This is a genomic window from Flavobacterium pectinovorum, from assembly GCF_006438875.1.
Taxonomy (GTDB): domain Bacteria; phylum Bacteroidota; class Bacteroidia; order Flavobacteriales; family Flavobacteriaceae; genus Flavobacterium; species Flavobacterium pectinovorum_A.
This window is the reverse complement of sequence record NZ_RCZH01000016.1, coordinates 57,672-115,342: the sequence shown is the minus strand read 5'-3', so window position 1 is coordinate 115,342 and position 57,671 is coordinate 57,672. Positions and strand designations below refer to the sequence as shown.

The window sequence follows — 57,671 nt, the reverse complement described above, 5'->3', positions numbered from 1 at the left end:
TGAAAACAACGAAGCCGACGGAATTTATGTAAACAAGGCCGAAAACGGTAAAATTTATCCAAACGTTTTAAAAGAAGTAAAAGAAGGAACTTTTATCTACCGTAACAATGATGCTGCATTCATCAAAATTGTAGAAAAAGAACATAGTGCTGTTCGAAAAATCAGCACAACTTTATTACTTACAGAAAACGAAAATGGTTTCGAATTAATTGCAACCGACGAAGACGGAAATGTAAGCATCGTTACTTTAGAACATTCAAAAGAAACAACCAAGAATAACGAATCGATCGAAGAAAACATCAAAACACAATTGGCTAAAACGGGTTTCACCCCTTATAATGCCGATGAAATTAGCGTGATGTTCACTCAAAACTGGTTCCTTCCTATTTCAAAAATAAACGAAATGAGGAGAAACGTTTTCGAACAATTATCTGAAATTCGTTTGGCAAATTACGTACGTGAAGAACACCAATTGGTAAAAACTTCGCATCCATATCCTGAAACCAAACTGGATTTCATGTATAATGTTTCGAACAAAACGGCCCGTAAATTCTACGAACGTCATGGTGTTACCGAAATTGAAAAAGCATTCGAATTGCAATGGGATCCAGGAAAATCTCGCGTGATGACTACGAAATATTGCATCAAATACGAATTAAAAAAATGCCCAATACACCAAAAAGATATAATGGGTGTTAAAGTAAAAGAACCATTGGTTTTAAAACAAGGCGAACTTGAATACAAACTAAAATTCAATTGCAAACCTTGTGAAATGGAAATTTGGGAAAAAGATGCCGAATTTGAAATTGAAGAAGATCATTTTCATTAAAAACACAAAACCGATACTTTATGAGTGTCGGTTTTTTTTATTTTGGGCGTGTCCCTCCGGGTCGGGCTATTCGTTACAAGTCCTCGCACTTCCTTCGTCAGGCTGTGGGCTTTTCTCTTCTATCCCTCACGCAAACCGTAAAACAAGAACATTTGTTTACTAAGTGCAATTACCTCACAATCTTGTCATTTCGACCGAAGGGAGAAATCACACTCGTAAATCGACAAAGAAAATCGCTAATCTTTGTCGAGCTTCTTGCGAAGATTTCTCCTGCGTCGAAATGACAAACTATATGATTACTTTGCGTAAAAATTAAATTTTCATTTAAATTAAATCTGCCGAATCTGCAAAATCTGCGTGAGAATAAATTTCATTTTATTTATCTTTACTCTCAAAACTAAATTTAAATGGAAACCAAAAATAGCATCCAAAAGCATTCAATTATAGCTGGATTTTTTGTGTGTCTTTTTTTTCCCTTATTAATATTTTCAAACAGCTATTTTATTTTTCAATGCATACAAATTTGCAATTTCGGTATGTTTTGGAATCCAATTTTCTGGGGGATTTTATTTCCATTATTTATAGTTTTTCTATTTTGGAATACCTCTAAAAAAATAAGCACATCATTAAATCAAGTTCATTATTTCAAAGCTTGTTCCCAATTTTCTTTCGGAGTAAGTTCAAAAATTATAACCGCTCTTTTTACAATATATCTTATTGGATTATTCGGAAACGGAATTTCATCAGTATTTAATGTGCAAATTCCGTATCAAATTTTATTTTCACTATTAACGATTTTATTTCTATCATTTATATTAATGTTTTTAACTTTTATAAGCAGTTTGATAATTGTAAAAGCAAGCCAAAATACCCAACCTCTAAATTAAACAAAATGAAAATACTACTCCTAGGTTCAGGCGAATTAGGCAAAGAATTTGTCATTGCCGCACAACGAATCGGACAAACCATAATTGCAGTTGACAGTTACGAAAATGCCCCTGCGATGCAAGTTGCACATGGTTTTGAAGTCATCAATATGCTCGACGGCGAAGCTCTTGACCGAATCGTAGCCAAACACAAACCCGATTTTATAGTTCCCGAAATAGAAGCCATTCGTACCGAACGTTTTTACGATTACGAAAAACAAGGTATTACTGTAGTTCCTTCTGCGAAAGCAGCAAACTTTACTATGAATCGCAAAGCCATTCGTGATTTAGCTTCAAAAGAACTTGGACTAAAAACAGCCAAATATCAATACGCAACTTCGGCAGAAGAACTTCAAAAAGCCGTTCAGGAAGTTGGAATTCCGTGTGTTGTAAAACCTTTAATGTCTTCTTCCGGAAAAGGACAATCGACCATAAAAACCGAAAATGATATCGAGAAAGCATGGCAATATGCTGTTGCAGGTTCGCGTGGCGATGTTATCGAAGTTATTGTAGAAGCATTTGTAGATTTCAATTCGGAAATTACGCTTTTAACGATTACTCAAAATAACAATCCAACGCTTTTTTGTGCACCAATTGGCCACCGACAAGAGCGTGGCGATTATCAGGAAAGCTGGCAACCCGCAAAAGTTTCTGAAGCTGATTTGTACGAAGCGCAGGATATGGCCGAAAAAATTACCGAAGCATTGGGTGGAGCAGGTCTTTTTGGAGTTGAATTTTTCCTGACAAATGATGGTGTTTATTTCTCTGAACTTTCTCCTCGCCCACACGATACCGGAATGGTAACCTTAGCAGGAACACAAAACTTCAACGAATTCGAATTGCATTTACGTGCCATTTTAAGCTTGCCTATTTTCGAAATTACATTGGAAAAAGCCGGAGCAAGCGCCGTAATTTTAGCATCTGAAGATTCCAGCAATCCAACTTTTGCCGGAATTAAAAAAGTAGCTGCTTTACCAAAAACTGATTTCAGAATCTTCGGAAAACCAACTTCAAGACCTTATCGCCGAATGGGTGTTGTCTTAAGTTACGATTCACTGGCAACTCCAATCGAAGAAATTGTAGAACGCGCCAAAACGACTTCAAAATTAATCACTGTAAATTCTTAAAAATGAAAAAAGTACTATTTATACTATTCCTATTTATGGGAATTTCAACACAGGCACAAAAAACAATAATTATTGACGAGCCTCTAATCGTTGAAGTATCTTGTGGCGAATGCCAATTTGGAATGAAAGGCAAAAGCTGTGATTTAGCCGTTCGCATTGACGGAAAAGCTTATTTCGTTGATGGAACAACAATTGACAAACATGGTGATGCACATGCCAAAGATGGTTTTTGCAACGCAATCCGTAAAGCTTCGGTTACCGGAAAAGTAGAAAACGGCCGTTTTAAAGCCACATCATTCACTTTACTTAAAGAAAAATAATGGAGTTAATTCTTGAAAACATTGCCAAACACGTTTCTCTAACTCCTGAAGAGCAAGCTCATTTTTTATCTAAATTAGAAACAAAGACTTACAAAGCCAAAACGATTTTATTAAATGCCGGCGAAGTTTGTAAACATTCTTATTTTGTCAATTCGGGAATTTTAAGAAGCTTCAATATCAACGATAATATTGTCGAACATGTTCTGTCATTTGCCTGTGCAGGTTGGTGGATGAGTGATATGTACAGCTTTTTTTCGCAAAAACCGGGACAGCTTTTTATAGAAGTTTTAGAAGATGCAGAAGTAGTTTCATTATCCAAAGAAAACCAAGAACAATTGTATCTTGAGATTCCAAAATTAGAACGTTTTTTCAGAATTCTAATTGAAAATTCATTGGTTGCCAATCAACAGCGATTGATGGACAATCTCAGTTTGCCTGCAGAAGAAAGATTTGAGAAATTTTGCAATAAATATGGAACTCTGGTTTATAAAGTGCCTCAAAAACAAATCGCGTCTTTCATTGGCGTAACACCGGAATTTTTCAGTAAAATGAAAGCCAGGCTTTTGAAGAAATAAAAATAATTTCACCATTAAGAGATTAAGAAAAATTAAGCTTAAAAAATTAAATATAATTCATAGAAGTATTATTTAACACATAGAAAATAGATCTAAAAATTAAAAAAAGATTCTTTTAAAAAATCTAGATTTTCACACATAGCTATGTGTATTTAGACCAGTGAAGCGCCTTTTTAAAAAAAGAAAAGCTATGTCACTATGTGTTAAAATCAATGCATCCAGCTAAGTATTTCTTTATGAAACTTAATATCTTAATGGTAAAAAAGAAAAACCAGTTCAATGTTGAACTGGTTTTTTATTGAATTAAAATTGCTCAACCTCAGTAGAATGTTTCATTGCTGTAGTTGTTGATTTTCCTATTGTTACCGTATTTTGAACGGCATCAAAATAAGAAGTTCCCACAAAAGCCTGATGTTTTACCGCTCTGAATCCGCTTTGCTGTAAAGCGAATTCTCTTTCCTGCAATTCAGAATATCCAGCCATTCCGCGTTCTTTGTATGCTTTAGACAATTCAAACATACTGGTATTTAAAGCATGGAATCCTGCCAAAGTAATAAATTGGAATTTATAACCCATTGCTGCCAAATCTTCTCTGAATGTCTCCATTTCTGCAACAGATAATTTTGCAGCCCAGTTAAAAGAAGGCGAACAATTGTACGCTAACATCTTATCCGGAAATTCTTTTTTCATAGCGTCAGCAAACTTTTTAGCATAAACCAAATCCGGATTACTAGTTTCCATCCAAATTAAATCGGCATAAGGAGCGTAGCTCAAACCTCTCGCAATTCCCTGATCGATTCCGCTGTTTACATAGAAGAAACCTTCATTCGTTTTTTCGCCTGTAATAAATTTAGCATCTCTTGGGTCAGCATCACTGGTTAATAAATTTGCTGCATCAGCATCTGTTCTCGCAACGATAAGCGTTGAAACTCCCATAACATCTGCCGCCAAACGAGCTGCAATCAGTTTATTTATCGCTTCCTGCGTTGGCACCAAAACTTTCCCTCCTAAATGCCCGCATTTTTTTGCTGAACTTAACTGATCTTCAAAATGAACGCCTGAAGCTCCCGCTTCGATCATTGATTTCATCAATTCAAATGCATTTAGATTTCCGCCAAAACCTGCTTCGGCATCAGCCACAATCGGAACCAAATAATCTTTTTTATCTTCAACCTCATTTACAACCTGAATCTGATCAGCTCTCAATAAAGCATTATTAATTTTTTTTACTACAATTGGTACACTATTTACAGGATAAAGCGATTGATCAGGATACATTTCTCCTGCCAAATTTGCATCAGCCGCAACTTGCCAGCCACTTAAATAAATCGCTTCAAGACCAGCATCGACTTCCTGAATCGCCTGATTTCCCGTTAATGCGCCCAAACCAGCAACATAATCCTGACTTTTTAACTTTCTCCATAATTTTTGCGCTCCCATTTTGGCAATAGAGTGCTCAATTTGATACGAACCTTGAAGAGTAACCACTTCTGTAGCAGTATAAGGGCGTTCAACACCTTTCCATCTTGGGTTCGTGATCCAATCGTTAATCAATTCCTGAATTCTGTCTTCTGTTGTTTTCATAAATAATATAGTTTAAGTTGGTTAGTGAGTAATATAGTTTTTCAGTTTTCAGTCGCAGTTTTCAGTTTTTACTGAGACTTAAAAAAGCATTTTCTAATTGTTGAGTTTTATTTTTTTAAACACATAGAAGTATAGATTTTCTTTGTGGTTAAAGGCGTTTCACTTGCATTCATACACATAGCTATGTGTGAAAACTAGTTTTTTCTTTTACCTTTTTTATTATAAACTAAAATCTATGTTTCTATGTGTTTAAAAAAAATATTCTCATTTCATCTGCTAAATCTGCGTGAAAAATTATTCGCCCGCAGATTTAGCAAATCAGGCAGATTTTTAATTTTTAATTCCAAATTTTTAATTCTTTATAAATATTTGTAACACGGAATGGTTAAAAAATCAACGAAATCGGGATTTACAACCAATCTGTCCAAGACTTTTTCGGCTAGAGGAAATTGGCGTTTTTCGTGATTTTCTTCGCCCAATTCATCTTTGATTTTTTTAAATTCATCTAAAGCCAATTCGTGATAATAGGTCAAATCCAGATTGCGACCATTATCCAAAACCACTTTATTCTGAAGCCATTGCCACAATTGCGATCTTGAAATTTCGGCCGTTGCCGCATCTTCCATTAAATTATGTAAGGCTGCTGCACCTTGTCCGTTTAACCACGAAGCCAAATACAAAACTCCAACATTGATATTTTTGCGAACACCATTTTCCGTAATGATTCCAATTGGTGGTTCAATTAAATCTTCTTCCGTTATTTTGCGATATTCTCTTTTAATGTGAATTTGATTTGGAGTTGGCATTCCTTTATCAAAAATTTCTTTTGCTATTGCAACCAAATCCGGATGCGCTACCCAGGTTCCGTCGTGACCGTTTCGAACTTCACGTTCTTTATCTGTTTTTACTTTTGCAAAAGCAGCAGCATTTGCTTCTTCATTATTCTTAATCGGAATTTGAGCCGCCATTCCGCCAATTGCGTGAATTCCTCTTTTATGACATCTTTGGATCACCAAATTCGAGTATGCATTCATAAAAGGCGAAGTCATATTTACCTGATCACGATCCGGAACAATGAATTTTGGATTTTTTCTAAACTTTTTGATATAAGAAAAAATGTAATCCCAACGGCCACAATTCAGCCCAACAATATGTTCTTTCAACTCATAAATGATTTCATCCAATTGAAAACTTGCTGTTATGGTTTCAATCAAAACCGTCACTTTAATGGTGCCACGTTCTAATTTTAAATAATCCTCAGTAAAATCAATTACAGTAGTCCACCAGCGCGCTTCCAGATAATGTTCTAATTTTGGAATATAGAAATATGGTCCCGAATTATTTTCCAGTAATCTTTTATGATTATGAAAAACATACAATCCAAAATCTACCAAAGAACCAGAAACTTCATTTCCATCAATCAGAAGATGTTTTTCCGGCAGATGCAATCCTCTTGGACGAACAATTAGCGTGGCAATCTTTTCATTTAGTTGATACGATTTATGTTTAGCCAAATCTGTATATGAAATTGTTTTATTCACAGCATCAATCAAATTCAGTTGACCATCCATTAAATTTTGCCAGGTTGGAGAAGTACTATCTTCAAAATCAGCCATAAAAGTTTTTGCTCCTGAATTCAATGCGTTGATTATCATTTTGCGATCAACCGGTCCCGTAATTTCAACTCTTCTGTCCAATAAATCTTTCGGAATTTCTCCTGCTACCCAATTGCTTTCTCTGACGGCTTTAGTTTCTGCTTGAAAAGTTGGCATTATTCCCTGATCAAAAGTGACTTGTTTTTGATCGCGTTGCAACATCAGTATTTTTCGTTGCGATTCGAATTTTCGATGCAAATCGGTTATAAAAACAATCGCTTCTTCGGTCCAGATCTTTGGATAAGAAAGGTTCTTTTCGGCTAAAAATTCCATTGCCGTCTCGGTAATCTCTAATTGGTTTTTCATAGCTGCTAATTTTAATTAGTCATCAATTGTTTTCTCGTTTCTGCCTTTTTAGGACAATTATTATTATAACAATCTGACGGTTAATATTTTCTACACCACAATATTAGAAAAAAGTTTTTTACAAAACAAGCGAACGTTCGCTAAATATTAAAAATAATTTTTTGGCGATTATTTTTTAATTGGTTATATTTGATTTATGGATATTGAAAAAGACTATATAAAGCTGATATTTGGGCTAAAACTGAAACAGGTTCGAACTCAAAAAAATCTTTCCCTTTTTGGCTTAGCCAAATTGACAAATCTTTCAAAATCGTACTTAAACGAAATTGAAAAGGGAAAAAAATATCCAAAAACGGACAAAATTTTACTCTTATGTGAACATCTGGACGTTCCTTACGACCAAATGGTGTCTTTAAAACTGGATAATAACCTCGCTCCGATTGGTGAAATCTTAAAATCAGGAATTTTAAAAGAGATTCCACTAGAGCTTTTTGGAATTCAGGAAGCCGATTTAATTGATATTATCGCCAATGCTCCTGCAAAAGTCAATGCCTTTATTAGTACGATTATCGAAATCGCTCAACATTATAATTTAAGCAGAGAAAGTTTCTTTCTTGCGGCTTTAAGATCTTATCAGGAAGCGCACAGTAATTATTTTGAAGATCTTGAAGAAAAAGTAATTGCTTTTTCAAAATCTTTTCAAATCAATTTAGATTCTAAAATCACGATTGAAGAATTGGAAGCTATTCTTAAAGAAGAATTCGATTATAAGATAAAAGAAATTGCTTTTACAGATCAGGAAGCTTTAGAAGATTTACGTTCGATTTATGTTCCAAAAAGCAAAACTTTATTATTGTCGACAGAAATTGATGATCCGCAAAAGGCTTTTATTTTAGCCAAAGAAATTGCCTATAATTATCTAAATATATCAGATCGTTTACTAACTTTCAGTTGGATCAAGTTCGAAAACTTCGATCAGGTTTTACATAATTTTTATGCTTCTTATTTTGCCGGAGCGCTATTATTACCCAGACAATTGGTCGTTGACAAAATCAATGATTTTCTGACTAACGAAAAACCAAATCCGGAAGAATTTGTCGCTTTAATAGAAAGTTTCGAGGTTTCTCCGGAATCATTTTACCAGAGATTAACCAATTTATTACCGAAAGATTTTCATCTGAAGAATTTATTTTTTTTAAGAATGTCCCATAAAATTGGTTCTGATTTTTATCAGATTAAGAAAGAATTACATATTACAAACCAGCAAGAACCACACGCCAACGAAACAAATGAGCATTATTGCAGAAGATGGGTTTCGGTAAAAACCATTGACGAAGCGATCAGACAAAACAAACCTCACTTTTTTGATGCACAAATATCCAGTTATGTTCATAGCGGAAATGAATATTTGGTTTTTTCATCGGCAACAAAAGATCCATTTATAAAAGACAATATTCGCAGTATTTCTGTTGGAATTTTAATTAATCCAACAATGAAAAAGAAATTCAAATTTATTGAAGGAAAACCTTTAGTTAAAAGAATTGTTGGGGTTACCTGTGAAACCTGCGATGTAAAAGATTGCTTAGAAAGGGCGGCACCACCAATTGCTTTGGAGAAGAAAAAACGTCATGAGAATACTGATGCGGTTGTGCAGCAGTTTATTAGTCAATTTAGCTAAAATACTATGAAATATTTCACTTTAATAATAACGCTGCTTTTTATTAATCTAAACCAGAAAACAGACAAACTTACCGGTCGTTATAATTATTTAATAGAAGACAGCAATTTCTACATCCAAAAAGATAAAATTACTTTTAATGACAGTGTTTTTAAGTTTGATAACAAATATATGCCAAAAGGAAAAATATCATATGGCAATATAATACTATTAGATAATTTCATAAATACTGATTTAATTATAAGTATTTCAAAAGATCAAATCAAAAAAGACACTATTCTATTTTACATGCATGATAAGCAAAGTTCGGCTGCGAATTACCTTGACGAAGTAGTTGGAAAAGGGAAATTAATCAAAATCAAATAGTAAGAGTTTTTTAAAATCTCGCAAAGACGCGAAGTCGCAAAGTTTTATTTCACTTTGAATATAATTATCTAAACATATCTTCTCGCAATCTTGTCATCTCGACGAAGGAGATCACACTAGAAACTCCGATCCAATAATCTTCAATCTTTGTCGAGCCACTTGTGTGATCTCTCCTTCGTCGAGATGACAAACTGTGTGTTAGACGCACTGCTGTGCGCCTCTACGTTAAAACCTTTGTCCCTTTGAACCTCTGCAACTTTGAACCTAAAAAGAACTTAATCTACATTAAGTGCTTTTCATTGATGTTGATCGTAAATTTGTACTATCAAAATAACAAAACACATATCATCATGGAAAATATAGTATTACACAAAGCAGAAACAAGAGGAAACGCAAATCACGGATGGCTTAATGCTTATCATAGTTTTAGTTTTGCAAGCTGGTATAATCCTGAAAGAATTCAGTTTGGCGCACTTCGCGTTTTGAACGATGACACGATTGCAGGCGGAATGGGTTTCGGAACGCATCCTCACGATAATATGGAAATCATTACGATTCCGTTAGAAGGAGATTTGGCGCACAAAGACAGTATGGGAAATACTGAAATCATAAAAAATGGCGATATTCAGGTAATGAGTGCCGGAACCGGAGTGCAGCATAGTGAGTTTAATCCAAATGCAGATGATCAGACTAAATTGTTACAAATCTGGTTGTTTCCAAACAAAAGAAATGTAACACCACGCTACCAACAAATTACGCTGGATGTTGCGGACAGACATAATAAATTGTCACAGATTTTATCTCCAAATGCAGATGACGAAGGGGTATGGATTCATCAGGATGCCTGGTTTCATATGGGAAATTTTGATGCCGGAATCGCCACAACATACAAACTAAAAAAAGAAGGAAACGGAGTTTATGCTTTCATTTTAAAAGGAAACGTAACTATTAATGGTCAGGAATTGAATACTCGTGACGCAATGGGAATCTCTGATTTTGAAACTTTAAACATCAAAGCAAATACTGATGCTGAGTTTCTTTTAATGGAAATTCCGATGAACTATTAATTCGTAAAACACAACTAATACTTTTCTCGATAAACGATAATTAATCTGAATTTCAGATTAATTATCGTTTATTTTTTTGTTCCAATTTTAAAAAATCAAAAAAGAAAGATTAATTTTATAAAAGGAAATTGGTCTGACTTTAAAATAAAAACTAACCGTAAAATTTTTCAACCATGAATCCAGACAACCTAACTAAAGAATACACAAACGGAGAAGTCACAATTGTATGGCAATCCGGAAAATGCATTCATTCTGCCAATTGCGTAAAAAACAATCCTGATGTTTTTCATCCAAAAGAAAAACCCTGGATTTTACCCGAGGAATCGACTTCTGAAAAAATAATAGAACAATTCATAAATGTCCTTCCGGTGCATTGTCATTTTATATGAATAAAATTAAATAGTTTTTTTTGCCACAGATTAAAAGGATTAAAATAATTTTCCAATCTGTGTCGAGTTGCCACGAATTTTCACGAATTAATTTTTATAGATTGTGCTGAGAAAAAATTCGCGCACATTCGTGGAATTCGTGGCAACAAAATTTAATACTTCAAAATAATCCCAAAATTATTGTTTTTCATTTCTTAATCTAGGTTAAGTGCCTTATGATTACTCTCAACGTAACTTTGTCCTATCAAAATGAAATTAATATTTAATATTTAAAAATAAAAATTATGGCAACTACAAAATGGTCAATTGACCCAACTCACTCAGAAATTGGTTTTAAAGTTAAACACATGATGTTTACAAATGTTTCAGGTAAATTTGGAACATACGATGCAACAATTACTACAGAAGGAAATGATTTTGAAAATGCAGCAATCGAATTTTCTGGCGATATTGCTTCTATCGATACTGCAAATGCAGACAGAGACGGTCACTTAAGAAGTGCTGATTTTTTTGATGCTGAAAACAATCCAAAATTAACTTTCAAAGGTTCATCTTTCAAAAAAATTGATGATGGAGATTATGAATTAACTGGAGATTTAAGTATTAAAGGGGTTTCAAAATCAGTAAAATTTCCAGTAGAATTTAGCGGAATCATGACTGATCCTTGGGGAAATACAAAAGTAGGTTTAAGCATAGAAGGAAAAATTAATCGTAAAGATTGGGGTTTAAACTGGAACTCTGCTCTTGAAACTGGTGGTGTTTTAGTTGGAGAAGAAGTTCGTTTGAACATTGAATTGCAATTTGCAAAACAAGCTTAATCATAGCATTTTCAATTTAATTTGGTTGGTTGAGAACCCTGTACTTTTCTTAAAAGTGCAGGGTTTTCTTTTAAAAATAGTTTGCCACGAATTTCACGAATGTGCGCGAATTTTTTCTCAGCTTAATATAAAAAGTAATTCGTGAAAATTCGTGAAATTCGTGGCAAAAAAAACTATCTGAAAGTATTTCGAAATTCGGTTGGTGATATTCCGGTTTGTTTTTTGAAGAGCCGGGAGAAATAAGAATAATCTTCGTAACCAACTGCGTATGCAACTTCGTTTATAGACAATTGTTTATCGATTAACATTCGTTTAATTTCAAGAATTACGCGATCCATAATAACTTCTGTTGCAGTCTTTTGTAAAATTTCATTACAAATCCGGTTTAAGTGTTTTAATGTAATATTCAATTTCTCCGCATAAAAAGACGGCAGTTTTTGAGTTTTAAAATACTCTTCTAAAAGTACTTCAAAAGCACTTATTTTAATATTGTATGAATGTGTTTGATGCGAATAGGTTTCACTATATTTTCTGGAAATTTCTATATGAATGCAATCCAACAAATTCAACATTTTGTCTAATTGCAACTTATTATTTTGATTATTTTCCTGAATTAATAAATCAAAATAAGGTACTATTTTTGGCATTTCATTCTCTTCAAAAACCATTTCCGGTCGATTGTAAATGGAATGATAAAAATTGTAATCATTGATTTTTTTCTGGCCGAAGTATAAATTATACAATTCCTGCGAAAAAATAATAACAAACCCTTCAATATCTTCCGACAAACTCCAATGATGCATTTGCCCGGGTTGGAGAACGAATAAACTTCCTCTTTTTATTTCGAATTGATCAAAATCAACCTCATGTTGTCCTGAACCATTCGTAAAAAAGACCATTAAATAAGAATCATGTCGATGCGGTTCTTCGACAAAACTGTGACTTTTTAAATGTTCTGTAAAAGTATTGACGTAAAAATCACGATGGATATCGTTACAGCTAAAATTCTGAACACTATAAACTGGATACTTTTTCATACGCGATTAAATTTTAGATTGTAGATTATAGATTCTTGGAATTTTGGAATTTGGAATTTGGAATTTCTTCATTGGAATTTCATCCAAAATGTCTTTATTATGCTATAAGTAGCGAAGATATAAAAAAGACTTTTATAACTCCCTGAATTACCTTTGTATAAATAAAAAAGAACAAGATCATGTCAAATGCATTAACTCATATTTTAAGCAACGAATGTCCTATTTGTCATGAAGGAAAAGTTTTTAAAGACAAAAATATTTTTCTGAATTTTAGTTTACCAAAAATGAATGAATATTGCAGTCATTGTAATTACAAATTCCAAAAAGAACCTGGATATTTCTTTGGTGCAATGTATGTAAACTACGGACTAACAGTAGCTCAGGGAATCGCTACGTATTGTATTGCACAGTTTTTCTTTGAAACAAATTTCGATTTAAGGATTATTCCAATTATTGCTGTTGTCATTACCTTACTCACTTCTTTCAATCTCCGATTTTCAAGATTAGCATGGATTTATATGTTTAAGGATTATACGAGCTAAAAAAGTACTATTTTTGCCTTTCAATTGAAACTAATTTTCAATTTAAAAAAATTCAACTTTAAATTAGAGAAATGAAAGCATACGTATTTCCGGGTCAGGGCGCACAGTTTACAGGAATGGGCAAAGACTTATATGAATCATCGGCTTTAGCCAAAGAATTATTTGAAAAAGCTAACGAAATCTTAGGTTTTAGAATTACTGATATTATGTTTGAAGGCACTGCCGAAGAACTAAAAGAAACTAAAGTTACACAACCCGCTGTATTTTTACACTCGGTTATTTTAGCCAAAACTTTAGGTGAAGATTTTAAGCCAGAAATGGTTGCAGGACATTCTTTAGGTGAATTCTCTGCTTTGGTTGCAAACGGAACTTTATCTTTTGAAGATGGTCTTAAATTAGTTTCTCAACGTGCTCTTGCAATGCAAAAAGCATGCGAAATCACTCCGTCTACAATGGCTGCTGTTTTAGGTTTAGCTGATAATATTGTTGAAGACGTTTGCGCTTCTATCGACGGAATTGTTGTTGCTGCAAACTACAACTGCCCAGGACAATTGGTAATCTCCGGAGAAACTACAGCTGTTGAAAAAGCTTGTGAGGCAATGAAAGCTGCCGGAGCAAAACGTGCTTTAATTTTACCTGTTGGAGGAGCATTTCACTCCCCAATGATGGAACCTGCAAGAGAAGAATTAGCTGCTGCAATTGAAGCAACTACTTTCTCTGCTCCTATTTGCCCAGTGTATCAAAACGTTACGGCAAGCGCTGTTTCTGATGCAAACGAAATTAAAAAGAACTTAATTATTCAATTAACTGCTCCAGTAAAATGGACACAATCTGTACAACAAATGATCGCTGACGGCGCTACTTTGTTTACTGAAGTTGGTCCTGGAAAAGTTTTAGCGGGTTTGATTAATAAAATTGACAAAGAAGCAGTTACTGCTAATGCATAATTTTTAGTCGCAGTCTCAGTTTTTAGTTTTCAGCTTAAAAACTATATCTATAAAAAATCCTCATAACGAAATATTTATGAGGATTTTGTTTTTTCATCTATTCAAGAAAATTATTGTTTCCAAGGATAAGCTTTTATTCTTTTAGCCATTTCAGCTTTAAATTCTTCTGGCGTTAATCCTCTTTCAAACTCAGTATCAAAATCAAAAGTTTCTAAATCAGTTTTTTGTTTCTGAATTTTAGACTTGTCATGTCCCCACCATTCCCTAATTCTTCTAATCGATTCTGCTTTTGCTTCTTCCAATGTTAATCCTTTTGCAAATTCAGCATCAAAATCAAACGCACTTTGTTTATTTTCTTTTCCCAAATCCATAATTCCTACATTTTAATCTTACAAAAATACAATATAATTTAAAAAAAATCCCAAATAATATAAAATTATTTGGGATTTTTAATGTTGCAATGTTAGACGCACTGCTGTGCGTCTCTACCTGAAAACTGCGACTGAAAACTTATTTAAGAGCGAACTTTCTGCTCCCATTTCCAGGCACTTGCCATTGCTTCGTCTAAGCTTAATTGCGCTTTCCAGCCTAAAACATTATTTGCTTTATCTGTATTTGCATATGCTTCAGTAATATCACCTTCGCGGCGCGGTTTAATTACATATGGTAATTTTTTATCACTTACTTTTTCGAAACTATTGATTACTTCCAGAACTGAACTTCCTTTTCCTGTTCCTAAATTAAACGTTTCTACTTTTGCTAAATTCTTTTTGTTGAACAAACGCTGTAATGCAATAACGTGCGCTTTTGCCAAATCTACAACATGGATATAATCACGAACTGCAGTTCCGTCAGGAGTTGGATAATCATCTCCAAAAACAGATAATTCCTGACGTAAACCTACTCCGGTTTGTGTAATAAAAGGAACTAAATTCTGAGGAACTCCTAAAGGCAATTCTCCAATTTCAGTGCTTGAATGTGCTCCAACCGGGTTAAAATAACGCAATAAAATCGCACTGATATTGGTAACTTTAGCTGTATCTGTAATAATTTCTTCTCCTATTTGCTTCGTGTTTCCGTAAGGAGACATTGCTGCTTGTACAGGAGCATCTTCTGTGATTGGCATTTTTTCGGCTTGACCGTAAACAGTACAAGAAGAACTGAAAATAAAACTTGCCTCAGGTTTTTGCTGTAATTCCTGCAGCAAATAAACCAGCGAAGCAATATTGTTTTCATAATACAACAAAGGCTGCTCAACACTTTCCCCAACTGCTTTTGAAGCTGCAAAATGAATTACTCCGGTAACATCGTTGTGTTTTTTAAAGAAATCCCGAACTGACGCTTTTTCTCTTAAATCTAACTTTTCGAATAAAGGCGTTTTTCCTGTAATGGCTGTAATTCCTTTTAAAACATCTTCTGTAGAATTCGAAAGATTATCAATTATCACTACTTCAAAGCCTTCATTTTGCAATTCGACTACGGTGTGAGAACCAATAAATCCTAATCCTCCTGTTACTAATACTTTCATTTTGTGGTTGTTTTGTGCTGTTGTTATTTGGTTTAACTTTTATATTATTTATTTAAAAATTCTAAAACAGAATCCGTAATAAATTTGATTTGTTCGTCATCCAATTCGGTATGCATTGGTAAAGCAATTACTTCTTTCACTAACTGATTTGTTACCGGAAATTGCTCTTCTTTATAACGGGTATCAACATACGCTTTTTGCGAGTGCAACGGAATTGGATAATAAATTGCACATGGAATTTGTTTATCCTGCAAATGCTGCAATAATCCATTTCTATCCGCATCAACAATTCTCAATACATATTGATGAAAAACGTGATCATTTTCGTTTGCATCAAATTCTGGCGTAATAATGTGTGCATTTCCTGCAAAAGCTGCATTATATTTTGAAGCTGCACGACGGCGCGCTTTATTATATTCGTCTAACAAAGGTAATTTTGCATTCAAAACTCCTGCCTGAATACTATCTAAACGTGAATTAACTCCCACAACATCATGGTGATAACGCTCATACATTCCGTGATTTACAATTCCGCGGATAATGTGCGCCAATTTATCATCATTTGTAAAAATTGCTCCACCATCTCCATAACAGCCTAAGTTTTTAGACGGGAAAAACGAAGTTGCAGCGACATGACCAATTACTCCTACTTTGCTTTTTGTACCTGATTTAGAAATATAATCAGCTCCAATTGCTTGTGCATTATCTTCGATTACATACAAATTATGTTCAGCAGCAATTTCCATAATCGCGTCCATATTAGCCGCGCGTCCAAATAAATGTACCGGAACAATTGCTTTAGTTTTTGGCGTAATTGCTTTTTTAATTGCATCAATATCGATGTTCATATTTGTCATATCAACATCTACCAAAACCGGTGTTAATTGCAATAAAGCAATTACCTCAACAGTTGCTGCAAAAGTAAAATCGGCAGTAATTACCTCATCGCCCGGTTTTAAATCTAATCCCATCATGGCAATCTGCAAAGCATCTGTACCATTAGCACACGGAATCACGTGTTTTGCTCCCAAATAATCTTCAAGATTTTTTTGAAATTGATGTACCAAAGGTCCGTTTATATAAGTATTTGTGTCTAAAACTTCTTGAATTGAAGCATCAACAATCGTTTTTATTTTTTCGTATTGACTCTTTAAGTCAACCATTTGAATTTTTTTCATTTTCAATATATTTTTAAAATTAAAGACCTGTATTTATAGCAGATTCTCTAAAAGGAGGAACAAAAATAGTTATTTAATACCTTCAAACCAATGAAAATAATGGAAAGAAATGTAATTTAGCCACAAAAATAAACAGATGCTTTTTCTATACAATTTAGTTGTTTCTATTGCGGGGTTTTTTCTGAAAATTGTAGCACTTTTTAGTCCGAAAATTAAGCTTTTTGTAAATGGTCGGAAAAATGTTTTCAGTACTCTGGAAGATAAAATAAAACCTACAGATAAGACAATTTGGTTTCATTCTGCTTCTCTTGGCGAGTATGAACAAGGTTTGCCGGTAATCGAAAAAATTAAAGAAAAACATTCCAACCATAAAATTATTGTCACTTTTTTTTCCCCTTCAGGTTACGAAGTGCGTAAAAATAACACAGTTGCCGATGTGACAATTTACCTGCCTTTAGACACTAAAAGCAACGCAAAAAAGTTCTTGAAATTAGCACATCCCGAATTGGCCTTTTTTATCAAATATGAATTTTGGCTGAATTACCTAAAAGAATTAGAAAACAGCAAAACTCCAACTTATTTAATTTCGGGGATTTTTAGAGACAGCCAAATGTTTTTTAAATGGTACGGCGGTTTTTATAGAAATGCATTAAAAGCGTTTACTTACTTTTTTGTTCAAAACGAAGATTCTAAAGAAAAAATTGAAGCCATTGGATTTCACAATGTGATTGTTTCCGGCGATACTCGTTTTGATCGCGTAAATGCCATTTTAGAAAGAGATAATACACTTGATTTTATTAAAAACTTCAAAAACAACACTTCTACAATAGTAATTGGAAGCTCCTGGCCAAAAGATGAAGCTTTATTAGCCGAATATATTAATGAAGCTCCTCCGACTGTAAAATTTATTATTGCGCCTCATAACATTAAAGCCGATCAGATATTGAATCTTAAATTGCAAATCAAAAAACCGACTGTATTATTTTCAGAGAAAGAAGGTCTTGATCTTTCAAATTACCAAGTATTTATTATTGATACTGTAGGTTTATTGACAAAAATTTATAGCTACGGAACCCTTGCATATGTAGGCGGCGGTTTTGGAAATCCCGGAATTCACAACATCCTTGAGCCGGCAACCTTTGGGATTCCGATTGTAATTGGCCCAAATTTCTCCAATTTTGCCGAAGCTGTTCAACTGGTTAATCTTGGAGGCTGCATTGTTATTTCTAATACAAATGAATTAAAACAAAACCTGGATCGCTTACTTCAGGATGAAAGCTTTTTTAAAGAAAAAAGTCAAATTTGCAAGTCGTATATTCAAGACTATAAAGGAGCCACAAATAGCATCATGGAAATCGTTTCATAGCCGAATCAAAAACCTAAATCCGGATTTCCATACCATAATCAAAACAAAAAGCCTTTAAAACATCTTATTTTAACATTTAGCGTTTGCGTAATTATTATTAAAAAACAAAACAAACTGCAAACAAGAGAATAAAAAAAGCCAATTCTCTTATAGAATATTCAATGAAAAATAATTTACACAAAAAATACAATAATACCAAACATTTTTGTAGTTTTGGCATATTATTTGATAAATAAGATAATCGTGAGCAATGAAAATATTTTAAAAAAAAAATAAAAAAATATTTTACATATTAAAAAATTTATATCTTTGCCACGAATTAATAATTAACCTTTTATAATAAAGTAAGATGAAAAAAGTATTTTTAAGTTTAGCTGTTGTTGCTGTTTTAACTGTTGTTTCTTGTAAAAAAGCTGATGCTGCTGCTGAGCCAGCTGTAGATTCTACTGCTGTTGCTGTTGATTCTGCTGCTACTGTAGTTGATTCTGCTGCTGCAACTGTTGACTCTGCTGCAACTAAAGTTGATTCTGCTGCTGCTAAAGTAGAAGAAGCTGCTAAAGAAGTAAAAAAATAATTAGAACTTAAATTCTAAAGATTTTAAAACCATCCATCGTGATGGTTTTTTTTATGCTCAAAAATTAATTTGAAATTCCAAATATTTGAAATTCCAAATTCCAAGCAGGCAAAAAAAATCCCAAACCCCAAAAGACACTAAGCCTTTTTGGAATTTGGGATTTTTTCTTCTATTTAAACCTATTTACTACAAAACCAAACAAACAGCCAAGCTAATGGAATTTGGTCCCGATAGCTATCGGGATTAAAACACTGGCATTTCACTTCTTTAATCTTCTACTTCTTCCTCCTCAACCAATTCATCTTCAAAAATAGATTCACTTGACGAGAAGTCTAAAATTTCTGCTTTCGAAGCATAATTAACTATTTCCTTAATTCCTTTCTGCAAAAGCAATTCCGTTGTGTATTTTCGACTTGTTGCGAAATGAACCTCCCCCAACATCAATTTAAAGAAATACTTCCCTCCAGAGCCTTTAAATTTCAAAAACTTAGCCTGATCCACATTTGCTTTAAATTTTTCAATATCTTCTTCACCTTCAAACTTCAATTCATAACTTAAACTAGTAAATATTACTTTGCCTTTTCTAGAAGTAAACACGAATTTATATTCATCATTAAACCTTTTACTAATTACAAAAGCACCCATTTAAATTTTAGATTTTAGATTGTTGATTTTAGATTCTTAACCCCGATAACTATTAGAATAAATTCTTTCTTTAAACAAATTCAGGATCAACACAAAAATCTGCGAGGAAACACAAAATATTTTGTATTGTAAATAATTTTACCGCAAAGCACGCTAAGATTTCATCTAATAGCTTGTTTAAAAAGTATAAAGCCCGCAAAGCTTTGTATCGATCCAGCTTTGCGAACTTTGTGTTTTCTATGCGTAAAATAAAATTAACCTTAGCGTGCTTTGCGGTAAAATTCACTCCTAATTTATAACCCCACAGGTTTCTTGCATAAATTCTAAATTTATTTAAAACTACATGCACGAGTTTACACAATAAAAAAAGCCTCTTCAAAAGAAGAGGCTTTAGTACTCAGAGCGGGACTTGAACCCGCACGAACATTGCTGTTCACTGGATTTTAAGTCCAGCGTGTCTACCAATTTCACCATCCGAGCATTATATGATGTTGAGCGAAAAACGGGGCTCGAACCCGCGACCTCGACCTTGGCAAGGTCGCGCTCTACCAACTGAGCTATTTTCGCGTTTCAAATTCTAAAAGAACTACAACACATCACTTGTTCTGTATTGCGAGTGCAAATTTAGGACATTTATTCAATTACACAAGCGTTTTTCGAAAAAAAAATTCACTTATTTTATAACTTTCTGATAACCTAAACTTTAAATCTGAAATTATTTTTTAACCAACATTCTTTTAATCTCATTAAGTTTCATCAATGCTTCAACCGGAGTTATCGCATTTATATCAAGACTCAGGATTTCTTCTTTTATTTCTTCTAATAAAGGATCATCCAAATTAAAGAAACTCATCTGCATTTCGTCAGCTGCAGATTTTACTCCGTTTAAGGCATCGCTGGAATGGTTCTTCTCTAATTTCTTTAATAGTTTCTGTGCTTTCAAAATTACAATTTGAGGCATTCCCGCCATTTTTGCAACATGAATTCCAAAACTATGTGCACTTCCTCCTTTTATCAGCTTACGAACAAAAAGAACGGTGTCTTTTAATTCTTTTACTGCTACATTATAATTCTGGATTCTTGGCAACGATTCGGTCATTTCATTCAATTCATGATAATGCGTTGCAAATAACGTTTTAGGCCTTCCGGGATGTTCGTGCAAAAACTCGGCAATAGCCCAGGCAATCGAAATTCCATCATAGGTACTCGTTCCTCTTCCAATTTCATCCAGCAAAACTAAACTTCGATCAGAAATATTATTCAAAATAGAAGCTGTCTCATTCATTTCGACCATAAATGTTGATTCTCCCATCGAAATATTATCTGATGCTCCTACTCTGGTAAAGATTTTATCGACAATTCCCATTCTTACACTATCAGCAGGAACAAAACTTCCCATTTGAGCCAATAATACTATTAACGCTGTTTGTCTTAAAATAGCTGATTTACCGGACATATTCGGTCCCGTAATCATTATAAGCTGCTGCGTTTCTCTATCCAGAAAAACATCATTAGCAATATAAGGTGTTCCAACCGGTAATTGTTTTTCGATTACAGGGTGACGTCCGTTTTTGATTTCAAGTTCAAAAGTTTCATCAATTTCAGGGCATACATATTGATTTTCGATAGCCAATTGCGTAAACGAGCATAAACAATCTAGCTGCGCCACCAAATTAGCATTCATCTGAACCGGCTTAATATAAGTAGCAATCCAGGCAATTAATTGTTCGAAAAGTTCACTTTCGATTTTATGAATTTTTTCTTCAGCTCCAAGGATTTTGGTTTCGTATTCTTTTAATTCTTCGGTAATATAACGTTCCGCATTTACTAAGGTTTGTTTACGAATCCATTCTGCCGGAACTTTATCTTTGTGCGTATTTCTAACTTCTATATAGTAACCAAATACATTGTTGAAAGAGATTTTCAGAGAAGAAATTCCCGTTATCTCAGACTCTCTTTTTTCGATTCCTTCCAGATATTCTTTTCCTGAGGTAGAAATCGCGCGTAAATCGTCTAATTCTTCACTAATTCCTTTTGCAATTGCATTTCCTTTTGCAATCGCAACTGGCGCATCCTGATTTAAAGTTGTTTTTATTTTCTCTCTTAAAAGATCACAAGCATGTAAACTATCTCCAATAATTTTTACTGCTTCCTGCTTACTTGCCAAAGCCAAAGTTTTTATTGGAATAATAGCGTCCAGAGATTCTTTTAAATAAACAATTTCACGAGGCGAAACTTTTCCTGCTGCAATTTTAGAAATTAAACGCTCTAAATCTGAAATTTGCTTAATTTGATATTGGATGTTTTGTAAAACTTCAGGATCTGATTTTAAATACGTAACAACATCGTGACGATTTTTAATCTTAGCACTATCTTTTAAAGGTAAAGCCAGCCAACGTTTCAACAAACGTCCTCCCATTGGCGAAAGCGTTCTGTCGATAACATCTAAAAGTGTTACAGCATTTGGATTATAACTATGATATAATTCTAAGTTTCTAATCGTAAAACGATCCATCCAAACATACGCATCTTCCGCAATACGCTGGATTGCCGTGATATGTTGTACGCGATTATGCTGTGTTTCTGATAAATAATATAAAATTGCTCCTGAGGCAATAATTCCTTCTTTTAACTCTTCAATTCCAAATCCTTTTAAGGAAACGGTCTGAAAATGCTTTGTCAAAGTTTCCAGGGCATAATCTTCTTTATAAATCCAATCTTCCAGATAAAAAGTATGAAAATCATCTCCAAAAGAAGCCTTAAAATCCATTTTATTATTCTTTGGAACAAGAATTTCACTTGGATTAAAATTCTGCAATAGTTTATCTATGTATTCAGCATTTCCCTGCGCGGTTAAAAATTCTCCTGTAGAAACATCGAGAAAAGAAACTCCGATACTTTTACCAGCAAAATAAACGGAGGCTAAAAAGTTGTTTGTTTTTGATTGTAAAACTTCATCATTTAGAGAAACTCCGGGAGTTACCAATTCAGTAACGCCGCGTTTCACAATAGTTTTGGTCATTTTTGGATCTTCAAGCTGATCACAGATCGCTACACGAAGTCCGGCTTTGACCAATTTTGGCAAATACGTATTAATAGAATGATGTGGAAAACCTGCCAACGCTGTTTCAGTTTCAGATCCCGCACCTCTTTTCGTCAAGGTTATTCCGAGGATTTTTGACGCTCTAACAGCATCTTCTCCAAAGGTTTCGTAAAAATCACCCACTCTAAAAAGCAGACATGCATCAGGATATTTTCTCTTGATTTCGTTGTACTGTTTCATTAAGGGTGTTTCTTTCACCACTTTCTCTTTCGCTGCCAAATTATTGTATTTTAAATGAAAAATTAAGACAGCGAATTTATAATATTTTGAAGGAATATCGAAGCTGTTCAAAAATTAAAATATTTTAAGGAATTTTTAAGTTGAGATATAAGAATTTTATATAGATTTGTTCATAATTAAAACAAAGACCCTAAAAAGATGAAAAAAATAATCTTAATCGCTATGTTAGCTGTAGTTGGAATTACAGCTTCTAACGCTCAAAGCACTAAAAAAGCTAAAGTTGCTAAAGTTGAAGGTGCTGGAATGACTTTCGAAACAGAAACTATTGACTACGGAACTATCGCTCACAATGCTGATGGAAAACGTGAATTCGTTTTTGTAAACAACGGAAACAAACCATTAATCATTACAAATACACAAGGATCTTGTGGTTGTACTGTACCAACAACTCCAAAAGAGCCAATCGCTCCGGGTGCTAAAGGTATTATTGGTGTAAAATATGCTACTGACAGAGTTGGTGCATTTACAAAAACAGTTACGGTTACTTCTAACGCTGAAGGACAACCAACAAAAGTACTTACTATTAAAGGTACAGTTTTACCAGATCCAGTAAAAAGCTAATCTGAGAAAAACAAAATAAAATAAATCGAAAAAGCTTCCTTATCTTTGGAAGCTTTTTTTATGACCTGAATACAACAAAATGAGAAAACTGGAAAATAGCGAACTGGACCGAAAATCAATTGAAGATTTTAAAAAGTCTGACAAAACTCCTCTAATATTAGTATTAGATGATATTCGTAGTTTACACAATATTGGTTCTGTGTTTAGAACTGCCGACGCTTTTTTGATTGAGAAAATAATTCTATGCGGTATAACTGCAACACCTCCAAACAAGGAAATTCATAAAACTGCTCTTGGCGCTACCGAAACTGTAGCTTGGGAACATCATGAAAATGTTTTGGAAGTTATTGAAAATCTAAAAAAAGACAATGTATTAACACTTGCCATTGAACAAGTTGAAAGTTCTGTTTTTCTTCAGGATTTTAAAGTAGAAAAAGATCAAAAATATGCACTTGTTTTCGGAAATGAAGTTTATGGCGTTGCTCAGGAAGCAGTTGCAATTTGCGATGGTTGTATTGAAATTCCGCAATTAGGAACCAAACATTCCTTGAACATTGCCGTGAGCGCCGGAATTGTTGTTTGGGATTTATTCCAGAAGCTAAACTGGCCAAGTAAAATTTAATACGTAATTTCAATCTCTTAGATTGTTATTTTTCATCAAATTACACATTTAAATGTTAGAAATGTAAATATATTTTTTTATTATTATAAAATTGATACTTTTATAAAATGAAAAATGTTAATTTCTTAAAAATATCTTTATTATTATTTTTATTGCTGTCCGGCTTTTTTGGGCACGCACAATACACTACAATTCCTGATCTTAATTTTGAGAAAGCGCTAATAGATTTAAATATTGATAGCGGTACTATTGATGGTAAAGTTCTGACTTCTAATGTGATTGGATTAACTGAGCTGGATGTCACACGCAAAAACATAAATGATTTAACCGGAATTCAGGATTTCGCAGCATTAACAAAATTAACTTGTTCTTTTAATGCATTAACTAGTTTAGATCTTAGTAAAAATACTGCATTAACTAGTTTAAATTGCGACAACAATCAACTAACAAGTTTAAATGCTACTAAAAATACTGCTTTAAATTTTTTATCCTGTTTTGCTAACAAATTAACTAGTTTGGATTTTACTGAAAATATAGCTTTAAATGGCCTGTATTGCTCAGACAATCTACTAAGCAACTTAAATGTTACTAAAAATGTTGCTTTAATTTATTTATCCTGTTTTAATAATAAACTAACTAGTTTAAATATTACCCAAAATAGCACTTTGGCTTCTTTAGTATGCTCTAACAATCAATTAACCAGCCTAGACGTCATTAAAAATACTGCATTGACTTATTTGGCTTGTTCCTTTAATCAATTGAGTAGCTTGGATGTTTCACAAAATAATGCTTTAACAGAATTATACTGCACTACTAATCAATTAACGAATTTAGACGTTACTAAAAATACACTTTTAAAGGAATTTACGTGTTGGAATAATCAATTAACGAATTTAGACGTTTCCAAAAACACCTCTTTAAATCTTTTCTTTTGCAGCAATAATCAACTAACCAGTCTAGACGTTTCCAAAAACACATCTTTAACTAGTTTTATCTGTTCAAACAATCAACTAACCAATCTTAATCTAAAAAACGGAAAAAACACATCACTTACAGATATAGATTTTAAATCTAATCCCAATCTTACTTGCATTCAGGTAGATAATACCAGTTATTCCAATGCTAATTGGTCTACTTTCAAAGATGCAACAGCTCTTTATTCAAACAATTGCAATGCAACTTCAATTGCACCTCCAGTACTTAAAGCAACAGACGATCAATTATACTGCCCATTAACTTCTATAAAAATTGCGCCTTCTATTACAATTACTCATGATCCTGCAGAACCTGGAACAGAAGCGGCTTATATTCAGATTTCTTCAGGTTATTCTAGTGGTCTGGATAAAATTGAAATTCTTAATCCTGCCGCACATCCATCAATTGTACAAGGTTGGTATCCCAATGAAGGAAAACTAGTGTTATCAAGTCCAACCGGAGGAGACGTTTTATATTCTGATTTAGAAGCCGCCATTAAAGATATTGTATTCTCTAATTCGTCAGCTACAGCTTCAGGTACGAGAACTTTCTCAATAACTATTGGCCAGGCAAATTATTTACCTTCTACAAAGCATTTTTATTTATATGTACCAAGTATTGGTATTAGCTGGACAGCTGCAAAAGCTGCAGCCGAAGCGAGTACTTATTACGGTCTTAAAGGATATCTGGCAACTCTATTATCAGCAGACGAAGCTAAGCTAAGTGGCGAACAAGCATCTGGAACCGGATGGATTGGAGGTAGTGATGCCGAAACAGAAGGCGTTTGGAAATGGGTAACCGGACCCGAAGCAGGAACAGTAATGTCATATACTTTTTGGAATACCGGAGAACCAAACCAGCAAGGAGACGAAGATTATGCCCACATTACACAACCCGGAATTGGAATACGAGGTTCCTGGAATGATCTGTCAAATACCGGAGATTCAAGTGGCGATTATCAACCTAAGGGTTACGTTGTTGAATATGGCGGAATGCCGGGCGAAGCTCCTTTGGAAATAGCTGCCAGTACAAAAATAACGATTCCGACTGTAACTCCTTCTCCAAATCCTGATCCAGCTTGCGATTCAGGAAGTTTTACATTTAATGCTACTGCAACAGCTGGAGCAACCATTAGTTGGTACGCAACTGCGACTGGCGGAACTGCATTAGCAACAGGAAATTCTTTTACAACTCCCGTAATAACTACAACTACAACTTATTATGTTGATGCCAATTGCGCATCAAATAGAAAACCTGTTACTGCAACCGTTAATACAACACCAGACAAACCAATTGTTGCTCAATCAATCTATTATAATTGTGGTCCGGGATCCGTAACAATTACTGCCAGTACAAATATTGGTTTTATAAATTGGTACACAGCATCAACTGGCGGCACAAGCTTATTTACAGGTAATAGTTTTAAAACTCCAACAATCTCAACAAATACAACTTATTATGCCGAAGCATCAAATAATGGCTGCATCAATAATACTCGTATTCCTATAGACATTCAAATCTATACTCCTCCGGTTGTTACCGATCAGGAATTAATACTGTGCCAATCTCAAACTATAACGCTTGACGCAGGAGTGCCCGGAATGACATACAAATGGAATACTGCGAATCACGAAACAACACAAACTATCGATGTTTCAAAAGGCGGAACTTATACCGTTGATGTTACAAGTCCTGCTCCAGAAAGCTGTACCAGTCAAAAAACTATTATTGTTGATGAGCGCGAGGTTCCGGAAATATCCCGCATTGAGGTCGACGGAACAAGAGTTGTAATTTATCTTACCAAAGAACAGGATTACTTTGAATATTCTGTAGACGGATCTTATTTTCAGAATTCAAATGTGTTTTATGATGTGCCCGGCGGATTGCAAACTGCTTACGTTAGGGAGAAAAGCGGTTGTCCGGCAGCAAATCCAAAAACGTTTGTTGTTATTGTTTTCCCAGCCTTTTTTACTCCAAACAATGATACTTTTAATGATGTTTGGGAAGTAACCGGAATGGAATATTATCCGGAAGCACAAGTCACTATTTTTGATCGATATGGAAAGTTAATCGCGCAACTAACGGCTTCTAAAATGACTTGGGATGGAACTTTGGACAAAAATCCTCTCCCCGCTTCTGATTATTGGTATGCCTTAAAAATTGATAATACCAAACCTATTTTGAGAGGTCATTTCTCATTGAAAAGATAATTTTTAATGAGAAAATGTGCCAATTAGAAAATTAGATATTTCCTGAAATGCCGTGAATAATTATCTAATTTTCTAATTGGCACACTGACACATTACAATTTCTTCTTGATCTCCTCTAAAATAAAAAGATAATCTTCGTGTTTTTTTACAAAATCACGTTCAGAAACATCGATAATCAAAACATTCAAATCTGTTTGAGATTTAATATAATCCAGATAACCGTTATTGATTTTATCCAGATATTCAGCCTCAATGTTCTGTTCATAAGCTCTTCCGCGCTTCTTGATGTTTTGAAGCAGGCGGTCTGAATTCTGATACAAATAGACATATAAATCAGGTTTTGGCATTTCTTTATAAATGATATCGAATAAGTTTCGGTACAAACGATATTCATCTTCTGCCAAGGTAATTTTGGCAAAAATCAAAGATTTAAAAATATGATAATCGGCTACGACAAAATCTTTAAACAAATCAAATTGCGCCAAATCATCTGATAATTGCTGATAACGATCTGCCAGAAAAGACATCTCGAGCGGAAAAGCATATCGATTTTGATCTTTATAAAATTTGGGTAAAAACGGATTATCTGCAAAACGTTCTAAAACAGTTTTAGCATTAAAATCTTCTGAAATTTTGTTTGCCAAAGTAGTTTTTCCGGCACCAATATTTCCTTCAAAAGCAATATAATTAAATTTTTCCAGCGGAATTTCCTGCAACGGATTTTTTAAATCCTGAACTATTGTACAAACACTATCGTCCGGCGAAATAGCAATTAATTCTGAAATAGATTTTTGATAAACAGGATGTTTCCAATCAAGTTTTAAATCCTGCATTGGCAATAAAACAAAATTTCTGTTTTGCATTAGCGGATGCGGAATCTGAAGTTTTTCAGACTCAATAATTTCTTCATCATATGCAATCAGATCAATATCGATTAATCGGGATTGATAACCTTCCTGATTTGATCGAATTCTGCCTAAATGTTTTTCGATTTTTAAAACCTGATTCAATATTTTTTGTGCCGATGAAGTGCTGTGCAAAACCAACGCACAATTATAAAAGGCATCACTTTCAAATCCCCAGGCAGGAGTTTCGTATAGTCTTGAAACCCTGATTACAGTGCTCACTTCCTGATGTATTAAAGCAATACAGCTTTGAATGTTTGCTAATCTGTTTCCTTGATTACTGCCTATAGAGAGTGTGATTTGGTGCTGTGATTTCATAATTAATGCAAATTAACTAAAACTATTTCAGAATTAAGTACATTATTTACTTCAAGAATCAGAAGTTTTCAAGATCCGAAAACAGTCTGTTTGTTATTTATTTTCTTTAAAATTATAAAAAAAATCTCCATTATCTTACAAAATAATCTATCTTTATTTGTAGTATTCAAAAATGTAAATTATACAAATATTTGATAATTACCGATAGGAGAATTAAATTCTATTTAGATTATATTTGTAACAAACCAACCTTTTTTGCTACTTATTAAAAAAAACATACTTATGAAGTTTTTAGGAAATGTAATTGCCACAGTTATTGGTATTTTTGTATTTATTATGGTCTTCTTTTTTGGAGTAATTCTAATTGGGACTATTTTTGGAGGAGACGATTCTGTTTCTGTCAAAGGAGATTCTGTTATAGAATTAAATTTAAAACAGATTCAAAACGATTATGCCGGAAAATATAAAGATCCCTGGGTAACTGTTTTTTCAGATAAAAAAGGAATCGGTTTAACCGATGTTATCAATGCTATAGAAGCAGCAAAAACAGATGATAATATTAAAGGAATTTCGATCTTAAATGATGAATCTTCTTTAGGATTGGCGCAATATAAAGAGTTGAGAAATGCACTTGAAAGTTTCAAAAAATCCGGCAAATTTGTTTGGGCATATTCCAATACATATTCTCAGAAAGAATATTATTTAAACTCTGTTGCTAACACTATTTATTTGAATCCTGCCGGAGATTTAGATTTTAAAGGACTTTCGTCTGAAGTAATGTTCTTTAAAGATTTTCAGGATAAATCAGGTATCCATATGGAAGTGATTCGTCACGGAAAATACAAAAGTGCGGTTGAACCGTTTTTAGAAAATAAAATGAGCGATGCAAACAGGGAACAAGTTACAGCATTGTTAAATTCAATCTGGACAACTGTTACGAATGATATTTCGGAAAGCAGAAAAATTCCTGTTGCTAAATTAAACGAAATTGCAAATGGTTTGCTTGCCAGAACTCCGGAAATGGCAAAAGCACAACATTTGGTTGATATTGTCGCTTATGAAGATGTATATCACAATGCGATAAAAAAAGCATTGAAAGTAACAGGCGATGATGATTACAACAAAATTTCTATTTCAGATTATACTCAAAACAATATCACTACAGCTTCAGGAAATACGGCAACAGATCAAATTGCGATTATTTACGCTCAAGGCGAAATACAAAGCGGCGAAGGAGATGTTACCGTAATTGGTGAAGGTTCAATGCGTCGTTCGTTGCAAGAAGCCAGAAAAAATGAAGATGTAAAAGCAATCGTTCTTAGAATTGACAGCCCGGGCGGAAGCGCTCTAACTTCTGATTTGATCTGGAGAGAAATTGAAATCACTAAAAAAGTAAAACCGGTTGTAGTTTCAATGGGTAATTATGCTGCGTCAGGAGGTTATTATATTGCTTGTAATGCCAACAAAATTTTCGCAGAAAATAATACGATCACAGGTTCTATTGGAGTTTTTGGTATTTTACCAAACTTTAGCCCTTTGGCAACTAAATTAGGAATCAATACTGAACAGGTAAAAACACACGAAAACTCAGCAAATTATAGTCCTTTTGTGCCAATTGACGAGAAATTTAAAGCGTTTACATTAGAAGGAGTTGAACACATCTATAATACTTTTGTAACGCATGTGGCTCAAGGCCGAAAAATGACTTTTGCACAAGTTGATTCTATTGCACAAGGAAGAGTATGGTCAGGAACTGAAGCTTTGAAAATTGGTTTGGTAGACAAAATTGGAGGTTTGAATGATGCTATTGCCGAAGCTGCTAAAATAGCCAAAGTAAAAACTTACAGCACTCAGAACTATCCTGAATACGAGAAAACATTTAATGATCTTCTTTCTAATCTGCCTTTTGCACAATCTAAGGAAGCTTTTATAAAAGAGGAAATTGGCGAAGAAAACTATCTGCTTATTGAACAGGTAAAAAGGTTTCAAAAACAAAAAGGTGTTCAGGCAATGCTTCCTTTTGGGTTAAATATCAAATAATTCAGATCAATGAAAAATATAGTTCTTCTGCTTACCATTTTCTTTTTGAGTTTTGTGAATGCTCAGGATAAAAAAGAAAACACTTATAAAGAGTCGAATGTAATTTTAAAAATTAATAACGATCAGCTTTTTGGTACTTTGACCGTTCCTGATTTATCCAAGAAATATCCTGTTGCCTTAATAATTGCAGGTTCAGGACCAACGGATAGAAACGGAAATTATCCGATGATGAAAAACAATTCGATAAAAATGCTGGCAGAAGCTTTGGCAAAAAACGGAATTGCATCATTAAGATATGACAAAAGAGGAATTGGCGAAAGCAAAGCTTCTGCTATATCTGAAGCTAGTTTAGTTTTTGAAAATTATACGGAAGATGCCAAAAGCTGGATTAATTTCCTGAAACAAGACAAACGTTTTTCGCAATTAGTGATCATAGGACACAGCGAAGGATCTCTAATAGGAATGATTACGGGAGCAAAAGCAAATAAATTTATTTCGATTGCCGGAGCCGGAGAATCTGCAGATAAAATAATAAAAGCCCAAATTGGCAGTAAGTCAAATAAACAAATTGAAGAAATGACCTTTCCTATTATTGACAGTTTAAAAGCTGGAAATACGGTCAAAAAAGTGGATCCAATGCTTAATGCTCTTTTTAGGCCAAGTATTCAGCCTTATTTGATTTCTTGGTTTAAATACGACCCGCAAGCAGAGATTAAAAAACTAAATATTCCTATTTTAATTCTGCAAGGAAACAACGATTTGCAAGTCACAGTACAAGATGCTGAAGGTTTGTCCAAGTCCAATAAAAATGCCGAATTATTGATCGTCGATAAAATGAATCATATCATGAAAATTATAGATGGCGATAAACAGGCAAATATGGAAAGTTATAACAACGAAAACTTACCTATTTCAGATGTTTTGGTCAATAAAATAGTAGTTTTTATTCATAAATAATTGAAATAATAAAATTTAAAATCCGTTTGAATATAAATCAAACGGATTTTTTTTATTTCATAAAATAAGTATAATTCTTACATTTTAAGAAAACTTTATCTGCAAACTCAGCCAAAAAAAACTATTTTTGCACGAGTCTTTTATCAATTAAACCCAAATCTATTAATATGTTAAAGAAAATTCTAAAAATTACAGCCATAGTTCTTGTGGTCTTTGTCGCGGCGTTATTTGCCATTCCTTATTTTTTTAAAGATCAGATAAAAGCCAAAATTGCTGAAGCTATTAACGAAAGCGTTGATGCAAAAGTAAGTTTTGCTGATGCTGATTTAAGTTTGTTTAAAAACTTCCCGAATGCAACGGTTGGAATCCAAAAATTGGTCATTATCAACAAAGCTCCTTTTGAAGGTGATACTTTGGTTTCGCTAGGTGAATTGAATCTAAAAATGAGTATTAAAGAACTTTTTAAAGGAAAAGAAGAACCTTTAAGCATTCAGGGAATTAGTTCTACAAATGGTTTAATCAATATTATCTTTAATAAAGATGGTGTTGGCAACTTCGATATCGCATTAAAAGATAAAAACGAAACAAAGAAAGATGATGCAAGCAAACCGCTTTCTTTAAAAATTCAAAACTATAAAATCGAAAATTTTACCTTTAGATATATTGATCAGGGTTCAAAAATCAAAATGGTTATTGATAGTTTAAATCATGAAGGAACTGGAGATTTTACGAATTCTAAACTGGATTTGACTACAAAATCTACTGCCAAAGTATCTCTTGATATGGATAAAGTTAATTACATGAAAAATGTAAAACTGACTTTAGACGCCGTTTTAGGAATTGATTTAGAAAAGAGCAAATATACTTTTAAAGAAAACAAAGCCTTAATTAATCAATTGCCATTAGAGTTTGACGGTTTTATTCAGATGGTTGATGCGGGTCAGATTTATGATTTAAAATTTAAGACACCAACTTCTTCCTTTACTAATTTCTTAGGTTTAATTCCTTCGGCATATGCATCTAGTTTAGATGGCGTAAAAACGACCGGAGATTTTACTGTAACTGGTTTTGCAAAAGGACAATTAACAGATACTACTGTTCCTAAATTTAATATTGCAATTGCTTCAAACAATGCCTCATTTCAATATCCTAACTTACCAAAATCAGTTCAGAATATTGTAATTGACACAAAAATCATCAATGAAACGGGAATTCTAAATGACACCTACGTTAATTTAGACAAACTTTCTTTTAGAATAGATCAGGATGTTTTTAGCGCTAAAGCGAATATTAAAAACATAACTGTAAATCCTATTGTAGATGCAGCATTAAAAGGAACAATTAATTTAGCCAACCTTTCAAAAGCATATCCAATCAAAATGGATAAACCATTGGCAGGTATTTTAAAAGCTGATGTTACGACAAATTTTGATATGGCATCTGTAGAAAAAAGCCAATATCAAAACATTAAGAATGCCGGTACAATGAGTTTGTCAGGATTTAAATATACGGATGACAACAACAAGTCTATGAACATTAGTACGGCTTTGGTAGAGTTTAATCCAAGTACTATTAACTTGAAAAAATTTGATGCTACAACCGGAAAAAGTGATTTGAGCATAAATGGTGTTCTGGAAAATTTCTATGGTTTTATGTTTAAAAAACAAGAACTGAAAGGGAATTTCAATATGAGTTCAAACCAATTAGCAGTTGATGATTTTATGACTGCCGGCGAACCTGCAACTGAGAAAAAAGCAGCAAAACCAACAGAAGCGATGAAGATTCCTGCTTTTTTAAATTGTACAATTAATGCAAAAGCAACAACTGTTTTATACGATAATTTAAAACTAAAAGACGTTTCGGGTAAACTAATCGTAAAAGACGAGAAAGCTACTTTAGAAAACTTCAAAACTTCAATTTTTGGAGGAACAATTGGCTTAACAGGAACGGTTTCTACAAAAACTAAAGTACCAACTTTTGACATGAATTTAGGTTTCAATCAAGTTGATATTGCACAGACTTTTACGCAATTGAACATGATGAAAAAAATTGCTCCAATCGCCGGAATTATCAATGGTAAATTAAATTCGACTATTAAATTAAACGGAAATTTAGATGCTAAGGAATTAACACCTGACCTAAATTCAATCTCTGGAGATTTGTTAGGACAATTACTTTCGACTACTATAAACGCTAAAAATTCGACGGTATTAAATAGCTTAACTTCAAACATCAAATTTCTTGATATGAGTAAGGTGAACTTGAATGATATTAAAGCTGCCTTAACTTTTGAAAACGGAAAGGTAAATGTAAAACCATTTGATATTAAATACCAGGATATTAAAATCACTGTTGGCGGAACTCATGGTTTTGATCAAACAATGAATTACAACTTAAAATTAGATGTTCCGGCTAAATATTTAGGAAGTGAAGCAAATGCTTTTATCTCAAAAATGTCTCCTGCAGATGCTGCGAAATTGCAAAACATTCCGATAAACGCGATGATTACAGGTAATTTTTCTAATCCAAAAATATCAACTGATATGAAATCTGCCGTTACTAGTTTAGCGTCGCAAGTTGCAAATCAGCAAAAAGAAAAGTTAACGCAAAAAGGTACTTCTGCACTTAATGATCTGATCAATAAGAACACAAAATCAAAAGATACCACACAAGCTGCAAAAACAGAAAAAGAACAGAAAACACAAGAGGTTACTAAAAAAGCAAGTGACTTAATTAATGGTTTGTTCAAGAAGAAAAACTAAATAACAATACTAATAAAAAAGAGGCATTCACTACGTGTGAATGCCTCTTTTTTTATACTTTAAATTACAATTAAATAGCGTTTGAATACGTATTTAGTTTTCCGTTATTCAAAATTGAGTTTATCGTTTTTATATACTCTTTTTTAGTGTATAAATTGATATCTACTCCTACACTGCAATTATCATAAGGTTGGTATTTTTTCATGTTTGATATAGAAAATAAACCAATTGTTGGCGTCTGAACAGCGCTTGCTAAGTGCATTATACCGCTATCTGCACCAATAAATAAATCGGCATTTGCAATTACAGATCCAATTTCACGAATATCTTTACTATAAAAAGTAGGAGCTTTAAATGCGATTTGCGAAACATTCTCTACAGGCAAAATTTCAATAATATTATACTCTTTATATTGAGTTGTGAGTTGTGAATAAAACTTTTCCCACCACTCTTCTGACAAACATTTTGCACCTGTTGCATAAGTAAATATGCAGATTGTTTTTTTAGAATTATGAACTAAATCATTTATAAGCTTTTTGCCTTGCGCAATTTCCGAAGATGATAATTTAAGATCTATCGGAGCAACTATTTTATTGATTTTTGCAAGTCCAAGTTTGGTTAAATAATATCGAAAGTTATAAACGGGATATTTTGCAATATGGTCGTAATCATTTTTTACAAGTTGAGAGTCTTCATTTAAATCTCCGTAAAATTTATACTTAGCATTAGAAAACTGAACTGCTAAACGTCCTGAAGAAGAGTTTTGATCTACATTGATCGCAACATCATATTTTTGTTTTTTTATTGAAATCCAGACATTCAGGTATTTCAGTAAATTCTTGAAGGGCTTTTTGGGCAAATCGATTACTTTATCAATATTCTCGTAATTCTCAAAAATTATTGGAGCTAAAGTTCCCTTAACAAACAAATCGACTTTACAATTTGGAAATATTTCCGTGACTTCCTGAACCAGAGGTGTAATCAATAAAAGATTTCCTAACCGGGCATTTGGTCTGCAAATTAAAACTCGTTTAATCTCAGATTTATCGACCAAAATAATACCCTGATCACTTTTGGGTTTTCCAATGTTCTTAGTCAGATTGCGCATTACGCCACGCCTGTAATGATTTATTTTGCTTAAGATACTCATCTATAAAATAATTTAAGAATTATAAAATCTTTTTTTAATTTTAGAAAAAACATAGAGTTTGAACTAACTCAAAGCTAGCCTCTTTTTTTTTCTAAAATTAAATTCTTCCAACAAGCAATTATTACAAAATTGTAACCAAATGTATCAATATTTACATTTTTTGCTTCTTGAAAGAGACTTAAAATTACGAAAATTATTTACGTAAACAACAATATAATAGACAGTTATACTGTAACAATAGACGAATACCCGATATATCTAGACGTTTATTTCGACAACATAACCTTCAGAACCACGAACATTAAAAACCGTTCCATTTTCAAAAATTAAGTACTGACCTTTGATTCCTGTTAATTTTCCGTGAAAAGAAGGTGTCTTGTCTAAATTCAGACTGGCTACTTTAGCAGGATAATTTAGAACCGGATAATGCAATTCATACAGATCATTTTTTTGAGTATAGAAGTATTCCTGAACTTCAGATGGAATTAAACTTTCGACTTTTGACTTTTCAAGAATCAAGTCACATCCATCGGCAGTACACTGCAGCATTTTTCTCCAATTGGTTTTATCTGCGTAATGATTTTTCAACGCCACCTCGGTAATTCCGGCTAAATATCGATTTGGAACCTCAACAATTGCAATTGCCTGAGTTGCTCCCTGATCGATCCATCGTGTAGGTACCTGCGTTTTTCTGGTTACCCCAACTTTTACCTCGCTTGACAAAGCCAGATATACAACATGTGGCTGCAATTGTACTTTTTGCTCATAGTCTAAATCACGATCAGCGATTCCTAAATGCGCCGTACTTAATTCCGGTCTCATAATCCAATCTCCAACCGCTGCGCTTGAGTAAAAACAATCGTAACAAAAACCTTGTCTGTATATTTTTTTCTTTTTTTGACAATTCAAACATTGATATCCCACAAAATTAATCTCAATCTCTTTATTCAATAATTGATTCATACTTAGAAAACTATCTTCGAAAACCAAATAATATTGAATTGGATTTCCCATTTCAGTTTGCATTTTTGTAAGTACTCCTTGATATGTCATTATATTTTAGATTGGTGATTTAAGATTTAAGATTGCTTGTCAGAGTTGTGAATTTTAATTTTAAAATTCATCTTTCGTGAAAATAGAATGCTTTTTTTTACAAAAAAACACTATTTTTGATACAACGACAAAGTTAGTATTTGTACGTCGATATTCAAATTTTAAATTTCCGGATTTTATGTTAATCGGAACTTCTGAAGTTTAAAATCTAAAATCAACAATCTAAAATCTAAATTCTCCCCATGCCCTTATCAATAATCAACTCGTTTGCCTCTTGGGTCCTGAAACAAAGGATACATCAAATAGAACTTTTTCTAAAATATCCGAATGAAGTTCAGGAAGAACTGTTGCACAACTTATTGATGTCATCCGAGAATACGATTATTGGAAAAAAATATGACTTTTCGTCTATTAGTTCCTATGCTACTTTTGCTGAAAGAGTTCCAATTGCAACTTATGAAGAATTACAACCTTTGATTGAGCGTACACGCCAAGGAGAGCAAAATGTTTTTTGGGAAACTCCTATAAAATGGTTTGCCAAATCAAGCGGAACTACGAATGCTAAAAGTAAATTTATTCCGGTAAGTAATGAAGCTCTTGAAGATTGTCATTATAAAGGAAGCAAAGATTTACTTTGTTTGTATTTGAACAACAATGAGGATTCGGAATTGTTTCTGGGGAAAAGTCTTCGCTTAGGCGGAAGCTCTCAGATTTATGAAAACAACAATACCTTCTTTGGAGATTTGTCGGCTATTTTGATTGAAAATATGCCTATTTGGGCTGAATTTAGCAGCACACCAAGCAGTAAAACTTCGTTAATGACCGAATGGGAATCTAAAATTGCTGCTATTATCAATGAAACTAAAAATGAAAACGTTACCAGTTTTGCAGGCGTTCCGTCCTGGATGCTGGTTTTGATGAATAAAGTTCTGGAAAACACAGGAAAAGGGAACTTACTCGAACTTTGGCCAAATCTGGAAGTTTACTTTCATGGCGGTGTAAGTTTTTCTCCTTATAGAGAACAATACAAGAAAATTTTACCCAGCAAAGATTTTAAATATTACGAGATATATAATGCTTCTGAAGGCTTTTTTGCGATTCAGGATTTAAATAATTCAAGCGACTTATTGTTGATGTTGGATTATGGAATTTTCTATGAGTTTATCTCAATGGATACTTTTGGAACTCCAAATCAAAAAGTAATTCGTTTGGCAGATGTTGAATTGAATAAAAACTATGCCATTGTTATTACTACCAATTCCGGTTTGTGGCGTTATTTAATTGGCGATACAGTTCGTTTTACATCTTTGAACCCTTATAGAATTCGTGTTACGGGCAGAACCAAACATCATATTAATGTTTTTGGAGAAGAATTAATGGTCGAAAATACCGATCAGGCAATTGCCAAAGCGTGCCAGCTTACTCAAACCGAAGTTATAGACTATACGGTTGCTCCAATTTTTATGCAGGACAAAGAAAAAGGCGCTCACGAATGGATGATTGAGTTCAAGAAAAAACCTGCCGATGTTGGGCTTTTCCAAAAAGTTCTGGATGAAACACTACAAACTTTAAACTCAGATTACGAAGCCAAACGTCAGAACAATATGACTCTGAATCCTTTGGTAATTAATATCGCTCGAGAGAACTTATTTTACGATTGGTTAAAAGAAAGAGATAAATTAGGCGGACAACACAAGATTCCCAGACTTTCTAATCAAAGAGATTATTTGGAGCAATTGAAGGAGATGTGTGCTGTTAAGAGTTAAACACGAATTTTTACGAATTAAATGAAAAGTAAAATCAGAAAAATATTTATTTTACTCTTTGTTACCATAACAACAGCTTCATTTTGTCAAAATAAAACAATCGAAAAAATGGAATGGCTAACAACCCGAACTGAATATGAAGGACTTCCATTATATTTAAGAATTCCAAATTATAAAAATATTTGGGAATATAAATCAAAATATCCTGTATTAATTTCTATAACTCTTGAATTTGAGAGCATTAAAGATAATGGATTACCAACATCTGACTATAATAAATCACTTATGGATTTTGATCTCGAAGTAATTAACATATTTGAAGGTGAAAATTGCGGAATTATTTTTCTAATTGAAACTTATGGAGGAGAAAGAAATTATTGGTTTTATGGGGAAGATTCAAAAACTATTTCTAATCTTTTTAATGAGTTAAAAAGTAAATATTCCGACAAAAAAATAAAACTAGATTATCAAAATAATGCCGATTGGAGTTTTATAAATGATTATCCTGTCCAGTTGTACAAAAACCAATAATAAGGAGATTATAAATAATGAAAAATTACATTCTGATTTTAATTCTTGTTTTAATTTCTTGTACAAATGAGAAGAAAGTTCAGCAAAAAATAATTGTAATTCAGCCTTTAGGAAATTTCAAAATTGAACAGGCAAAAAGTATTTTCAACAAAATAAAAACAATTAACCCAAATGTTGTTTTAAGAGAAAATATTCCCTTTCCGAAAAATTCTTATTATGAATCCCGAAATAGATACCGCGCAGACACCATTATCAAAACTATTAAAAATAATATTGGCAAAGATTCTGTAATTGTTGGATTATCAAATAATGATATTAGCGTAACCAAAGGAAAAGTCAAGGATTGGGGAGTTATGGGATTAGGTTATCATCCCGGAAAAGCATGTGTGGTTTCTGATTTTAGAATGAGTAAACAAAATAAAAGCCAACAATTTTACAAAGTCGTTCTACATGAATTAGGTCATACAGAAGGACTGCCTCATTGTCCTGTAAAATCTTGTTTAATGAGAGATGCCGAAGGGAAAAATCATCTCGATGAAGAAACTGCTTTTTGTATAAAATGCAAGACCTATTTAATTGCAAAAGGATGGAACTTAAAAAATAGTAATTCCGTTTTTTGAATTGCCACTATCTTTAGATAGTGGTTTACAGTAGATTTGTTTTTGGCTTTAGCCAAATTTTACATTACTAATTAATTCGGCTAAAGCCTAAACACAATTCAATCATTCAATCTTTTCAGCTAAAGCCCAATGTCATTAAGTTAAGCTTTTTTAGATAATTAAGACTGAAAAAAAAATCGCGAAAAGTCGCAAAGCCGCCAAGTTTACATACATTTTCTTTGCGACTCTGCGACTTTGCGAGATTTATTCGGCAATATTCCCTTAACTTAATGAAATTGAGCTAAAGCAGGAGGCAATTCACCCGCACCCAAATTATCCTGGATATTGATCTTTTCTGAATTTAAAACGATAATTCCACTAAATCACATGAGGGATAGAAGTGGAAATCCTTTTGTGTCCGCCGGGGCGGACACAAAAGATTGAAACGGATAGCTCGACCCGCTTTTTTCGGCGGACATGCCCAAAAAAAAACCTTAATTCATATTGTGAACTAAGGTTTTCTTGTTATTATTAAGTCGTATTTGTTCATTTCGACCGAAGGGAGAAATCACACTAGTAATGCCGCAAAGAATATCGTCAATCTTTGTCGAATCTCGCGTGTGATTTCTCCCTTCGGTCGAAAATATGAAAACTACATCATATCAATATATCGATCGTGATATCCTAATAAGTATAAAACTCCGTCTAATCCCAGACTTGAGATAGAAGTTGCGGCGTTTTCTTTTACTTTTGGTTTTGCGTGGAAAGCGATTCCAAGACCGGCTAGATTTAGCATTGGTAAATCATTTGCTCCGTCACCTACTGCAATAGTCTGGTTGATGTGAATTCCTTCTTTTTCGGCAATTGCTTTTAGGTATTCGGCTTTCTTTTGACCGTCTACTATTTCGCCTAAATATTTACCGGTTAATTTACCGTCTTTAATCTCTAATTGGTTGGCGTGAACGTAATCTATTCCTAATTCTTTTTGCAGATAATCTCCAAAATAAGTGAATCCTCCTGATAAAATGGCGGTTTTATATCCGTAATATTTCAAAGCTTTCATCAGACGATGTGCTCCTTTTGTAATTGGCAAATTAATAGCTACATTTTGCAAAACATCTTCGCTCAAACCTTCTAACAATGCCATACGTTGCTTGAAGCTTTCGTTGAAATCTATTTCGCCATTCATCGCAGATTCTGTAATTGCTCGTACTTGCTCTCCTACTCCATTTAGCTCTGCCAGTTCATCAATTACCTCGGTTTGAATTAAAGTGGAATCCATATCGAAGCAAACTAAACGTCTGTTTCTTCTGTAAATATTATCTTCCTGAAACGAAATATCGACATTTAAAGTTCTGGAAATTTCCATAAAACTTGCTGTCATGATAATTTTATTTACAATTTCGCCCGTCACTGACAATTGTATGCAAGAACGAGGATATTCTTCTTTCTCGACAATTGAAGTTCTTCCTGTTAATCGTATGATTGAATCAATATTCAGGTTTTGATCTGACATTATTTTTGTAACTGCTGCTAATTGTGACGCTGCCAATTTCTCACCTAAAATATTGATAATATAGCGTTGTTTTGATTGTGATTTTACCCACTTTTCATAATCCTCTATAGAAATCGGAATGAACTTTACTTTGATTTCCAGTTCATAAGCTTTGAACAATAGATCTTTTAAAACGGGTCCTGAACTAGAACCAGCTTCAATTTCGAACAAAATCCCAAGAGAAAGTGTGTCGTGAATATCGGCCTGACCAATATCTAAAATATTAGCATTGTAAGTCGCCAATACAGCCGTTAAACCTGCTGTCACCCCTATTTTATCGTGTCCTGAAACTTTTAATAAAATAATCTCTTTATCTTCTATTGCCATTTTTTCTTTGTTGATTTTAAGAAGCGACAAAAATCGGCAATCTATTGTTTATAAAAAAGGATATTGTTTGTTTTTTTTGTAAAGAAAAAGCACATATCAATGTGCTTTTTCAATTAATTTAACAATTATGTTCTCGTATTAGAATAACCTAACTTTATAAATAATTTTTCGCCACGAATTCACGAATTATAATTGTTTGATTCGTGAATTCATGGCGAAAAAGCAGTCACAAAAAAGATTTTTTAGCCAGGTTGATTCTCGTCAAAGTTTACCATCCAGCTTACGCCGAATTTATCTTTGAACATTCCGAAATAAGCGCCCCAAAAAGTTTTACCCATTGGCATGTAAACAGTTCCTCCGGCCGAAAGTCCGTTAAAAATTCTGTCACCTTCTCCTTCGCTTTCAACATTGATCGATACTGAAAAATTCCCACCAAAAACTACGTCACCGGATTGTTCGTTACTGTCACTTCCCATTAAAATGGTATCGCCAATTGGCAGTGAAACGTGCATTATTCTGTTTGCATCTTTATCTGATACTTCTGCACAACCTCCCGCTTCGTCTGCAGGCATGTCTTTAAATTTTCCGATGTACGGAAATTCTCCTCCAAAAACTGATTTGTAAAACAGAAATGCTTCTTCGCAATTTCCGTTAAAAATTAAATAAGGGTTTACTGATGTTGCCATGATATTTTGTTTTTTTGTTTGTTATAGTCAATCTATTCTCTTTCTTCTATTTTCTTTATTCTATTCCCCTGCCTCTGACAGTTCCTTTACTATTTCTAGTCCTTTTGGAAATACTTCTTTAAAATAATCGATATGTTTTTCGACCGCATCAACCTGAGCGACTAAATCTATAAATTCGTCATCGGGAGTTAATCGATAGGTTTCCATTGCTCCACTCCATTTTTTGGTTTCTTCATCGATGGGTAATTCTTTAAAGTCTTTAATTTCACCTAAATGCTTAAAAGCCATATATTCATTTGGAATTTTAGTTTCGATTATACTATACATTCCTTCTCCGTTAGGTGACATGAAATGTATTTTGTCGCCTTCATTCCAATCACTTATCGTGTGCGAACCTTCGCAAAAAGCGCTTGTCCATTTTTTGTAGGTTTCATCCTCCCACAAAACCGACCAGATTTTTTCAGCCGACGCTTTGATTCTGATTTGAAATTCTAAGGTTTCCATATTACGATAATTTACTAAAATCCATAAAAAGTACATTCCAACGATGACCGTCTAAATCGGCAAAACCGCATCCGTACATCCATCCTTGGCTTTCTGCGGGTGATGCAAAAACATTTCCGCCTGCTTCTGTAACTTTCTTTGCCAGTTCGTCAACTTCTCCAGCACTTTCTGCATCAATTGAAATCAGAACTTCTGAACTTAATTTTGTATCTGTAAGTTCATTTTGAGAAAAACCAGCAAATAGTGATTCTTCAAAAAGCATTACTACAAATTTTCCTTCGCCAACGATCATGCAAGTCGAACTTGGCGTATCGTGTTCTTCATTAAAAGAGAATCCTATTTTCGAAAAAAAAGCTTTTGATTTTGCCACCTCTTTTACAGGCAAATTCAGCCAAATTTGTTTTGTCATCTTTTTACTGTTTTTCGTTAAACATTTTTGCCACGAAGACACAAGGACACAAAGGTATTTTTCAAAACTCTGAACCTCTGTCGCTTTGCAGCTTTGAACCTAAGAATTAATTAATTCTGCTCAACATAATTTTTAAAATTATCTATAATTGCCTGCCAGCCTCCGCGCTGCATTTCTTCCGGATTTTGTGTTTCGGGATCAAAACTTTCGATTACTTCTATTCCGTTTGGGGTTTCATTGAAACTAATCTCAACTTTTCTTCCATCTCCCAAAACATATTCAATTGCTTTGTATTTTTCTACCAATGTATATTCTCCTCCAAAATCAAAACTCATGCTGCCGTCTTTTGCCGCCATTGTCGATTTGAATGTTCCGCCTTCTCTTAAATCATTTTCGGCATAAGGCGTATGCCAATCCGGTGAAGCAAAACTCCATTTTGTAATGTGTTCCGGCAATGTCCAAAATTCCCAAACTTTATCTTTTGATGCGTTAACTGTGGTTTTTACTGTTATCATTATATCTGCTATTTATTATTTACTACTTATTGTTACTTGATTTACTATTTAAAATTTTCAACATATTTTTTAAAGTTCTGAATAACTGCCTGACAAAATTGTTCTTGCATTTCCTCAGAAAGAGTAGCTTCAGGTTCAAATGCTTCGGTAAGTTTTGTTTTAGTATCTAAATTTTCAAAACGAACACTTGCTTTTCTATTGTCTAAAAGCCGATATTCTATCAATGAAAGTTTTTCTATTTTAGTATAAATTCCTTCAAAATCAAAACCTTCGTTTCCGTCTTTTGAAGCCATTGTAAATTTAAATTTACCTCCCACTTTCAAATCATTTTCTGCATATGGAGTATGCCAGTCTGCAAAAGGAATATTCCAATTCATAATATGTTCAGGCAATGTCCATAACTCCCAAATTTTTTCTATTGGTGCTTCGATTGTATTTTGAACCTTTATCATTTTATTTCTTTAAAGAATTACATTTTATCCGGAATTTGATCCTCGTTTATAACCGAGAATTCCCAATGATGTCCATCTAAATCAAAAAAAGAACGATAATACATCCAGCCATAATCTTTGGCTTCCAAATATTCAGCTGCTCCATTTTTTAGCGCATTTTCAATGATTTGATCTACTTTTTCGCGGCTTTCAACTTGTACCGAAAGAATTACTTCATTAGTTGTTTCTGCATTGCAAATTTCTTTATGCGTAAAAGTTTTATAAAACTCTTCAACTAACATCATTACACTAATATTTTTACCAATAATCAAACAAGTTCCTTTGTCATTTGTAAATTTTGGATTGAATGAAAAGCCCAGATTGGTAAAAAATGATATTGATCGATTTAAATCCTTTACAGGAAGATTTAAGAAAATTTTTGTTTCCATTTTTATATAAAATTACAAATTATTAAGACAAAGTTAGATTATTAACATTAAGCTTAAGCTACTTTAAAAGTCATCTTTAGGGTCATTTAAGACAAATTGTTTATTTTTGTAAGTCTGTTAATTTTTCCAAAAAACAAAAACCATGAGTAAGAAAATAGGTTTAATTGTTCCGCATTATTATAAATTACTGAGTATAGCTGCAATCTTAGAAGTCTTTGAAACGGCTAATAAACTGAGTAAAGAAACCGAAAAACCTTTCGATATTATGGTTTTTCAATCCGTCGAACAGATTGATCAGGAGCAAATATTTGGATATGATATAAATTCTATTGAAGATTCAAATGAATTTTTGGACTTGATTTTGATTCCGGCATTTACGACTGACAATATGAGCGAAATGATCGCGAAGAATAAGAATTTTATTCCGTGGTTAAAAAAACAACATAAATCCGGAGCCGAATTAGCCAGTTTTTGCACAGGTGCTTTTTTGTTTGCTGCTTCAGGTTTACTAAACGAAAAACTGGCAACAACTCACGTTGATGCTTGCAGTGCTTTCACAAAAGCTTTTCCCATGGTGAAACTAAAACCCGAAGAAACTTTAACAGCTGATGGAAGTTTATATACGAGTGGCGGTTCTACCTCAACATTTCATTTGCTGATTCTTTTAGTTCAGAAATATTGCGGAAACGAAATTGCGGTTCAAATAGCAAAAATCTTCTCCATTGATTTGAACAGATACAAACAGAGCTATTTCAGCACTTTTAGGCCGAATCATTTACACAATGATACTTTGGTTGCAATGCTGCAGCAAAAAATAGAAAGTCAATATCATAGCATTGAAAAACTGGAAGAAATAACAAAAGATATTCCAACGAGCGCAAGAAATATGACGCGAAGATTCAAGCAAGTTACAGGAATTCCGCCAATTGAATATTTACAAAATATAAGAGTCGAAAGTTCTAAGAAATATCTGGAACAAACACAGCTTTCGATTTCTGAAATTATCGAAAAAACAGGGTATAATGATCCTAAAGCATTTAGAAAGGTATTTTACAAAATGGTTGGAATGAAACCTATTGAATATCGGGAGAAATTTAGAGTGCAATAGAAAAAGTCCCGATTAAATTCCTACCGTCTGGACACAAGTACAAAACAAACACTAATTTCACAAATTAGCACAAATTTTAACTGGTTAATTCAGTTTGTGAAATTAATTTCACAAACTGAATTAGTGATAATTAGTGAAATTCGTGTTCAAAATTCATTTATAATATTTGTGTCTAAATGATAGGATTAAAATCGGGACTTTTTAATTTTATTTTTATCGTTTTTACTTTTTATATTTATTTCTTAAAAACTTAATTAGCAAATACAATACATATATAATGATTATTAAACCAATTATATTTATGATTTGCCAAAGAAGTATATGTCCCTGAGAATCCTCAATAGCTTCATTCATAACGCATAGTTTTAATAGTTATAACATAAAGATACGAAAACTGAATAAAATAAAAATTACAGCTAATTACTATCAGATTTAATAATCCACATCAGGACATTTTTATTTTGTTTTAAAATACCATCTATTTCTTTCATACTTTCATTGGAAACTGCTGGACATCCCCAACCTTCAGGAGTTCCTTCTGGATAAATTTCATTGCTTGAAATTGCTTCCCAGGAATGTAAAACTATGGCGCGATTCTGAGCATTTGAATTTGATTTCTCTTTTCCCTGCAATACATAATTCACTTTAATTCCCCATTGACTTACGCCACGATCTAAAATCACAAATTTACCAATAGAAGAACAATGTGAGTCAAAGTCATTACTTATTGGTGCATTCTCTTTTGACATCGTTGCATTCCATTTATTATCTCCGCAACCATGACTTACCATATATGATTTTAAAACTTTGTCTTTTTTAAGATCATAAACGAAAAACCTTTTCAAACCAGAATGAACGCCTAAATCAATCAGAAAAAACTGATCTTGATTTAGATTATTTTTTTTGCAATATTGTTGTGCTTCTTTGTAATATGTACTGTAATCAATGTCTCTGATTTCGTTGCGAGGTTTTTCTCCAGAAGTAATTTGTTTTGCTTTTTCGGCTTTAGAAACATTTGCTGCTAAAACATCTTTATTCTTATTACAGGATAAAAACAACACAAAACTTAGGGCGAATAACATTCTTTTCATAGTCACAATTTACATAAAATGGAAATAGAAATAATACTAAAAAAAGCATAAAAAAACCTGTTCAACTAAATGAACAGGTTTTAAGTAAACTTTGTCAAAGTTTTGAACTTTGACAAAGTAATATCAAGATTTAAGAAGCAATTTCTAATTTCTTCAATAAATTTTTATTTAAAGTATGTTTTGCGTAATCTTTATCGATTGACAAAACTTTATCGTCTGAACTTGGCAGTTCATACATCGCATCTGTTAAGATGGCTTCGCATAATGAGCGCAATCCACGTGCTCCTAATTTGTATTCTAGTGCTTTGTCAACAATAAAATCCAATGCTTCGTCTGAAATATTAAATTCAACATCATCCATTAAGAATAATTTTTGATATTGTTTGATTAACGCATTTTTAGGCTGTGTCAAAATTGCACGCAATGTTTCTCGGTCTAAAGGATTCATGTGTGTCAAAACCGGCAAACGACCAATTATCTCCGGAATCAAACCAAAATCTTTAATATCTTTTGGAATAATATACTGCAATAAATTGTCTTTGTCAATGTTATCTACATTTTTAGAAGTTGAATATCCAACTGCCTGACGGTTTAAACGTTTCGAAATAATACGTTCAATTCCATCAAAAGCTCCACCTGCAATAAACAGGATGTTTTGAGTATTTACCTCAACAAATTTCTGGTCGGGATGTTTACGTCCTCCTTTTGGCGGCACGTTTACAACTGTTCCTTCTAGTAGTTTCAATAAAGCTTGTTGCACGCCTTCACCAGAAACGTCACGAGTTATTGATGGATTATCGCTCTTACGGGCAATTTTGTCAATTTCATCAATAAAAACGATTCCTCTTTCGGCTTTGGTTACATCATAATCTGCAGCTTGCAGTAAACGTGTCAAAATACTTTCGACATCTTCACCAACATAACCTGCTTCTGTAAGTACGGTAGCATCAACAATTGCCAAAGGAACGTCTAACATTTTTGCAATTGTTTTTGCTACTAATGTTTTTCCGGTTCCGGTTTGACCAACCATAATGATGTTACTTTTTTCAATCTCTACTTCGTCGTCTAATTGCTGTTGCATTAAACGTTTGTAGTGATTGTAAACTGCAACAGACATTACTTTTTTTGTCTGATCCTGACCAATTACGTATTGATCTAAGAAAGCTCTTATCTCTTTTGGTTTCTTTAAAATTAAGTCCCCAACAAGTTTCGCGCTTCCGCTTGATTTTAATTCTTCTAATACAATTCCGTGTGCTTGTTCAATACACTTATCACAGATATGTGCATTAATACCAGCAATTAATAAATTGGTTTCTGGCTTTTTTCTTCCACAAAACGAACATTCTAATACTACTTTAGCCATTCTTCTTTAGTTACTAAGCTGCAAAGTTAGTAAGTTTCTGAGATTTATCACTAAAACCTCAAAAACTTAGCAACCTATTAACTTATATTTTTTTTATCATTTCTTTAAATTTCAAAATCGCAAGTTAAAAAACCTCAGAACCTTAGTCCCTTTGCAACTTTGAACCTTAAAAAAATTAGCTTCTTCTTAATACTTCATCAATCATTCCGTATTCTTTAGCTTCGTCTGCTTTCATCCAGTAATCACGCTCACTGTCTTTGTGCACTTTGTCAAAAGTTTGTCCTGAATGCTGAGAGATGATGTTGTATAATTCATCTTTCAGTTTCAACATTTCGCGTAAGTTGATTTCCATATCTGTTGCAACACCTTGTGCTCCTCCTGATGGCTGGTGAATCATTACTCTTGAATGTGGCAAAGCCGAACGTTTTCCTGCTGCTCCTGCACATAATAAAACTGCTCCCATTGAAGCTGCCATACCGGTACAAATTGTCGCTACGTCTGGTTTGATATATTGCATGGTATCGTAAATTCCTAATCCTGCGTAAACGCTTCCTCCAGGAGAATTTAGATAAATTTGAATATCTTTTGATGCATCAGCACTTTCTAAAAATAATAACTGTGCCTGAACGATATTTGCGATTTGATCGTCGATACCTGTTCCTAAAAAGATAATTCTGTCCATCATTAATCTTGAAAAAACGTCTAATTGAGAAATATTCAACTGACGTTCTTCAATAATGTATGGAGTCATGTTTGTTGGATTCATTGCAGCTACGATTTTGTCGTAGTACATTGCGTTTACTCCTTGGTGCTTTGTAGCAAATTTTTTGAATTCTTTACCGTAGTTCATATTTTTAGTTTAAAAGTTTGAAAATCTAAGTCTGAAAGTGACTTAAACGAATAAAACAAAGTTCATACCTTTTTATAAAGAATGCCAATTTGTCTTATTTCTAGCCCAGATAGCAGTGAAAAGCTTTTTGAATTCCTTTTTTTAGTTTTTTTATTCTTGGAAAGCGACTGGAAGAAGCTCTTGCAAGAATTTAAAAAACTTAAACGGAAGAAAAAACTTGTAACGAATAGCTGGATTAGCTTCTGAAAAGTAATCAAAAATAAATTAAAACAAAAGAGCGTCAGGAAAAAACTTCCTGACGCTCCAATATACTTATTGTTTTAGAAATTATTCTCCGTATGAAGCAGCAATAAATTCTTCGTAAGTTACTTCTTTAGTTGTTGGATTTGCTTTTTCTTTAAACACTTCTAACAATTTCTCAGCAACTACTTGCTCAGAAAGTTTTTTTACTTCGTCCTGGTTAGATAAAACTCTAGCCACAATTCCCTGAACTTCTTCGTCAGTTGGATTTGTTTGACCAAATTGTGCCATTTGTTGTCTGATCGCTTTTGTTGTAAAAGATTTCAAATCTTCAAATGTAATTTGGATATTGCTTTGAGCCATTGCTTTTCCTTCGATTAATTGAAAACGTAATCCTCTTTCAGATCTTGCGTATTCAACTTCAGCTTCTTCTGCAGAAAGTTTTTTCTCTCCAACAGTTTGCAACCATTTTTTAAGGAATTCAGAAGGTAAATCAAATTTTGTGCTTTCGATCAAGAAATCCTGAACGTCTAACAATAATTTTTGATCTGCTTGTTGTGCGAATTGAGCTTCTGCATCTTCTTTAATTTTAGATTTCAAATCTTCTAAAGAAGCTACTTTTCCTTCACCAAAAAGTTTATCAAATAAATCCTGGTTTAATTCTGCCAATTCAGCTCCGTTGATTGCTTCGATAGTAAAGTTTACTTCGACATCTAAACCGTGAACGTCATCATGACCTACTTGAAGGTAATCCATTAATTGGTGATCGTCTTCGAATAAACCTTTTGTGCTTACTGTAACAACATCTCCAACTTTTTTACCGATGAATTTATCACCTGCAGCTTTGTTGAAAGTAGATACAGAAATTGTAGTTGTATTGTTGATCGCTTTTTCTTCGTTTGAGAAAGTTCCTGTCAAATCAGAATCTGCAGACACAACTTCTTGTGGAATTGCTTTTCCAAATTGTTTTTGGATACGTTCTACTTGTCCGTCGATTAATTTATCATCAGCAGTAACGATATATTTTACGATATTATTTTTTGCTTCTAAATCAATTTCGAAGTTTGGAACTAAACCAATTTCGTATTCGAAAGTTAGTTCTTCAGCATCCCAATCAAAATTTTCGTTTTCTTTAGCAAGTGGAGTTCCTAAAAGATTTAATCTTTCAGATTGAACGAAACGCTCTAAAGCCAAATCAACAACTTTTTGAACTTCTTCTTGCTTAATTGATTTTCCGTATTGTTTTTCAACAAGATCTTTTGGTACCTGACCTTTTCTAAAACCTTTAACGGTTGCCAATGGCATTTTTTCGTTTATTCTTTTTGCCACCTGACCTTTATAATCCATGTGAACAACTGTCATTACGATCGTTTCATTCACAGCATCTATTGCTACTCTTTTGATATCCATCTTCTTCTTTAATTTACATAATAAAATTGGGTTGCAAAATTATAAAATTTTTGCAACCCAACCAAGTTTTTAATCTATTGTATTTGAAGACGTTTTAATCCTCCTTTATTTTTTAGATTTATTTATCGTCTCCTAGTATTTTGTATGTAATAGACTGAAGGATAGACAATATGATACTAAAGAACAATGCGGTCCAGAATGTATCTACTGCAAAACCTCTAACTATATTGGTACACAACAAAATTATTATTGCATTAATTACCAATAAAAACAATCCTAATGTAATAACGGTTACCGGTAAAGTCAGGATTACTAATATTGGTTTTATGAAAAGATTTAGTAATCCTAAAACCACTGCAACGATTACGGCTGTAGCAAAACTGGCAACGTGAACACCTGGCAAAAAGTTAGCAATTAACAAAACCAAAGCTGCGGTTACAAGAAGTCTGAGTAAGAAGTTCATATTTTTAATTTAAAGTTTTAATAAAAGTACTAAATTTTATACTGTATTAAAAGTGTTTTTTATTTCACGCAGATATAGCAGATTTATTTTAAAGTTGTAAAAAAGATATGCGAGAATCAGCTTAAATCTTTTTTGATCTGCGTGACATCATTAAAACTACTCTTTTAAAAATTCAGTTGTCAATTCAAAAAACATTTTAGGATTTTCGGCATGAAGCCAATGTCCTGCATTCGGAATGGTTTCGAAACGAACATCTGGAAAATGCTTACGGATGTTGTCAAATTCTGCATCTAATATATATCCTGATTCTCCGCCTCTAATAAATAAAGTTGGCTTATTGAAAACTAAATCATCTGCCAAAGCTTTACCAATAGCATCAAGATTATTATTGAAAACTTCCAGATTAAATCTAAAAGCCAATTGTCCCGGTTCTTTCCAATATAGGTTTTTCAACAAAAACTGGCGTGTTCCAAAATCAGGGACATATTGTGCAACAATTGCTTCGACATCGTTTCGGCTTGGTTTTACGGAGAAATCAACTGCGTTTAAACCTGCCAAAATATCCTGATGATGTTGTTTGTAGGCTTTTGGACCAATATCTGCCACAATCAATTTGTCTACAATTTCAGGATGTGTGGTTGCAAAAAGCATTGCTACTTTTCCGCCCATCGAATGTCCCAGAATATCTATTTTATTTAATTGATTGGCCTGACAATATTCAAACACGTCTTGTACCATGGCTTCATAACTCCATTCGTCTGAATGAAAACTGCGGCCGTGATTGCGTAAATCTAAAATATGTACCTGAAATCCGGCATCAACATATTGTCCGGCAAGTGTTTTCCAGTTATCAGACATACCCAGAAATCCGTGCATGATGATAAATGGTTTTCCTTCGCCTTCTATTTTTGAGTATAACATTTGAGCTTTGATTTTTGAAAATATAATGCAAAGGTAAAAAACAAATCTGTCAATCTATAAAGAACAAACTCTATGGGTTTCTTTTTAATCTTATTTTTTATACAAAAAACTTACTCCTTTACGGTTTCCCGTATGCATATTAAAATTTAGCAAAGTATCTTGCACGCTTAAAAATCAAATCAAAAACTTGATTTAATCCATTAATTAAATACCATACCATGATTAAAAAATTCCTTTTATTATCATTAGTTGTTTCTCAACTGACAATCTCATGTTCTAGTGACGACAGTTCAAAAGACGAACCAACTGCAGAACAAACATTAGCAGAACAAATTGCAAATATTGTTAAGCAGCCTTATTCTAAATTAGCTCCTGCAGATCAAAAAATTAAATTAGAAACTGAAGCTAATGATATCCTGGTTCAATTGGACAAATCAAAAAGTTCTGGTGCTATTGAGGCAATTCAAAACTTAGGACGTTTATTTAGCCTTAAGCACATCGATCTTTTTGATGGAAAAAGTGATAATGGTGTAGAAGAAGTTTTAAACATTTCTGGCGTTTACGGTATATACACTTGGGATAATACTAACAAAACCTGGATAAAAACAGCTTCAACAACTGAATTAAAATTTGTTTTTCCTGCAAAAGCATCTCAAACTGCTAACAACGCCATTTTATCGTCTAAAAGTACTTCTTCTGACATAAAATTCTCTAATATAGATACCTATGGAGATTGGAATTACAATAGCGAAACTCAAAAATGGGAATACGCTCCTTCTGTAATTGATTGGTTTTATTTACCTACTTCTGTAGATGCTGTATTAACAATTGATGGTAACTCATCTGCTACTTTAGCTTCAACTGCAAAATATTCGTCTAAAAACAAATCTCCTGAAGAGTATGCTTATAAAGTAACTTTGAATGATGGTTATACTTGGGAAATGAGTGGTAAAAAAGCGGCTGAATCTACTTCAAAAGCGTCTTTTACTTATAATGGTAAAAATCTAATCGAATTTAATGTAGGAAGTACTGCTGATATTGACAATTTAATTACTACACCAGAACTTAATCAATACAAAGGTAAAGCTAATGGTTTGGTTAAAATCATGGACAACTTTGTTATTGTAAGTGAAGCTGACATGGTTAATTTAGGAATTGACAGTGAAAATGTAGAAAAAAGTTTAGTTGACGTTGATTATAACAACAAAGACTTCTACACTATTGAAAACAGCAATAATTTAAAATATTCTCAAGGTACTGCTGCTAGTTACAATAAAAACATAAAAGCAATTTTAGCGTCTAAAAAAGATGGCACTAAAATAGCTGATGTTGTTGTACACTCAGAAGCAGATGGAAGTTATCCTGCTCTTCAAAAATGGGTTGTTGATGCTACTTACTCTGATGGTGGTTACTGGACTTATGATGAGAATTCAACAATCGAAATGAAATATTACACTGAAGTATATTATTTAAAATTCAATGACAATACGGAAGTTGCAATGAGTGTATATTTTTCAAAAGGTTTTGAAAATCTAAACACAAAATTCAAGGACTTTTATACTTCTTTCAAGAAATAAGAATCTTTTAGAAAACAACTTAAAGCCGATTTGAAATCATTCAAATCGGCTTTATTTTTTTGGAGGTGTTTTTACCACTAAAGTACTTTGTCCATATCCCGCCCAAATACCAATTCCGCCTTTTATATTGGATTTTAAACTTGCATTTGCCGGATATATTGGATTTTTACTGTTTACAATTTCGTTTTGCCAACTGTTCCAGAAATCTAAGGCCTCTTTGTTTTGAGTTCTTAATTTTACATAGATCAAATCTCCATCGGCAAAATAAGGCGTAAACTTTGTTTTAGGAAAAAGCAAAATTCCTCTGGTTACTTGTTGCGAAACTTGAGCTATGCTAAAATTTTTATCATCTAAATTGCCATAAAACGAAGGAACAAAAACAGGCTCTTCACCATCAATTTTCGTCGCAATCTGATAGTAATTTTTTTCGTTTACAGGATCCTCAAATTTTACAAAGACATACCCTGTTGTATCGGTGACATTCTTCTTTATATATTCCGCACTTTTAAGAACTACTGATTTTGGAATTGTTGTTACAGCTTCTATTACCCTATTTAAATATTCAATTTTAAGCGAATATTCTTTCCCTGCTTCTCCTTTTAAGGTTGACCCAAAATAGACAAATGGCGGCACTCTGTTCTTGTCATTTTTAACTCTTAAAACTTCGGAGGTTTGCCCGTCAGAAATCGTGATTTTTGCCGATCTGATGACATGATTCAAAACATTTGTAGAATCAATAACATCTGTAACCGGAATACTGCTCGAAAGCAAAACCTGCGCATAATCACCTTCTTCTATCCAACCTTCAACTACAACTTTAGATTCAATACTTTGCTCGCTAAAGTCCTCTTTTGAACAACTTGTCAAAATTATAGCAAAAAGAAATAGTATATATTTTTTCATCTTTTAAAATTTAAATCTCCAGCTTATCGAAGGCAATATTCGATACAAAACCTTCTCTTCTTGTTTTACAACTACACTGTTTTTGTCTTTGTTTACCTGAACATCCAGCACGACATAAATTGGATTATCAATATTGAATGTATTGTAAATAGAAAAATTCAAAGCGCTTTCTTTTTTATTCGTTTTCACGAAAAAGTAATTTACCGAAAGATCTGTTCTGATATAATTTGGCATCTGCGCATTGTTATATCCTGAATATTCCTTGACTGGATTATTATTAATAAAATACCAGGAAGTTGGCATTGTAAATCGGTTTCCGGAACTGAATATCTGTGTAACGCCAAAATTCCACTTTGAATTTAAATCATACATTCCCACTAACGAAAGGTTATGACGACGATCGTATTTTGCAAAATAAGTATTTCCATTATTCAGTTCATCAAAATTTCTATCAGACCAGCTTAGCGTATAACTCAACCAGCCGGTAAATTTTCCGTTACTTTTTTTCAACATCATTTCAAGTCCGTAAGCTTTTCCTTTTCCAACCAATAAATCATTCTTTAATGTTGTAGTTTCGTTAAACTGCGTAATTCCATACGGATATTCAAGTAAATCTTTCATCGAACGGTAAAATCCTCCTAAAGAAGAACTAAAGTTTCTCGAAATAGTCTGATTTGAACCAACAGAAAACTCATCCGATGATTGTGGTTTTATTCCGTCGGAACTGGCGATCCAAAAATCAGTCGGAATTCCAACGCTCGAAGTCGTTATTAAACTTAAATACTGATATTGTTTATTATAAGAAGCATAAAAAGAATACTTGTCATTTGGATAATAATTCAATATCACACGTGGCTGAAAATGCAAATAAGAATCCTTAGATCCCGAAGTATAATAGTTGATTCGAAGTCCTAATTCAGCCATTAGATTCTCAAATATCTTTGGTTTAGCCGTAGTAAAAACAGCAGCTTCATTGGCATTAATTATACTATTTTGTGATGTATTATTATTAGAAGTCAGATTTTCGACATTGACTTTTTGCGGCTGTAAATCATGATAGACATATTGTAAACCTGATTCAAAAGGAATATTTTTGACGGAATAACGTACCGAATTTGTAAAGCCAAAATCTTTTACATAAGAAGAAACTCCAAACTGAATTGTCGCCTGTTCCATCTCTAAATTATTCGAATATTGCGTAAAATAAACCGAATTTGACATGCTTACTTTAGGCGAAAATGTGGTGATTAAAGTTGGCGAAACTGTAAAATTACTCCATTTTAAATTGGTTCTTAAAGCCAGATTCTCATCTTTAATTTTCAATTCGTCTCCGCTAATAAAAGCATCAATAGAAAAAAGATTATTCTTTGAAATCTGAGACACAAAAGTAATATTTCCATCTGAAAAGCCGTATTTCATATCCTGAACATCATCGTTCTTAGAACCTGAACTCAATAATGGCGAAACAATTTCGTCAATATAAGTTTTTCTGCCTGAGATATAAAAACCGGAATTTTTTGTTACCGGAATCGCCAGACTTAATTGTGAGGCTAAAATTCCAACATTTCCTTGTATTCCAAATTCAGAAGGTATATTTTTATTAGGAAGCAAAAGTGTTGTAGAACTCAAACGTCCGCCATATTTCGCATTAGAACTGGATTTATCAAATTCTACTTCCTTAATATGATCTGTGTTATAAAAAGGAAAAATACCCAATAAATGCGACATTCCATATATAGGTGTTCCGTTGTATAAAATCGCGTTGTGTCCCGGATCTCCACCTCTTACATATAAATATCCGTTTGCATCGCCGGAATTCTGAACTCCGGGCGTTAACTGCAAAAGTTTTATAATATCTGTAGTTCCTAAAACGGTTGGAACACCGGATAACTCTTTTAAATTGAAGGATAATTTACCGCCTGATAAAGTGGTGATTCCACTTTTTTTATCATTTGCTATTATTACTTCTTTCAAAAGCGAAATATCTTTTTCTAATACAATCGAAATTATCGTGTCTTTTGTAAAATTAAAATTGATCGTTTTTTTTAAATAACCCAATTGGTCAACGGCAATTTCGACTTTCCCTAACGGAATATTTTGTAAAAAGTTCCCAATAGAATCCGTAATTGTATAGTAGGGTTGCTTATTTGCATCGAAAGAAATACTTGCGCCAACAAGGTTTTCGTTTTCGGAAGATTTTATGTTTCCTGCAATATTGCCTTTAGATTGCGCAAATACATTGGAGAAACAGAATAAAAAGAAGAGAATTATAGTTTTTGGCACGTGGTTTTAATAAGAAAAGTGCGAAAATAATCAATTATAAATCAATTCTTAGTGTAAGTAAATATTTTATTTTTTCTTTAAAATTCATGTTCCAAAAAAGTTTATTTTTTCATAAATGACACAAAAAAAATTCAATCATTTATTCATTAAGAATTTGAGAATTTGCAGCAAGCATCTGATTAATTTCATCTAGTATCTCCAATTCATCAGTAGGAAACATTTCCAACACCATTTCTAAAACAAGTGCCACATCAATAGGTGAAGTTTTAATAGTATCCGAAGTTTTATGCGCCTCGTGATCCAAAGCAACAATACATAATTTGAGGGTTTCGGTAATAACACAGCCAAGCTCCGAGTAACTTGACATTTTAATTTGAGTCGTATAAGTACCTGTTTTATTCGTAGAAGGTTTTAAGGTGTTGAAATATAACGCAGTTAATTTTCTAAGATTTTCGATTGTTTTGGTTTCATTTATTTCCATTTATAGTATTTTTTTATTTGCATTTTATTACAGATGTACAGTGTTGTCTTAATTCTTAAATCATTATTTCTAATATTTTTTTTTCAGAATTTAGCTACTTATTTTAATTCTAGCAAAGGTGTAATTTTTATTTATTATTTCCGACATACTATAGTATGTTATAACAATAAGAGGAATTTAACTCCCAAATCTTGTCATTTCGACCGGAGGGAGAAATCACACCAGAAACTCCGCATAGAAAGTTCAATCTTTGTCGAATATTAGATGAGATTGCTTCGTTCCTCGCAAGGACAAACAGCACGAAACCCAACAGGTTTTAAAAACCTGTCGGGTTTGCTTCTCGGAATTTTACAAAAATGTTCCGTAGGAACAAAACATATTGTAGGGATGGATTTCAATCCGTCCTTCGCATCATAACCACAATCTTATCATTTCGACCGAAGGGAGAAATCACATAACGGCGGTAACGTCCTGAAAAAAATTAGAATGTGATTAAGATTCGTTGCTCTCTGGATGTGATTTCTCCCTCCGGTCGAAATGACAAATTGTGACAAAAAAGCAATCGTCCCTAGATCTAACAGGTTTTTAAAATCTGTTAGATCTAGGGACGATTGCAACGAATAGCCCGCCCACTTTAATATGGGTCATGCCTTATATATTTTTATTTTATTTCAATTTATTCAAATACATATTCACCACATTATCCAATCCCAGATAAAGCGCTTCTGAAATTAAAGCATGTCCAATAGAAACTTCTAATAAACCCGGTATATTTTGATTGAAAAACTGAACATTATCTAAACTCAAATCGTGTCCGGCATTAATTCCTAAACCTAATTCGTTGGCTAATTTTGCA

52 protein-coding genes, 2 tRNA genes and 1 pseudogene (2 of these 55 cut by a window edge) are annotated in these 57,671 nt (G+C 33.2%); 25 read left to right on the top strand and 30 right to left on the bottom strand.

Features of this window, described 5'->3' with window-relative positions; genetic code table 11:
• The 5 genes from EAH81_RS20865 to EAH81_RS20845 all read left to right on the top strand — a co-directional run.
• Positions 1-829, top strand: partial view of a peptidase U32 family protein gene (locus tag EAH81_RS20865; RefSeq protein ID WP_140510876.1) — the 3' portion only. The gene continues 1,046 nt to the left of window position 1, outside the view; the window shows 829 of its 1,875 coding nt (coding positions 1,047-1,875); its start codon lies off the left edge, out of view; its stop codon occupies positions 827-829.
• Positions 830-1,236: 407 nt separating this feature from the next.
• On the top strand, positions 1,237-1,716 hold the full coding sequence (locus tag EAH81_RS20860; protein WP_140510874.1) for a hypothetical protein: 480 nt from the start codon (positions 1,237-1,239) through the stop codon (positions 1,714-1,716).
• Positions 1,717-1,721: 5 nt separating this feature from the next.
• Positions 1,722-2,882, top strand: a complete 1,161-nt coding sequence (gene purT, locus EAH81_RS20855) for a formate-dependent phosphoribosylglycinamide formyltransferase (protein ID WP_140510872.1) — start codon at positions 1,722-1,724, stop codon at positions 2,880-2,882.
• Between the two features lie 2 nt (positions 2,883-2,884).
• Entirely contained in the window at positions 2,885-3,202 is a 318-nt protein-coding gene (locus EAH81_RS20850; RefSeq protein ID WP_140510870.1) for a DUF6370 family protein, read from the top strand.
• A complete protein-coding gene (locus EAH81_RS20845; protein ID WP_140510868.1) occupies positions 3,202-3,777 on the top strand; it encodes a Crp/Fnr family transcriptional regulator in 576 nt (191 codons plus the stop codon). The genes EAH81_RS20850 and EAH81_RS20845 overlap by 1 nt, the downstream gene beginning before the upstream one ends.
• 303 nt (positions 3,778-4,080) lie before the next feature.
• On the opposite strand, the gene aceA is transcribed toward EAH81_RS20845, so the two are convergent.
• Together aceA and aceB are read right to left on the bottom strand one after the other, a co-directional pair.
• On the bottom strand, positions 4,081-5,361 hold the full coding sequence (gene aceA / locus EAH81_RS20840; protein ID WP_140510866.1) for an isocitrate lyase: 1,281 nt from the start codon (positions 5,359-5,361) through the stop codon (positions 4,081-4,083).
• A gap of 359 nt (positions 5,362-5,720) precedes the next feature.
• A complete protein-coding gene (aceB, locus tag EAH81_RS20835) occupies positions 5,721-7,322 on the bottom strand; it encodes a malate synthase A (RefSeq protein ID WP_140510863.1) in 1,602 nt (533 codons plus the stop codon).
• A 196-nt stretch (positions 7,323-7,518) separates the two neighbouring features.
• Between aceB and EAH81_RS20830 the strand changes: the two genes are divergently transcribed.
• The 5 genes and pseudogenes from EAH81_RS20830 (at position 7,519) to EAH81_RS20810 (ending at position 11,640) form a co-directional block, all read left to right on the top strand.
• Positions 7,519-9,000: a helix-turn-helix domain-containing protein gene (locus EAH81_RS20830; RefSeq protein ID WP_140510861.1), complete on the top strand. Its 1,482-nt coding sequence runs from the start codon at positions 7,519-7,521 to the stop codon at positions 8,998-9,000.
• A gap of 6 nt (positions 9,001-9,006) precedes the next feature.
• Positions 9,007-9,366 carry a hypothetical protein gene (locus EAH81_RS20825; RefSeq protein ID WP_140510859.1) on the top strand — a complete coding sequence of 120 codons (360 nt, stop codon included), beginning with the start codon at positions 9,007-9,009 and terminating at the stop codon, positions 9,364-9,366.
• A gap of 350 nt (positions 9,367-9,716) precedes the next feature.
• Positions 9,717-10,433, top strand: coding sequence for a pirin family protein (locus tag EAH81_RS20820; protein ID WP_140510857.1), 717 nt, complete (start codon positions 9,717-9,719; stop codon positions 10,431-10,433).
• A gap of 173 nt (positions 10,434-10,606) precedes the next feature.
• Positions 10,607-10,836: pseudogene (locus EAH81_RS20815) on the top strand ((4Fe-4S)-binding protein).
• Positions 10,837-11,106: 270 nt separating this feature from the next.
• Complete coding sequence (locus tag EAH81_RS20810) at positions 11,107-11,640, top strand: YceI family protein (RefSeq protein WP_140510855.1); 534 nt, start codon at positions 11,107-11,109, stop codon at positions 11,638-11,640.
• Between the two features lie 173 nt (positions 11,641-11,813).
• Here EAH81_RS20810 and EAH81_RS20805 read toward each other — a convergent pair whose 3' ends face one another.
• Positions 11,814-12,677: an AraC family transcriptional regulator gene (locus EAH81_RS20805; protein WP_140510853.1), complete on the bottom strand. Its 864-nt coding sequence runs from the start codon at positions 12,675-12,677 to the stop codon at positions 11,814-11,816.
• A 179-nt stretch (positions 12,678-12,856) separates the two neighbouring features.
• Here EAH81_RS20805 and EAH81_RS20800 point away from each other — a divergent pair, with 179 nt between their 5' ends.
• Together EAH81_RS20800 and fabD are read left to right on the top strand one after the other, a co-directional pair.
• Positions 12,857-13,219, top strand: coding sequence for a DUF983 domain-containing protein (locus EAH81_RS20800; RefSeq protein ID WP_140510851.1), 363 nt, complete (start codon positions 12,857-12,859; stop codon positions 13,217-13,219).
• A gap of 71 nt (positions 13,220-13,290) precedes the next feature.
• On the top strand, positions 13,291-14,166 hold the full coding sequence (gene fabD / locus EAH81_RS20795) for an ACP S-malonyltransferase (protein WP_140510849.1): 876 nt from the start codon (positions 13,291-13,293) through the stop codon (positions 14,164-14,166).
• A gap of 110 nt (positions 14,167-14,276) precedes the next feature.
• Here the strand turns inward: fabD and EAH81_RS20790 are convergent, their stop codons facing one another.
• From EAH81_RS20790 to EAH81_RS20780, 3 genes are all read right to left on the bottom strand, one after another.
• Entirely contained in the window at positions 14,277-14,537 is a 261-nt protein-coding gene (locus EAH81_RS20790) for a hypothetical protein (RefSeq protein WP_140510847.1), read from the bottom strand.
• A gap of 143 nt (positions 14,538-14,680) precedes the next feature.
• Positions 14,681-15,694, bottom strand: coding sequence for a UDP-glucose 4-epimerase GalE (gene galE / locus EAH81_RS20785; protein WP_140510845.1), 1,014 nt, complete (start codon positions 15,692-15,694; stop codon positions 14,681-14,683).
• Between the two features lie 44 nt (positions 15,695-15,738).
• Positions 15,739-16,872 (bottom strand): DegT/DnrJ/EryC1/StrS family aminotransferase, encoded by a 1,134-nt coding sequence (locus EAH81_RS20780; protein ID WP_140510843.1) that lies wholly within the window; start codon positions 16,870-16,872, stop codon positions 15,739-15,741.
• 136 nt (positions 16,873-17,008) lie between these two features.
• Between EAH81_RS20780 and EAH81_RS20775 the strand changes: the two genes are divergently transcribed.
• Positions 17,009-18,238: a 3-deoxy-D-manno-octulosonic acid transferase gene (locus EAH81_RS20775; RefSeq protein WP_140510841.1), complete on the top strand. Its 1,230-nt coding sequence runs from the start codon at positions 17,009-17,011 to the stop codon at positions 18,236-18,238.
• Between the two features lie 349 nt (positions 18,239-18,587).
• Complete coding sequence (locus EAH81_RS20770) at positions 18,588-18,812, top strand: hypothetical protein (RefSeq protein WP_140510839.1); 225 nt, start codon at positions 18,588-18,590, stop codon at positions 18,810-18,812.
• Positions 18,813-19,079: 267 nt separating this feature from the next.
• Here the strand turns inward: EAH81_RS20770 and EAH81_RS20765 are convergent, their stop codons facing one another.
• From EAH81_RS20765 to mutS, 4 genes are all read right to left on the bottom strand, one after another.
• Positions 19,080-19,457 carry a DUF1508 domain-containing protein gene (locus tag EAH81_RS20765; protein WP_140510837.1) on the bottom strand — a complete coding sequence of 126 codons (378 nt, stop codon included), beginning with the start codon at positions 19,455-19,457 and terminating at the stop codon, positions 19,080-19,082.
• Positions 19,458-19,851: 394 nt separating this feature from the next.
• Positions 19,852-19,937: transfer RNA gene (locus EAH81_RS20760), tRNA-Leu, on the bottom strand.
• Positions 19,938-19,951: 14 nt separating this feature from the next.
• A tRNA-Gly gene (locus EAH81_RS20755) sits at positions 19,952-20,024 on the bottom strand.
• 148 nt (positions 20,025-20,172) lie between these two features.
• Complete coding sequence (gene mutS / locus EAH81_RS20750; RefSeq protein ID WP_170214145.1) at positions 20,173-22,779, bottom strand: DNA mismatch repair protein MutS; 2,607 nt, start codon at positions 22,777-22,779, stop codon at positions 20,173-20,175.
• Positions 22,780-22,938: 159 nt separating this feature from the next.
• On the opposite strand from mutS, the gene EAH81_RS20745 reads away from it, so the two are divergent.
• From EAH81_RS20745 to EAH81_RS20735, 3 genes are all read left to right on the top strand, one after another.
• Positions 22,939-23,361, top strand: coding sequence for a DUF1573 domain-containing protein (locus EAH81_RS20745; protein WP_140510835.1), 423 nt, complete (start codon positions 22,939-22,941; stop codon positions 23,359-23,361).
• Between the two features lie 79 nt (positions 23,362-23,440).
• Positions 23,441-23,983 (top strand): RNA methyltransferase, encoded by a 543-nt coding sequence (locus EAH81_RS20740; protein ID WP_140510833.1) that lies wholly within the window; start codon positions 23,441-23,443, stop codon positions 23,981-23,983.
• A 107-nt stretch (positions 23,984-24,090) separates the two neighbouring features.
• Complete coding sequence (locus EAH81_RS20735; protein WP_140510831.1) at positions 24,091-27,168, top strand: T9SS type B sorting domain-containing protein; 3,078 nt, start codon at positions 24,091-24,093, stop codon at positions 27,166-27,168.
• A 92-nt stretch (positions 27,169-27,260) separates the two neighbouring features.
• Here the strand turns inward: EAH81_RS20735 and folK are convergent, their stop codons facing one another.
• Positions 27,261-28,391, bottom strand: coding sequence for a 2-amino-4-hydroxy-6-hydroxymethyldihydropteridine diphosphokinase (gene folK / locus EAH81_RS20730; RefSeq protein ID WP_140510829.1), 1,131 nt, complete (start codon positions 28,389-28,391; stop codon positions 27,261-27,263).
• A 282-nt stretch (positions 28,392-28,673) separates the two neighbouring features.
• On the opposite strand from folK, the gene sppA reads away from it, so the two are divergent.
• The 3 genes from sppA (at position 28,674) to EAH81_RS20715 (ending at position 34,150) form a co-directional block, all read left to right on the top strand.
• Positions 28,674-30,431, top strand: a complete 1,758-nt coding sequence (gene sppA, locus EAH81_RS20725) for a signal peptide peptidase SppA (RefSeq protein WP_140510827.1) — start codon at positions 28,674-28,676, stop codon at positions 30,429-30,431.
• 9 nt (positions 30,432-30,440) lie between these two features.
• Entirely contained in the window at positions 30,441-31,388 is a 948-nt protein-coding gene (locus tag EAH81_RS20720) for an alpha/beta hydrolase family protein (protein WP_140510825.1), read from the top strand.
• 167 nt (positions 31,389-31,555) lie between these two features.
• Complete coding sequence (locus tag EAH81_RS20715) at positions 31,556-34,150, top strand: AsmA family protein (RefSeq protein ID WP_140510823.1); 2,595 nt, start codon at positions 31,556-31,558, stop codon at positions 34,148-34,150.
• Positions 34,151-34,220: 70 nt separating this feature from the next.
• Here the strand turns inward: EAH81_RS20715 and EAH81_RS20710 are convergent, their stop codons facing one another.
• Together EAH81_RS20710 and EAH81_RS20705 are read right to left on the bottom strand one after the other, a co-directional pair.
• Positions 34,221-35,300, bottom strand: a complete 1,080-nt coding sequence (locus tag EAH81_RS20710; RefSeq protein ID WP_140510821.1) for a glycosyltransferase family 9 protein — start codon at positions 35,298-35,300, stop codon at positions 34,221-34,223.
• A gap of 258 nt (positions 35,301-35,558) precedes the next feature.
• Positions 35,559-36,353, bottom strand: coding sequence for a DUF2797 domain-containing protein (locus tag EAH81_RS20705; RefSeq protein WP_140510819.1), 795 nt, complete (start codon positions 36,351-36,353; stop codon positions 35,559-35,561).
• A 242-nt stretch (positions 36,354-36,595) separates the two neighbouring features.
• Here EAH81_RS20705 and EAH81_RS20700 point away from each other — a divergent pair, with 242 nt between their 5' ends.
• Genes EAH81_RS20700 through EAH81_RS20690 form a run of 3 tightly spaced genes read left to right on the top strand, consistent with a single transcriptional unit; the run spans position 36,596 to position 39,270 of the window.
• Entirely contained in the window at positions 36,596-38,119 is a 1,524-nt protein-coding gene (locus tag EAH81_RS20700; protein WP_140510817.1) for a GH3 auxin-responsive promoter family protein, read from the top strand.
• Positions 38,120-38,140: 21 nt separating this feature from the next.
• Positions 38,141-38,650: a DUF695 domain-containing protein gene (locus EAH81_RS20695; RefSeq protein WP_140510815.1), complete on the top strand. Its 510-nt coding sequence runs from the start codon at positions 38,141-38,143 to the stop codon at positions 38,648-38,650.
• 17 nt (positions 38,651-38,667) lie between these two features.
• Entirely contained in the window at positions 38,668-39,270 is a 603-nt protein-coding gene (locus EAH81_RS20690) for a Zn-dependent protease (protein WP_140510813.1), read from the top strand.
• A 631-nt stretch (positions 39,271-39,901) separates the two neighbouring features.
• On the opposite strand, the gene serB is transcribed toward EAH81_RS20690, so the two are convergent.
• From serB to EAH81_RS20655, 7 genes are all read right to left on the bottom strand, one after another.
• Complete coding sequence (gene serB / locus EAH81_RS20685) at positions 39,902-41,131, bottom strand: phosphoserine phosphatase SerB (protein ID WP_140510811.1); 1,230 nt, start codon at positions 41,129-41,131, stop codon at positions 39,902-39,904.
• A 242-nt stretch (positions 41,132-41,373) separates the two neighbouring features.
• Positions 41,374-41,817 (bottom strand): VOC family protein, encoded by a 444-nt coding sequence (locus EAH81_RS20680; protein ID WP_140510809.1) that lies wholly within the window; start codon positions 41,815-41,817, stop codon positions 41,374-41,376.
• 60 nt (positions 41,818-41,877) lie between these two features.
• The gene (locus tag EAH81_RS20675; RefSeq protein WP_140510807.1) at positions 41,878-42,321 is read right to left on the bottom strand and encodes an SRPBCC domain-containing protein; all 444 of its coding nucleotides are present in this window, start codon (positions 42,319-42,321) and stop codon (positions 41,878-41,880) included.
• A gap of 1 nt (position 42,322) precedes the next feature.
• A complete protein-coding gene (locus EAH81_RS20670; RefSeq protein WP_140510805.1) occupies positions 42,323-42,730 on the bottom strand; it encodes a VOC family protein in 408 nt (135 codons plus the stop codon).
• Positions 42,731-42,840: 110 nt separating this feature from the next.
• Positions 42,841-43,245, bottom strand: coding sequence for an SRPBCC family protein (locus EAH81_RS20665; protein ID WP_140510803.1), 405 nt, complete (start codon positions 43,243-43,245; stop codon positions 42,841-42,843).
• 44 nt (positions 43,246-43,289) lie between these two features.
• A complete protein-coding gene (locus EAH81_RS20660; RefSeq protein ID WP_140510801.1) occupies positions 43,290-43,697 on the bottom strand; it encodes an SRPBCC domain-containing protein in 408 nt (135 codons plus the stop codon).
• Positions 43,698-43,714: 17 nt separating this feature from the next.
• Positions 43,715-44,125: a VOC family protein gene (locus EAH81_RS20655; protein WP_140510799.1), complete on the bottom strand. Its 411-nt coding sequence runs from the start codon at positions 44,123-44,125 to the stop codon at positions 43,715-43,717.
• A gap of 142 nt (positions 44,126-44,267) precedes the next feature.
• On the opposite strand from EAH81_RS20655, the gene EAH81_RS20650 reads away from it, so the two are divergent.
• On the top strand, positions 44,268-45,233 hold the full coding sequence (locus tag EAH81_RS20650; protein WP_140510797.1) for a GlxA family transcriptional regulator: 966 nt from the start codon (positions 44,268-44,270) through the stop codon (positions 45,231-45,233).
• Between the two features lie 416 nt (positions 45,234-45,649).
• Here the strand turns inward: EAH81_RS20650 and EAH81_RS20645 are convergent, their stop codons facing one another.
• The 6 genes from EAH81_RS20645 to EAH81_RS20620 form a co-directional block, all read right to left on the bottom strand.
• A complete protein-coding gene (locus EAH81_RS20645; protein WP_140510794.1) occupies positions 45,650-46,324 on the bottom strand; it encodes a murein L,D-transpeptidase catalytic domain-containing protein in 675 nt (224 codons plus the stop codon).
• 130 nt (positions 46,325-46,454) lie between these two features.
• A complete protein-coding gene (clpX, locus tag EAH81_RS20640) occupies positions 46,455-47,687 on the bottom strand; it encodes an ATP-dependent Clp protease ATP-binding subunit ClpX (protein WP_140510792.1) in 1,233 nt (410 codons plus the stop codon).
• A gap of 175 nt (positions 47,688-47,862) precedes the next feature.
• Positions 47,863-48,537 carry an ATP-dependent Clp endopeptidase proteolytic subunit ClpP gene (gene clpP / locus EAH81_RS20635; RefSeq protein WP_072961284.1) on the bottom strand — a complete coding sequence of 225 codons (675 nt, stop codon included), beginning with the start codon at positions 48,535-48,537 and terminating at the stop codon, positions 47,863-47,865.
• A gap of 327 nt (positions 48,538-48,864) precedes the next feature.
• Positions 48,865-50,187, bottom strand: coding sequence for a trigger factor (locus EAH81_RS20630; protein WP_140510790.1), 1,323 nt, complete (start codon positions 50,185-50,187; stop codon positions 48,865-48,867).
• A gap of 118 nt (positions 50,188-50,305) precedes the next feature.
• Positions 50,306-50,650, bottom strand: a complete 345-nt coding sequence (locus EAH81_RS20625; protein ID WP_140510788.1) for a phage holin family protein — start codon at positions 50,648-50,650, stop codon at positions 50,306-50,308.
• Between the two features lie 156 nt (positions 50,651-50,806).
• Positions 50,807-51,571, bottom strand: coding sequence for an alpha/beta fold hydrolase (locus EAH81_RS20620; protein WP_140510786.1), 765 nt, complete (start codon positions 51,569-51,571; stop codon positions 50,807-50,809).
• Positions 51,572-51,789: 218 nt separating this feature from the next.
• On the opposite strand from EAH81_RS20620, the gene EAH81_RS20615 reads away from it, so the two are divergent.
• Positions 51,790-53,148: a hypothetical protein gene (locus EAH81_RS20615; RefSeq protein WP_140510784.1), complete on the top strand. Its 1,359-nt coding sequence runs from the start codon at positions 51,790-51,792 to the stop codon at positions 53,146-53,148.
• 51 nt (positions 53,149-53,199) lie between these two features.
• Here EAH81_RS20615 and EAH81_RS20610 read toward each other — a convergent pair whose 3' ends face one another.
• The 4 genes from EAH81_RS20610 to EAH81_RS20595 all read right to left on the bottom strand — a co-directional run.
• Entirely contained in the window at positions 53,200-54,051 is an 852-nt protein-coding gene (locus EAH81_RS20610; protein ID WP_140510779.1) for a DUF4249 domain-containing protein, read from the bottom strand.
• A gap of 3 nt (positions 54,052-54,054) precedes the next feature.
• Positions 54,055-56,334, bottom strand: coding sequence for a TonB-dependent receptor plug domain-containing protein (locus EAH81_RS20605; RefSeq protein ID WP_140510777.1), 2,280 nt, complete (start codon positions 56,332-56,334; stop codon positions 54,055-54,057).
• Between the two features lie 139 nt (positions 56,335-56,473).
• Entirely contained in the window at positions 56,474-56,815 is a 342-nt protein-coding gene (locus EAH81_RS20600) for a hypothetical protein (protein ID WP_140510775.1), read from the bottom strand.
• 666 nt (positions 56,816-57,481) lie between these two features.
• Positions 57,482-57,671 carry the final stretch of a pyridoxine 5'-phosphate synthase gene (locus tag EAH81_RS20595; RefSeq protein WP_140510772.1) on the bottom strand. The gene runs 524 nt beyond the window's last position, so only the last 190 of its 714 coding nucleotides appear in the window; its start codon lies off the right edge, out of view; the stop codon is at positions 57,482-57,484.

What these genes read in the sequence shown, in the direction of transcription:
- clpX (WP_140510792.1), bottom strand. Translation starts at nt 47,687, where the DNA reads ATGGCTAAAGTAGTATTAGAATGTTCGTTTTGTGGAAGAAAAAAGCCA.
- EAH81_RS20615 (WP_140510784.1), top strand. Translation starts at nt 51,790, where the DNA reads ATGATTAAAAAATTCCTTTTATTATCATTAGTTGTTTCTCAACTGACA.
- EAH81_RS20630 (WP_140510790.1), bottom strand. Translation starts at nt 50,187, where the DNA reads ATGGATATCAAAAGAGTAGCAATAGATGCTGTGAATGAAACGATCGTA.
- EAH81_RS20830 (WP_140510861.1), top strand. Translation starts at nt 7,519, where the DNA reads ATGGATATTGAAAAAGACTATATAAAGCTGATATTTGGGCTAAAACTG.
- EAH81_RS20845 (WP_140510868.1), top strand. Translation starts at nt 3,202, where the DNA reads ATGGAGTTAATTCTTGAAAACATTGCCAAACACGTTTCTCTAACTCCT.
- EAH81_RS20675 (WP_140510807.1), bottom strand. Translation starts at nt 42,321, where the DNA reads ATGGAAACCTTAGAATTTCAAATCAGAATCAAAGCGTCGGCTGAAAAA.
- EAH81_RS20800 (WP_140510851.1), top strand. Translation starts at nt 12,857, where the DNA reads ATGTCAAATGCATTAACTCATATTTTAAGCAACGAATGTCCTATTTGT.
- aceB (WP_140510863.1), bottom strand. Translation starts at nt 7,322, where the DNA reads ATGAAAAACCAATTAGAGATTACCGAGACGGCAATGGAATTTTTAGCC.
- folK (WP_140510829.1), bottom strand. Translation starts at nt 28,391, where the DNA reads ATGAAATCACAGCACCAAATCACACTCTCTATAGGCAGTAATCAAGGA.
- EAH81_RS20610 (WP_140510779.1), bottom strand. Translation starts at nt 54,051, where the DNA reads ATGAAAAAATATATACTATTTCTTTTTGCTATAATTTTGACAAGTTGT.
- EAH81_RS20665 (WP_140510803.1), bottom strand. Translation starts at nt 43,245, where the DNA reads ATGATAACAGTAAAAACCACAGTTAACGCATCAAAAGATAAAGTTTGG.
- EAH81_RS20805 (WP_140510853.1), bottom strand. Translation starts at nt 12,677, where the DNA reads ATGAAAAAGTATCCAGTTTATAGTGTTCAGAATTTTAGCTGTAACGAT.
- EAH81_RS20695 (WP_140510815.1), top strand. Translation starts at nt 38,141, where the DNA reads ATGAAAAGTAAAATCAGAAAAATATTTATTTTACTCTTTGTTACCATA.
- aceA (WP_140510866.1), bottom strand. Translation starts at nt 5,361, where the DNA reads ATGAAAACAACAGAAGACAGAATTCAGGAATTGATTAACGATTGGATC.
- EAH81_RS20700 (WP_140510817.1), top strand. Translation starts at nt 36,596, where the DNA reads ATGCCCTTATCAATAATCAACTCGTTTGCCTCTTGGGTCCTGAAACAA.
- EAH81_RS20625 (WP_140510788.1), bottom strand. Translation starts at nt 50,650, where the DNA reads ATGAACTTCTTACTCAGACTTCTTGTAACCGCAGCTTTGGTTTTGTTA.
- EAH81_RS20780 (WP_140510843.1), bottom strand. Translation starts at nt 16,872, where the DNA reads ATGAAAAAAATTCAAATGGTTGACTTAAAGAGTCAATACGAAAAAATA.
- EAH81_RS20790 (WP_140510847.1), bottom strand. Translation starts at nt 14,537, where the DNA reads ATGGATTTGGGAAAAGAAAATAAACAAAGTGCGTTTGATTTTGATGCT.
- clpP (WP_072961284.1), bottom strand. Translation starts at nt 48,537, where the DNA reads ATGAACTACGGTAAAGAATTCAAAAAATTTGCTACAAAGCACCAAGGA.
- EAH81_RS20735 (WP_140510831.1), top strand. Translation starts at nt 24,091, where the DNA reads ATGAAAAATGTTAATTTCTTAAAAATATCTTTATTATTATTTTTATTG.
- EAH81_RS20740 (WP_140510833.1), top strand. Translation starts at nt 23,441, where the DNA reads ATGAGAAAACTGGAAAATAGCGAACTGGACCGAAAATCAATTGAAGAT.
- EAH81_RS20650 (WP_140510797.1), top strand. Translation starts at nt 44,268, where the DNA reads ATGAGTAAGAAAATAGGTTTAATTGTTCCGCATTATTATAAATTACTG.
- EAH81_RS20775 (WP_140510841.1), top strand. Translation starts at nt 17,009, where the DNA reads ATGCTTTTTCTATACAATTTAGTTGTTTCTATTGCGGGGTTTTTTCTG.
- EAH81_RS20715 (WP_140510823.1), top strand. Translation starts at nt 31,556, where the DNA reads ATGTTAAAGAAAATTCTAAAAATTACAGCCATAGTTCTTGTGGTCTTT.
- EAH81_RS20620 (WP_140510786.1), bottom strand. Translation starts at nt 51,571, where the DNA reads ATGTTATACTCAAAAATAGAAGGCGAAGGAAAACCATTTATCATCATG.
- EAH81_RS20710 (WP_140510821.1), bottom strand. Translation starts at nt 35,300, where the DNA reads ATGAGTATCTTAAGCAAAATAAATCATTACAGGCGTGGCGTAATGCGC.
- EAH81_RS20860 (WP_140510874.1), top strand. Translation starts at nt 1,237, where the DNA reads ATGGAAACCAAAAATAGCATCCAAAAGCATTCAATTATAGCTGGATTT.
- EAH81_RS20705 (WP_140510819.1), bottom strand. Translation starts at nt 36,353, where the DNA reads ATGACATATCAAGGAGTACTTACAAAAATGCAAACTGAAATGGGAAAT.
- EAH81_RS20660 (WP_140510801.1), bottom strand. Translation starts at nt 43,697, where the DNA reads ATGATAAAGGTTCAAAATACAATCGAAGCACCAATAGAAAAAATTTGG.
- EAH81_RS20765 (WP_140510837.1), bottom strand. Translation starts at nt 19,457, where the DNA reads ATGGGTGCTTTTGTAATTAGTAAAAGGTTTAATGATGAATATAAATTC.
- galE (WP_140510845.1), bottom strand. Translation starts at nt 15,694, where the DNA reads ATGAAAGTATTAGTAACAGGAGGATTAGGATTTATTGGTTCTCACACC.
- EAH81_RS20645 (WP_140510794.1), bottom strand. Translation starts at nt 46,324, where the DNA reads ATGAAAAGAATGTTATTCGCCCTAAGTTTTGTGTTGTTTTTATCCTGT.
- serB (WP_140510811.1), bottom strand. Translation starts at nt 41,131, where the DNA reads ATGGCAATAGAAGATAAAGAGATTATTTTATTAAAAGTTTCAGGACAC.
- EAH81_RS20820 (WP_140510857.1), top strand. Translation starts at nt 9,717, where the DNA reads ATGGAAAATATAGTATTACACAAAGCAGAAACAAGAGGAAACGCAAAT.
- EAH81_RS20745 (WP_140510835.1), top strand. Translation starts at nt 22,939, where the DNA reads ATGAAAAAAATAATCTTAATCGCTATGTTAGCTGTAGTTGGAATTACA.
- EAH81_RS20850 (WP_140510870.1), top strand. Translation starts at nt 2,885, where the DNA reads ATGAAAAAAGTACTATTTATACTATTCCTATTTATGGGAATTTCAACA.
- EAH81_RS20770 (WP_140510839.1), top strand. Translation starts at nt 18,588, where the DNA reads ATGAAAAAAGTATTTTTAAGTTTAGCTGTTGTTGCTGTTTTAACTGTT.
- EAH81_RS20720 (WP_140510825.1), top strand. Translation starts at nt 30,441, where the DNA reads ATGAAAAATATAGTTCTTCTGCTTACCATTTTCTTTTTGAGTTTTGTG.
- EAH81_RS20670 (WP_140510805.1), bottom strand. Translation starts at nt 42,730, where the DNA reads ATGACAAAACAAATTTGGCTGAATTTGCCTGTAAAAGAGGTGGCAAAA.
- purT (WP_140510872.1), top strand. Translation starts at nt 1,722, where the DNA reads ATGAAAATACTACTCCTAGGTTCAGGCGAATTAGGCAAAGAATTTGTC.
- EAH81_RS20810 (WP_140510855.1), top strand. Translation starts at nt 11,107, where the DNA reads ATGGCAACTACAAAATGGTCAATTGACCCAACTCACTCAGAAATTGGT.
- EAH81_RS20600 (WP_140510775.1), bottom strand. Translation starts at nt 56,815, where the DNA reads ATGGAAATAAATGAAACCAAAACAATCGAAAATCTTAGAAAATTAACT.
- EAH81_RS20690 (WP_140510813.1), top strand. Translation starts at nt 38,668, where the DNA reads ATGAAAAATTACATTCTGATTTTAATTCTTGTTTTAATTTCTTGTACA.
- fabD (WP_140510849.1), top strand. Translation starts at nt 13,291, where the DNA reads ATGAAAGCATACGTATTTCCGGGTCAGGGCGCACAGTTTACAGGAATG.
- EAH81_RS20655 (WP_140510799.1), bottom strand. Translation starts at nt 44,125, where the DNA reads ATGGAAACAAAAATTTTCTTAAATCTTCCTGTAAAGGATTTAAATCGA.
- EAH81_RS20680 (WP_140510809.1), bottom strand. Translation starts at nt 41,817, where the DNA reads ATGGCAACATCAGTAAACCCTTATTTAATTTTTAACGGAAATTGCGAA.
- sppA (WP_140510827.1), top strand. Translation starts at nt 28,674, where the DNA reads ATGAAGTTTTTAGGAAATGTAATTGCCACAGTTATTGGTATTTTTGTA.
- EAH81_RS20825 (WP_140510859.1), top strand. Translation starts at nt 9,007, where the DNA reads ATGAAATATTTCACTTTAATAATAACGCTGCTTTTTATTAATCTAAAC.